The sequence below is a fragment of the Butyrivibrio sp. LB2008 genome, assembly GCF_000621565.1.
Taxonomy (GTDB): Bacteria; Bacillota; Clostridia; order Lachnospirales; family Lachnospiraceae; genus Butyrivibrio.
This window is the reverse complement of record NZ_KK211306.1, coordinates 87886-143619: the sequence shown is the minus strand read 5'-3', so window position 1 is coordinate 143619 and position 55734 is coordinate 87886. Positions and strand designations below refer to the sequence as shown.

Here is a 55734-nt window from a genome sequence, read left to right as displayed (position 1 = left end):
TGTTGATGAGGATGGTAATGTTCAGGTAGAAACAGGCTTTGAGGTGGGCCCTGAAATAGGTGAAAGACCACTGACGGGAGAAGAAATTGCTGAGGAAAAGGTTAATGAGGTATATGTGGATAAGACAGATGATGGTAAGGTGATTATGTATTTTCACGATAAGCAATTTGATGTTACGGATAATATTGCGAATAAAGAGTATACCTTCCATGTTGTGACAGATGGTAGCGAAGTGTATGTTAAGCTCGATTTCGATGAAAATGGTGATTTTTCAATTACAACATCCCCAAAACCGGATTGGTTTACTGATTATATTGAATTGAAGTGATGTTGTATTCGTAGATATGAACGCATGAATATTATGACTGATTAAAATAAACAGCGCAATAAGAGAAACTGATACCAACCGATAAATTATAGTGATTATACGGTTGAAGAGCTTTGTGATAGTATTCTTTTTGAACATAGTTTTTTATTTAGCGCGACCGGAAGACCGGAGGTTATTTGTATATAATGACCTTCGGTCTTTTTGCGCAGAGCACTTAGCGAGGTATTATCGAGCTTAGTGCGAGCCATGGGGATATACTTAACGAGGTCATATCGAGTTTAGTATATAACCCAAGCGCAGAGCACTTAACGAGGTATTACAGTATGTACATACGAACAGCAACAATAGAAGATCTTGATGCGATTGCGCAGGTGGAAGCGGAGTGTTTTCCGTCGGCGGAAGCAGCAACTGCAGCGGAGTTCAAAGGAAGACTTGAACACTATGCTGATCATTTCTGGCTTATGTTTGACGGAGATTTACTTATAGCATTTGTGGACGGTTTTGTTACAGATCAAAGAGACCTTACGGATGATATGTATGAAAAAGCTGAGATGCACGATGAGAACGGCGATTGGCAGATGATTTTCGGTGTAAATACAATTCCCGAATACAGACGAAGCGGATATGCCGGAGAACTGATAAAAAGAGCTATCGAGGATGCCAAAAATCAGGGGAGAAAAGGCGTTGTTCTTACTTGCAAAGACAGGCTTGTGCATTATTATGCAAAGTTTGGCTTCGAAAACGAAGGTGTAAGTGATAAATCCACTCATGGTGGCGTGACTTGGAATCAAATGAGATTGACATTTTAGGTGCAAAATTATGATACAATATATGCTGTAAAGAGAAGAATAAATATTTCTTTTCGGAAAGTTGGTAATGAAATTGTATTGTAAAGTTTGCGGTCAGGAATTGGAAGAAAATCAGATGTTTTGTGCGAATTGCGGAACACCTCGGGAAGACGGGGATTCTTTTTCCGGACAAAACAAAATGGTCCCTCCGGGACAGATTCCGGCGGGAGATGGATATTATCAGAACAATATCCCTACGCAGAATGGATTTCCTCAGCAGGGGAATGTTCCGCCACAGGATAGCTTTTATCAGCAGGGGAATGTTCCGCCACAGGATAGCTTTTATCAGCAGGGAAATGTTCCTCAACAGAATAGTTATTATCAGCAGGATAATATTCCTTCACAGAATAATATTCCGCCTCAGTATAATGCTCCGCAGCAGGGGGCATATTATGCTCAGGGAAATGCATCAATTCCACAAAATTCTTATATGCCGCAAAATATGATGGCTCCCAAAAAGAAAAACAAGTATGCCTTACCTATAGGTATAGCGATTGGAGCAGTAGTATTTATCGGGGCTGTTGTAGTTTTGATTTCCCAAGTTTATAAGGCACTTGTTCCGGAGCAGAGTAATCTGGCAAGTTCAGAAGTGGCGGAAGTGACGGAAGAGAGCTCAGAAGAAAGTTCTGTTTTGGATCAGATTGAAACAGTTGAGAATGAGGAAGCTGTTAATCCCAAATATGTTCCTGAAGATTATACAGGACCGTATGACTATTTTAACGGTGATTCATGGGTTGTTCCGGTTGAAGGAATGTTTATAAGTTCCAGTGGCTATGTGAATTCCAAGTATCTTGGGGAATCCATGGCGATAGCACAATCAATTGACCTTAGCAGTGCATTGGTGCTTACGAAAGATGGATTCAGATATATAAATAAAGATGCGGCTGATGTGGATTTTGCTCCCGATGCGCAGTGCGCGGATATTGCGGTCAGAGGTAATAACATGTTTTATGTGATCCCAACGGAAACAGTGGATGACTATGAGCTTGGCGATCTTTTTATTATGAACATGGATACCGGAAACAGCAGTATTATTGCAAAGAGTATTGTCAGAAGCACTCCGGTTATTTCTCCGAACGGTAAATATGTTGCATATACCAGATACTACAGCAAAGACAAAGTAATTGAATTATATATTGGAGGCGACAATGTAACCGAGGAAAAAGTAGAAACGGGTATGTGCCATCCTATCTGTATTTCGGATGAAAAAAAGATGTTTTTTGTGAAAAGTCCTGAGACAGTAATCTGTGCATATGATTCATATGACAGTTATCCGCTTATTAGAGGCACGGACGTAAAACAGTGTTTTGTAAATTCAACTTGCGATGAAATTGTACTGAGTGTAAAGAATGCAACATTTTTTTATAACTTTGATCGTGGGTTCGATGGCCCGCAGTTACTTTGCGAGTCGGAAATATCAGGAGCTTTTACGGATTGTCTCAATCAGGTTTATGGACAATATGGAAATACCACGTTTTGTGATATTGCGACACTAAGGAGTATGATATTTGCTACGGAAGATAATAGCGTATTTGTAGTAAATACAAGCGGAACAGGAATCACGAAGATTGATCATTCCATCTCGGATTTTTCTAATATGATCATGTACAATGAGGATGGAAAAAGAACTATGCTTTATTCGTGCGATGGTAAAATGTACAGCATAGAGCTTGATGGTGATGATAAGACCGAGAAGGTTTTCTTTGATGAGATAACAGTAGACAATTTTGTTTGCAGTTATGATCTTAAGAAAGTATGGGTCGTATCATCCGGCGATGTGTATTACCTTGATAACGGCAAAGCTACGCTTGTTGCATCAGGTATCGAAAAGAGCAGCAATCCGCTTGAAACAGGCATAGTGTGGAATATAGAAGATAACTGGCTGTATTATCTTAAGGGCGGAGCTTTATACAGAGTAAATCAAACTCAGGATAGCGAGCATATGGTTGCAGAGGATGCATCGATTCTTACAAATATATACGGAAAGGTTTATTACCTTCCTGCGTCCAGAAAAAACGTTTACTTATTTATGAATGGCAAATTTGAAAAGGTAATATGATCGTAAAAGTTGTGCGTTCCGAATTGATTTTGACAGGTTGTTTGTTTTTCTTTTGAAAGAAGAGGTATCTGTATGGCAAATATCAAATGGGGTGTGATTGGAACTGCAAATATAGCAAGAGGATGTACCATTCCGGGAATGCAACTTACTAACAACTGTGAACTTTACGCCATAGCGGGAAGGGATAAGGAGAAAGCCGAGGCTTTCATGGCAAAATTTGGCTTTCAGAAGGCTTACGGAAGCTATGAGGAGCTACTTGCCGATCCTGAAGTGCAGGCGGTCTACATTCCTTTGCCGAACCATCTTCACCGTGAATGGGTTATCAAGTCTCTTAAGGCCGGTAAACATGTTCTTTGTGAGAAGCCGCTTGCTTTAAATGAAGAGCAGGAAAAAGAGATGTTTAATACTGCCGCTGAGAATGGCGTATATCTGATGGAGGCTTTTGCGTACCTGCACAGCCCATATGTTGAGAGCCTTAAAAAAGACGTTTTCAGCGGAATTATAGGCGATGTTGATTATATTGAGACAGCTTTTTTGACGCAAGGGTATGAAGATGATATAAGAATCTACAAGGAAATGGGCGGCGGTGCTATGTACGATCTCGGATGCTATTGTACGTCCATGATTCTTTCGCTTATTGATTCTCAGCCTGAAAGTGTCAAAGCAGTTGCGGAATACAATGAGCACGGAGCTGATGTGGCCACATCGGCTATCATCAGATTTGCAAACGGAGCAAGAGCTTCTTTTAATGTGGGAATGATCCTTGGAAAAGAGAAGCCTGCGAGAATAGACAGACTTTATATTCACGGAACCAACGGCCATATAATCTCTGATGTTGAATACAATCAGCAGGGAGATGTCAGTTACAAGATCTTTACACAGGGCAAGATCGTAGAGCGCAAAGTGGCCATTCCACAGAACTACTATCTGGAAATCCGGCAGATGTGTAACTGCGTTGCAGGCGAAGATGTTCCTCTTATTTCACCTGATTTTTCGATAGCCAATTCTAATTTAATGGACATGGTGCTCAAAGAGATTGGATATTGAGCTTGCAAAGATATTGCCTTTTTGATAAACTTCTTACAGTAATAAAATCTTAAAGAAAGCGAGGTACATTTGATGCGTGTTATGAAAACAGAGATTGTAATTAAATACAGTATGATGACCTCGGTATGTGCTTTTTGATTTTTATTGATTCTTTTTATATTAGAGTTTACGACCGTGGCTTGTTTGAGTCGCGGTCTTTTTTTATATCATAGGAAATTGCTTTCCTATGATATAAAAACGCTCCGCTATGGATGCGACCGATGCGCAGAAGTATTATGCAAGCTAAAGCTTGCGCGCATCGGCGCGCAAAGAGTCGCGAGCGACTCTTTGTTTTCATAGCTTTCCATGATGTTCGATGTTATATTTTCGCGAACTATCTATTTGCCTGATTCAAGGCGCATATTCAATTTGCACAAGGTCTTCATATCTGTAATGAACGCAATCTCTGGGAACGGAGGTGCATAAGTTAAGAGCGTGTTGCTCAATATAATAAGGACTAAGGAGACTGAAAAATTGAATAATATAATTATCAGAAAAGAAACTAAAGAAGATTACTACAATACAGAGCAGATCGGAAGAATTTCGGAAGTGGAAAGAAATACTTATACGATACGTTTCTTTGAAAAAGATATTCCGGGAAAGATTAAAGGAAGCTTTTACGAGGAAGACTCTGAGAAGCTTCCTGTAGTAGGTGACTATGTCACGTTTAAGTATAATCCGATCGGCGATTCCGTTATCACATCTGTTTGTGAGAGAACGAGTTTTTTGCAAAGGCCTGACCAGTCAAAGACTGGAGTGATGCAGTATATGGTTGCAAATGTAGACTACTCTTTTATTGTGACATCGCTAAATGACGACTATAGCTATAACAGGATTGCAAGATATGTGAGCGTAGTGCTTCAGGGCGGCTCGGTTCCTGTTGTCATTCTTACTAAATCGGACCTTTGCAATAATGTGGGAAGGTATGTGAGGGAGGTTGAATCGATATCCGATAAAGTCAGAGTACATGCGATTTCTGCGCTGTATGATATAGGCCTTGATGAGCTTAATGAGTATCTTGTGCCGGGGAAAACGATATGTCTTTTGGGTTCATCCGGAGCCGGAAAGTCGACGCTTTTGAATGCTTTGGTGGGCAATGAAGTTATGAAGACCGGAGAGATAAGAGAGTCCGATTCAAAGGGAAGACATACAACGACGCACAGACAGCTTATTCAGCTTGCAAGTGGTGTTTCGATAATTGACACTCCCGGCATGCGCGAGATAGGAATGGCAAGAGTTGAAGAGGGCATAGACAATACGTTTTCAGATATTCTTGAACTTGCGGCTATGTGCAGATTCAGCGATTGTAAACATGATTCAGAGCCCGGATGTGCGGTTAAGGCTGCTATCAAAAGAGGAGAGTTGTCGGAGGAAAGATTGGAGCTATATAAGAATCTCGGGCAGGAGAATGTACGAAATTACGCTAAGAAAAAAGAAATCTCCAAGTGGGCAAAGAAGATGAAGAACTTTAAAGATAAGAACCGCTGGGGGTGATGAAAATCTGTGGATCGGTCGCATCCATAGCGGAGCGTTTTTTATTTGATAGGAATTTCCTATCAAATAAAAAAGGTCTGCACTATCGCATAGTATAGTGTAGACCTTTTGATACAAATTAAATAAAAGTACTCCGCTAAGGATAAACCTTGCGGATATAAATATAATTACTTTGTAATATCGCTTACGAATTCATAAGCTCTTTTTATTTATCAGTCTTCATAACGGAATTCCTGAACTCCACCGCCGTCGTATCCGCCGTAAGTAAGGATGTTACGATTGCAATCAAGCTTAAGGAAATATCCACCGCTCAGACTTGAATATTTGTCATCAGATGCTTCAAAATCGATAAACTGTCTGCAATCAGCTCTTCCACAAAGAGCATATTCAGAAGAGGGAAAACCGTCTCTTTCCGCACGTGTATTATCTGTCATTAAGAAGTAGTCCAAAGGTGTATTATCATCGAACAAATCCGGACTACTAAGGCCGGAAGTAGGATCTACATGATAATCCTTGCCACCGATAGAAATATAACTCCACTGATGATCACCATTAATATTAAAACCGCTGATAACATCGGCATCAACACCGCACTGGAGAAGCAGATAGGAGTATAGGTTACTTAATTCCTGGCTTATTCCCTTGTTCTCCATCAAGGCTCTGTATGTAGTCACGTTGTTGCTGTTGCCGTTACCGACCAAATAGTCTTCATACATCTCGTAGTCATAAACAAAATTCTGTGAGATATAAACATATAAACTCAAAGCTTTCTCAAACTCAGAGTAGCTCGGTTCGATGTTTTCATTTAATGTTTTAATAACTTTGTCTTCAAATGCCTTCTCTTTGGCGAGAAATTCGTTCTTGTCTTCAAGGTATTTGATCTTTCCGACTCCGTTTTCATATCCGGATGATAGTTCAATCGCAACACTTGATGCAGCGGCAGGGAAATAGTAATTTAAAAGCTCCCCATCGATACATGCTCTGTATGTCTCTTCATCGGGACATTCGAATGTATCTTCACCATTTTTTAATGCATCACATAATTTAAAGAAAGAATCTCTGGTTTTTTCACCAAAAATAGTAGTAGCTCGCTTTGAGAAAACATGAGGGTTAAATGCGTTTACAGCTTGAATTGAGTTATTTTGTGTAGTTGTAGCATCTGCTGGTTCAGCACTAAGCGGCATATCTTCGACTGATATGGAAGTAACATTGGTAGCGTTACTTGCATTAGTCCCGCAGGCAGTAAGTGCAAGTGTAACAATCAGCACAATAGATAAATAGCTTTTTCTCATTTTCATATTCCTCATACAAATTGATATAAAGATACCATGTTTTTGGCAAATAGTATAGGTGGAAATTGCTGATTTTATCGTTAATTATGGAGCGATTTATGAAAAAATGTTACAGCAATTTTTGCAATGCAGGCAATGTGATGTGACGAAATGCACAAAAAAATGAGTAAAAATATATGGAAAATAGTAAGGAGGTTTAAAGAGAATAAAAAAAGTTTGTGAAATGTATACAATTTTAACAAAAGTATTTTGGGAAATAGTTCCGAGAAATTTTATAAATATGTATAAAAAAGTTTTTGGGTGAAATTTTATTTTGATTTTAACGTGAATTTTGTATTGTGATTTTTACCGACTCTACTTTGCGTAGGTGGAATAAATTGCTGTGCGGTTTTACAATCGGCACATGGAGGTGAGAGAGAATGAATCAATACGTTACCGGAGCAGTTATAAAGGAACTGCGCGAAAAAAATAATATGACACAGCTACAGCTTTCTGATAAGCTTGGAGTTAGCGACAAGACTATCTCAAAGTGGGAAACAGGTAAGGGGTATCCCGATATTACGCTTTTGGAGCCCATTGCAAAAGCGTTCGGTATATCGATAACAGAACTCATTTCAGGCAATGCCATTCATAATGAAAATGTTTCGGCAAATATGATGAAATCAAAGTTCTACGTTTGTCCTGTTTGCGGAAACGTGATCCACAGTATGGGAGAATCGGTAATACATTGCCACGGGATCGGGCTTACTCCACTTGATGCTGAGCTTACGGATGAGAAGCATATGGTCTTTATCGAACGCGTCGAGGATGAGTACTATGTGCGTTTTGACCATGAAATGACCAAAGAGCATTATATTTCTTTTGCGGCAGCGATGTCGTCGGATGACATGCAGCTGTTGAAACTCTATCCGGAAGGCAGGGCTGAAGCGAGATTCAAGATACGCGGCGTGAAGAAGCTCTTTTTCTACTGCAATCGCGACGGACTGTATTTTATTGATATCGTTAAAGGCATAGATGACAAGGAAAGCGGCTATGACAATGTTGACGAGCGAAGAGCGCTAGAGAAGGCCGCGGATATGCTATTCGGAAAATGAGCCTAGGGGACCAAAAAGGAGAGACAAGATGATTGAAACTGACAGACTACGACTTAGAAACTACACCATGGAGGATTTCGACGCTCTTTATGAGATTTTGTCTGATCCTGAGACTATGCAGCATTATCCCATGCCGTATAATGAAGAGTGGACAAAGAAGTGGATAACATGGAATCTGGACAACTATGAAAAGTACGGCTTTGGCCTTTGGGCTATTGAGCTGAAAGAAACCGGAGAATTTATCGGCGACTGCGGGATAACCATTCAGAATATAGATGGAGAGCAGCTCCCCGAAATCGGTTATCATATAAATAAGAAGCACTGGCGCAAAGGCTATGCCAAAGAGGCAGCCAGAGCCTGCAGAGACTGGGCATTTAATAATACTGACTATGATACCTTATATTCTTATATGAAGTATACTAACGTCGGTTCGTATTCTACAGCGCTTGCGAACGGTATGAAGAAGATAAAAGAATACCCCGATCCGCACAATGAAATCTCATATGCATATGCGATAACACGTGATGAATGGAAAAAGGTGGTAGGATGAAAATATGTAAAGCTTTTAAAGAAGACTTGGATGAGATATTAAAACTTCAGTATTTGGCGTATCAGAGTGAGGCAAAACTTTTTAAAACACAGGATATTCCTCCTCTTAAGCAGACGCTTGAGGAGGTTGAGCATGAATACAACACGGGGGAAATTTTGAAGATGGTGGCGGAAGATGGTACCATCTTCGGTTCAGTCCGTGCCTATGTAGAAAATGGCACAGTATATATTGGCAAGCTCATGGTTCATCCTAAGTACAGATGCCTTGGGAATGGAACAGCTCTTTTGAAGGCAATTGAAGAATTACATCCGAATAAAAGATTTGAGCTTTTTACATCTACCAGAAGTGTCGATAATATCAGGTTATACGAGAAATGCGGTTATAAGATATTCGGGCAAAAAGAAGTAACGGATGAGCTGACTTTTGTATATATGGAAAAGTGCTGATTTAAGGCAAGCGGAAGCTGACATTTTAAGATGAATGTTTACAACTGAAAAAGGAACAAGTTTTATGAGCAAGATTAACACAGTAATTTTTGATATGGACGGAACAGTGCTGAATACACTTGATGATCTGACGACGTCCGTGAATTATACAATGGAGAAATTCGGATTTCCACAGAGGACGCTCGATGAGTACAGAAGAGCATTCGGAAGCGGCATTAGGCGGGCAATCGAGCTTACGGTGCCGGAAGGAACTTCTCAGGAAGTGATAGATGAGATGGTGCCGGTATTCAAAGAGCATTATGATGTGCACTGCCTGGACAAGACAGGGCCTTACGTCGGAATTATCGAGCTTATGAGAGAGCTTAAGAAGCGCGGCTACAAGATGGCCATAGTTTCCAACAAGATAGATTCCGCGGTAAAAGAGCTGAATCAGAAGTTCTTTTCCGAAGTAATAGAAGTTGCGATTGGAGAGCAGGATGGGATAAAGAGAAAACCTGCGCCGGATATGGTCGTAAAAGCAATGGATGAACTTGGAAGCTCCGCTGAAGAAGCGGTATACATCGGTGATTCTGAGGTTGATTTTGCTACGGCAAAAAATTCGAGTCTTCCGTGCATTTCGGTGCTGTGGGGCTTTAGAGACAAGGCATATCTGGAAGAGATTGGAGCAAATATTTTTGCAAAAGAGCCAAGTGATGTGTTGGAGATTCTGTCGAATTGGAATTAAAAAATTAGGGAAGAAGAGTATGAGCGCAGCTTCAGAGAATGGGGCTGTGCTTTTCAATTTGGAAAAAACATGTATATCCGGTGAAGGCTGTTGATCTACGCTTAAAAATAAGAAAAAATATAAAAAAATGATTTGCAACTGTCAGTTTTTTCCTTTACGAATCGTTTTATAAGTAGAAGGACAAAATACTGCGAAAAGGAGCATTTTACATGGATGAAAAAGAAGTAAGGCGTGTGGTGAAGACGTATTCCGATATGATTCTCCGAATCAGCTACAATTACTTGCAACATACGTTTGATGCGGAAGATATCTGCCAGACGGTGCTACTTAAGTTTATTTCTTGTGATTTATCTTTTGACACAAATGAACATGAAAAAGCATGGCTGATACGCACTACGATAAATGCCTGCCACGACCTTAGGAAGAACGCTTATTCAAGGAAAACGGTGGGACTTGATGCAGTCACGGGAAAAGAATCTCCGAAGGCGCCTGACTCAGATCTTTTGGAGGAGATAAAGAAGTTGCCCGTTAATTATCGAATGAGCATCTATCTTTATTACTATGAAGGATACTCGGTAAAAGAAATCGCGAAAATCATGGGCAAATCGAAGTTTGCTGTTTCGCAATATTTATCAAGAGGACGACGGGAGCTTAGAAAAAAGCTTGATACAGAAGGTGCTTATGGTGCAAAGGCAGGTGAAATTTATGAATGAATATATAATTGATTCCTATAAAAAATCAATGAACGAACTTCGTTTTTCGGAAATTCAAAAAGAAGATCTGGTTCGTAAACTTAACGAGGCGGGGAATGTGAAGAACGTTGTCCGAATGAAGAAAAAACTGAGTGTAAAGAAGATTGCTTTTTTAACAGCGGCGTGCCTGGCTGTTCTTGCTGGTTGTGGAGTAGCTGTGGGTAAGGCTACAGGAGTTGTCACTTCTTTTAGTCCGGACACTTTTTTGTCCAAAACTTCTGATTTCAGTAGGTTGGAAAAACTTGAAAGTAGAGTCGGAATAGACGTGGTCGCTGTGGAAACATTCAGTAACGGATATAAGTTTGATTCGATGGATATTCAGGATTGGAACTTAGTGGATGATGGCGACAAAACAGTCGGACGATTTAAAGAGTTAAGGATTGAGTATGCATGCGATAATAAGCCAAATATTATTGTAAATATGGAATCTGCTTTGATAAACGGTCATATTGATGATGATCCGAGCTTTGCTTTAAGGGCTAATGAGATGCGGACAGTTGAAGGCGTGAATGTCTATTACAATTGTGATGAGTATTTGGGACTTCCCGTGTCAAAAGATATTTTTCCGACCGAAGAAGAACTTACGCGCGAAGAAACAGACGATCACTTTTTTATAAGTTATGGCAGCGATGAACGCGAGACTACTTATGTATCAAGTGCAGTTTTTGAAGTGGCTGATGTACATTATTGCATCATGACATTTGATGAGAATATCACATCCGATGAGCTTTTTGGTATGGCGGAGGAGATAATAAAAGCACGGTGAGCGTTTCACATCAAAAAATAACAGCTAACATCGCAGAATATGATAAGTGGTGATATCACAGAGATGGTACAATATTAAAAGTTTTTATCATTACACATAGGAGGGCGAGATAGGATGAATCAAAATGATGTTTACAAGCTTTCGAACGGAGTCGGAATTCCTTGCTTGGGATTCGGTACATGGCAGACACCTGAGGGTGATGTTGCGGTTGAAAGCGTAAAGTGTGCTATAGATGCGGGGTATCGTCATATTGATACAGCGCAGGTTTATGGAAATGAAGAAGGCGTCGGCAAGGGCATCAGGAGGGGAATTATAGACAATGGCCTTGTAAGAGAAGATATCTTTGTTACGACGAAGATCTGGAACGATAAGCATAGCTATGAGCTTACTATCAGCTCTTTTGACGAATCATTAAAAAAGCTTGGGCTTGATTATGTAGATATGCTTCTTATTCACTGGCCAAATCCGGCTATGTTCAGAGACCGCTGGGAGGAGGCAAATGCCGAGACCTGGAGAGCTATGGAGAAGTTTTACGAGACGGGAAAAGTTCGTGCGATCGGTATCAGTAATTTCAGGCAACACCACATTGACGCGCTTTTGAAGACTGCAAAAATTAAGCCTATGGTTAATCAGATCAGGCTTTGTCCTGGCGCTACGCAGGATGAGCTTGTTGCATATTGCAGAGAAAAAGGTATGCTTCTTGAAGCATACAGTCCGCTTGGAACAGGTAAGATTTTCGATGTTCCCGAGATGAAAGAGCTTGCGGAAAAATACGGGAAGAGCATCGCTCAGATCTGCATTCGCTTTGGACTTCAGATGGGATATCTCCCTCTTCCAAAGTCTGTTACTCCTTCGAGGATCGAGGAGAACTTCAAGGTATTTGATTTTGAGCTTGAAGAAGCTGACGTTAAGCGCATCGCCGATCTTAAAGGCTGCGTAGGATACGAGACAGACCCTGACACAGCGCCATTCTAATATAGCGACAGAAAGGAACACAGATGAAATATATTGACATAATGAACGGACCGCAGAACGCATCTGCTATTATACAGGGCTGCATGAGAATGCCGTCTCTTTCTGCAGAAGAAGCTGCTGAGGTCATAAGAACAGCCTACGAGTGCGGAATCAATTTTTTTGACCATGCAACATGCTATGGGATGGGCGAAGCAGAGGAACGGTTTGCACAGGCTTTCCCGCTTACGGGGATTAAGAGGGAAAAAATCTTTCTCCAGAGTAAGTGCGGTATATGCCCGGAGAGATCTGAGTTTGACTGGACAAAAGAGAATATTATAGCGAGTGTTGACGGCATTCTTGGGAGACTAAAATGTGAGTATCTTGATACACTTCTTTTGCACAGACCGGATCTGTTGTTCGATCCCGAGGAAGTTGCGGAGGCTTTTGACAAGCTTGAAGAGGCTGGGAAAGCGTGCCGCTTCGGTGTGAGTAATCTGATGCCGATGCAGATTGATCTTTTGAAAAAATATGTAAAGCAGCCTCTTGTCATCAATCAGGTGCAGCTTTCACTTGAGCAGTCACAGCTTATCGATCAGCCGCTTTACATGAATAACAAGACAACGGATATGTCTGTAAACAGGGATGGAAGTGCGCTTGATTACTGCCGTTTGAATGATATTACGATTCAGGCATGGTCACCGCTTCAGGTTGGAATGTTTGGCGGAACATTCATTGATAATCCTGATTATCCCGAGCTTAACAAGGTTCTTGCGCAGCTTGCGGACAGAGAGCATGTTTCTAAGACAGCAATTGCGCTTGCTTGGATTCTGCGCCATCCTGCCAAGATGCAGGCGATAATCGGTACTATGAATACCGCGCACATCAAGGATGCATGCGATGCCACGAATGTAGAGCTTTCACATCACGACTGGTATGCACTGTACCTTGCGTCAGGGAAGTTTTTGCCGTAATTTGACAGTGGGCAGGAGAAAAAATATAAAGAAATATTGTAAGATGATTTTCTAAAACAAATGATTATTTGGCTTCCGAAAAAAGAGATAATTTTTCGGAAGTCTTTTTTATTTGAAATTTCTCAAATAAAAAACGCTCCGCTATGGATCCGACCGATGCGCAGATGAATTATACAAGCTAAAGCTTGCGCGCATCGGCGCGCAAAGTAACTCTTTGTTATTTCATAAAAATAAAAGTAGGCAGATAGTGGTTGTTTTTTAGCGGTTATGCACCGTATAGGAAGGTCGCGGATGAGGCGTACGGTGCGAAAAAGAAGAAGAGCACCGCACAGAATGGATGCGGATGAGGCGTACGGTGCGAAAAAGAAGAAGAGCACCGCACAGAATGGATGCGGATGAGGCGTACGGTGCGAAAAAGAAGAAGAGCACCGCACAGAATGGATGCGGATGAGGCGTACGGTGCGAAAAAGAAGAAGAGCACCGTACAGAAGAGATGCGGATGAGGTGTACGGTGCGAAAGAGAAGAAGAGCACCGCACAGAATGGTTGCGGATGAGGCGTACGGTGCGAAAAAGAAAAGAGCACCGCACAGAAAGGGTACGAATAAAGTGTATGGTGCTATTTATATTTCAAGTGAGTAATAAAATAAAAAAGCCACTATTTAGCGCATTGCTGTTATAATGGTGAGTATGTACTACCGCGGTGGATTACGCCGCATCAGATTTCAACAATAATTACTGCAAGATTGTAGATTATGAAATTACAGATTCACCTCATTATTACAGAAAGCGAGATTCCCCCAACATATGAAGAATACATCGCAAATTGACAGACTTAAACAAATTGTAGAGACGCTCAGAAGCGAGAATGGCTGTCCGTGGGATAAGGCTCAGACTCATGCAAGTCTTAAGCCGGGATGCATAGAAGAGGCAGCAGAGGTTATTGGCGGGATAAATATACTTGAAGAGACGGGCGATGCGGAGAATCTCAAGGAGGAGCTTGGAGATCTTTTGCTTCAGGTGATGTTTCATTCGGTGATTGCTGAGGAAGAGGGACTCTTTACATTCGAAGATGTGGCAAAGACTGTTGCAGACAAGATGAAGCGCAGGCATCCGCATGTTTTTACCGATGTGAAATTTGAGACTGAGGAAGAACTCCACGCCGCATGGGCAGAGATAAAAAGAAAGGAAAAAGAAGGCAAAGAGTGGCATGCGGATTATCTTCCGGGGGCCTTTAAGGAAGCGCATGAGCTTATAGATAGAGCGCAGGAGAGAAAAGGCCATAAGTGATATGTATAAGAGAAAAGGCGATAAGCAATATACTCAGTAGAAAAGGTTCTGTGTAATATACACAAGAAAAAGACTTTATGAAATTTTAGTGTGATATAAGCAGGCATAAAACGGGAGGAACTATGAAGAAAGAACTTCTTAAAGAAGCTATTACTAAAATTGTCGTAGGAATCATTCTTATAGGACTTCTTTTATTTATCCCCGCAGGGACGCTTAGCTGGCTTTACGGCTGGATTTTTATGGGAATGCTTTTTGTTCCGATGCTTATTGCCGGTATTGTTATGTATTTCAAAGCGCCGGATCTTCTGGAGAGCAGGCTCAGGGCAAAAGAGACACAAAGCGAGCAAAAGCAGGTGATAGGTTTTAGCGGTATCATGTTTTTGCTTGTATTTATTCTCGCGGGCCTGAATTATCGCTTCAAATGGATAATCCTACCGGAAATAGTAGTGTACATCGGCATAGCGATTTTTCTTTTGTCCTATGCATTATTCGGCGAAGTCCTCAGAGAAAACAGATATTTATCAAGAGTGATCGAAGTTCAGAAAGATCAAAAAGTAGTGGACAGCGGATTGTACGGAATCGTGCGACATCCAATGTATTTTGCGACGCTTTTTCTTTTCCTAAGCATGCCGCTGGTACTGAATTCACTGCCGTCATTTTTAGTAATGCTTAGTTATATTCCAATAATTGTAAAAAGAATCAGGAACGAAGAAGAGGTTCTGGAAAAAGAGCTTTCGGGTTATAAAGAGTACAAGCGGAAAGTCAGGTACAGACTTATTCCGTTTATGTACTAGTGCTAATGTCACATTTTTTCTATCGAAGTATTTTGATGTAATAAAGTAATGGATTGCAGATCGGAATCGGAAACAGTAGGAAGGAGCGGGGCATGGATTACAGAATAGTTGAAGACATAAATAAGATAAAACTTGATGATATCGTGAGACTCCTTCGAACGACGTATTGGGCAGAGAAGCGTCCTGTAGAAAATATTGAAAAGTCGGTAAAGAATTCCAAGTGCTATGGCCTGTACATTGAAGAAAATGCGAATCTTGTCGGATTTGCAAGGATTATTACCGATTATGCAACGAACTATTATCTGAGTGATGTAATAATTGATGAGGAGTATCGCAGCAGAGGGCTTGGTAAAGCGCTTGTATCGCATATTGTTTCATCACCTGAGCTTCAGGGGCTTCGCGGCATATTGGTCACAAGAGATGCGCAGAAGCTTTATTCGCAGTATGGTTTTGAAGTTGTCAATGACAGAGCAATGTTGAGACAGCCGTGAACGCAGCGGATTGGATGCGTTTGGGATAATTAAAGTTGGTGCGCATATGTATCAGAGTGCAGTGGCAGCAGGAGAAAAAATGAGTTCATTTATAAGGCTTACTGATTATAAAAAAGAAGAATTGCAGGAAATATTCGACATAGCTGATAATATCGATAGGTACGAGGGTTTCTTAACAGGAAAGACGGTTGTCTTGTTTTTTCCTGCGAGCAGCATCAGAACGCGAGTGTCTTTTGAAAAGGGAATCCATCTTCTTGGCGGGCAAACGATTCTTTTTGACCCGAGTACCCTGGATAAAAAAGAAGATATAAGAGATGTCTGCGGATACCTTGAGAACTGGGCGGACGCGGTTATCGTGCGGCATAAAGATATCGAAAAGCTTGCGCAGATGTCAGCAAATTTGGACGTTCCGGTTATCAATGCAATGACGGATGACAATCACCCGTGCGAGATGATGTCGGATTTGTATTCGCTTTCGCAGATAAGAAAAGATTATCTTGGCGACAAGTATCTGTTCGTAGGAGCTGACGGTAATATCGGACGTGCGTGGAAAGAGGCATCGGAAGCTTTGGGATTTTCTTTGGTGCAGTGTTGTCCGGATGAGTTTCAGAAATTGCGGATTTTTAACACCGACTGCATCGATGATCTGAGAATTGCAATCGTGGGAAAAGATATTGTGTGCACGGATTCTTTTCCGCCGGAAATGATTAGCAGCGCTAAATCTTATCAGGTCACAAAAGAAATCATGAACCTCGCAAACGCCGGAGCAGTGCTGAATCCCTGCCCGCCGTTTTACAGAGGCGAAGAGGTCTCGGAGGATGTGATTGACTCGGAGTACTTTGTGGGGTACGAGTTCAAAAAGAATTTGCTCAGAGTGCAGCAGGCTATTATTGTTTTTTGCATGAAAAAATAAAATATGTGCGGAGGGAGAAAAAGATGAAGAAAGTTTTATTTATCGGCAACAGCCACACATATATGAATGACATGCCGGAGCTTACAAGGCGTATGATAGAGGATACGACGGGAGAATCGTGTGAAGTGTTTATGCTTGCTTATTCTGCGAGGCCTCTAAAGTGGCACTTGGAAGAGGAATATTTTGCGGCGCGATTTAATATACTGCATGGAGGGTATGACTACTGCGTGATTCAAGAACAGGCGCATCCAATGCCGCCTGAGAAGGATACGATTAGGTGCATGGACAGGATAATCAAGCTGTGTAAAGAAGCCGGTACAACGCCGATTGTATTTGAGACTTGGGCGGAGAAGGCGAAGCTGGAAAATCAGGCTGAGATGAACCGCAGATATAGAGCGATTGCTGAGCAGCAGGGAGTCTTGCTTGCACCAATCGGTGAAGTGTGGGAGTGTGCTTTGCAGGAACTTTCTGAGTCGCCGTATGCTGACCGTTATGAACTTTATTATCGCGACGGAGCTCATGCGTCAGCTGTCGGAGACTATCTTGTCGCAACAGTTCTTACCAAAGTGTTCACAGGTAAACTTCCGAAAGAAGATTTTTTGACCGCGTTCGACTTTAGTCTTCCCGATGATGAATGGCTAAATGTAAAAGAAAACGTGGAAGAAGAGATTCTGAGCTTGCCGAAAGAGGTGGTGCAGGTGATCAGGGAATGTGTGAATGCAGAGTAAGACTTAAGAACAAAGAGTTGCAAAGCAACTCTATATAGAATTTGACCGGAGGAAGCATGATGTTAGACAACAAGGGATTTAATTTATGGGCTGATGGCTATGACAAGACGGTGGGGATTTCGGAAGAGGCAAATACCTATCCGTTTGCGGGATATAAGAGCGTTCTTGGCGGGATTTTTGATGAGATCATGCACAAAGAAAATGCGGCTGTTCTGGACATTGGATTTGGAACGGGAACGCTTACAACCAAGCTTTATGAAAATGGGTGTGACGTGTACGGACAAGATTTTTCACAGAGGATGATCGAGCTTGCAAAAGAAAAGATGCCCGATGCGAACTTGTATCAAGGCGATTTTTCAAAGGGGCTTGTTTCGGAGCTTTACGAGCGTAAGTATGATTTTATTTTGGGAACGTATTCGTTGCATCATTTGACGGATGAGAAGAAGGTCCTTTTCTTCATGGAGTTACTGAAACTTCTTGATGAAGGTGGAAAGCTCCTTGTCGGAGATGTGGTGTTTGAGACGAGAAGCGAACTTGAGAAGTGCAAAGAAGAGGCCGGCAGTGCCTGGGATGAGGACGAAATCTATTTTGTGATAGATGAACTTCGCGAAGCTTTCCCTGAGCTAGTATTCGAGCAAAAGTCGTATTGTTCGGGGATTATTACTATCGGGAAGAATTGAAGCCTGAAGATGTCGTGGGCTGTAAGGAATGATTTTTGTCGTTCGGAGGGAGAGATGGTATGGTCACAACAGAGTGGTTTCATATATTTTGGCAAATATTTAATCTGATACTTACGATACTTCTGATAGCAGCGATTATTATGGGTGTAATCAAAGGGATACGTTATATCAAGAGAGTTATCAAATTTATTGATAAAGCTGAGAGATACATCGATGAAAAAGATGCGGCCAATGTCATGAACTGCACGATAGCTTCATTATATGTCTGCGTAAAAGATATGGAGCGTGCCGTTAAGTTCTACGAAGAATTTTTTGCCTGCCCTGTCACTGAGCGTGATGATATTTACAGCGTTTTCGATATTGGCGGAATCAGGTACGGTCTGTTCGCTTATCAGAAGATGAATGAGGAGCATGTATTTGGCAGTAATTGCCTTCCCAGTATATGCTTTGGAAACGTGGATGTGCTTAAGGATAAGATCAGCGGAAAAGAGATATGTTTTCCGTTGACCAGAATAAAGAACAATTGGGTTGCGGAGTTTGTTGACAGTGAAGGAAATCACATTGAAGTTACCGCGCCGGTGAAAGAATGAGGTTTGCAAAATGAAGATTTATATAGATTTTGATGACTGCCTTTGCGAGACGGCAAGGGCGTTTACGGAGATTGCAAAGAGACTTTTCGGAAAAGATGTTCCTTATGAGAAGGTGCGCTTTTTCAATTTGCAACAGTCTTTTGAACTTACAGATGATGAGTATGAGCAGCTTATGCTGGAAGGGCATCGCCCGGAGGAGCTGCTTTCATATGATGAGACGCCCGGGGCTTCTAAGGTGATAAATGAATGGATTGACCGTGGGCATGAGGTTTATATCATAACGGGGCGTCCGTCGAGTTCTTATGATGCTTCGCGCAGGTGGCTTGATGAGCACGGGCTTGAGCGTGTCACACTTTTTTGCCTTAATAAATACGGCAGGGACTCTTTTATCAAGAACAGCGAATTTACGCTGGAGCTCGAAGACTATTATAAGATGAACTTTGACTACGCCGTTGAGGATTCGCCTATGGCGTTTAAATTCTTCGAACATTTGCCAAATCTCAAGGTTATGGTCTATGACAGACCGTGGAACAGAGAGTGCGAACTACCCGGTGAGAATTATACAAGGTGCTTTGACTGGGAAATGATACGGGGAAAGGTAATGAACCATGGGGACGGGGATAGTGGTTCATTAATTAAGAGTGAGGAGCGGAGTTGAGTACTACAATAATTGAAAATGCAAAAAGATATATAGAAGAAATTTTCAGGAATAACGCGGATGGACACGATGCAGAGCATTCGATGCGAGTTTATGCAAATGCTATGAAATTGGCGGAGCGTTATCATGAGTGTGACAACGAGGTTGTGGCGCTTGCAGCACTACTTCATGACGTTGATGATCACAAGTTATTTGATACAAAGGATAATGCTAATGCGAGAGCTTTTTTGACAAGTAATGATCTTGGAGAAAAAGAGATTGAGCAGATCTGTGTGATCATAAACGGAGTTTCTTTTAGCAAGAACAGGGGCATGAAGCCGGAGAGCATCGAAGGACAGATTGTTCAGGATGCGGACAGACTTGATGCGATTGGAGCAGTGGGGATTGCAAGAACGTTTGCGTACGGCGGAAAAGTCGGAAGATCTTTAGATGATTCATTGCAGCATTTTTATGACAAACTTCTGCTTCTAAAAGATGAGATGAATACCGAAGAAGCTAAAAAGATGGCACTTCAGCGGCATGAATATATCGAAGGGTTTATTGAGGAATATAGGACAGAAATTAGATAAGGACATAATGGTGAAATAAGAAATGAATGAGATAAAAATAGATTGGAACAGCATGGCAAAGGCTTATGAGGAGTTTAGCAATGCGGAGAATTCATATAGCTACTGCATTGAATGGCCGTGCATTAAGGAACTGCTTCCTGATCTAAAGGGAAAGGTAGTAGTAGATTTAGGCTGTGGTACGGGGATATTTACTTTTCTTTTAGAAAAGAGTGAGCCGGCGAAGATTGTAGGAATTGACCTTTCGGAAGAGATGCTTAAGATTGCCGAAGAAAAAGCTGATGCAGATGGCTCAAAGGCTGAATTTGTGCAACATGATGCGGCAACATGTAAAGAGGTAATAGAGGAGCCTGTCGACTTTATTTTTTCATCGACAACGAGTCATTACATTGAGAATTTGAAGCAGCTGTTTGAGAATGTGGCAAAAAGCCTTAAAGAGGGCGGGGAGTGTATCTTTTCCGTGATAAATCCTGTGTATTCAGCGATGTATCCTGTTGAGCATGAAGACAGTTCTTTTCCGGAGGATGACGAGTGGAACGTCAGATACATGGACAAAGCGATGAGGGCGTACATCCAGCCGTGGCTTGAGTACAACGATGACTACGAGAATCATCTCAGCAAAAGTTATCATCATACTTTTTCTGACTATGTAAATGCCATAGTTGGAGCGGGACTTACGATTGAGAAGGTATGTGAGCCAATGGCGCCGGAAGAGTGGAAGGAAACGCAGATTTACAGGTACGAGAGCTTTGTTGAGAATCCGGTGTATATGATCATCAAGATGAAGAAGGCGTAAAAAGAGTGCTAGTACATCGTTCGCAAAATAACTGGTCTAATTCGCAGAATGCTTGCCCGAGAGTGCATTTCCAAAAACGCAGTCGTAGCGGGCTACGGCGAGGCTTTTGGAGATGTACTCTCGAGTAAGCAGGCAAGAATTTGGTCCAGTTATTTAAGTAACGATGTACAAGCTGACATAGAGGCAGTTTGCAGGCGAGTAGGTACTCTGAAGTGATGACGGAATGGGTAATTATATCTAAGGAGGAATCAGATGAAAATAGAACATGTTGCGATGTATGTAAATGACTTGGAAGCAGCAAGAGATTTCTTTGTGAAATATCTTGGCGGAACATCTAATGACGGTTATCAAAATGAGAAAACTGACTTTAGATCATACTTTATTTCTTTTGAGGATGGGGCAAGACTTGAGTTGATGAATAAGCCTGATATGTACGATATGGAAAAGCCGCTTAATCGCACGGGATTCATTCACATTGCTTTTTCTGTGGGGAGTAAAGAGAAGGTTGATGAGCTGACGGAGAATCTCAGAGCTGCCGGCTACGATGTTGTCAGCGGCCCGCGTACGACGGGAGATGGCTACTACGAGAGTTGCATCGTGGGAATTGAAGGAAATCAGATTGAAATAACGGTCTGACAGGAGATATGCAAAGATATTGCAGAAGATGATTGAAAGATATATTTAAGAATTACATATAAAAGCATGATAGACGTTGTAATTATGACAGTTTTAATTTTGAAAAAAATAATCAAATAGCGAGGTTAATGCGAAAGTGAAAAACAACATTTTTTCAGTCAGAATTATTATCGGTGTGTGGATTCTTTTATACATAATAGGAAGGTTTACGGATATTGATAAGTACTTGTGGGGAAAGGGTACTAACAAGATAAACGGTGAGTACTATCGCTATTTTACAGCTTCTTTTCTGCATGCAAGCTTGTTCCATGTGGTGGCAAACAGCGCGGTTTTGTATTTTATTACTATTTATCTTGATGGGAAGGTGAATGGAGTTGCCATAGCTTTACTGGGCATAATTGCAGGAACTGCCACAAATGTGATTTATTCTTTTTTTTCAAAAAATGCTGAAGGTTTTCTTGGCGGCTCGGTTATTATCTTTGCAATCATAGGATTGATATTGATGATGCAGATTATCTGCAAGAGCTATGAACCGTTTAAGTTTGGCACGATTTATGCAGACTGGATGATTGGCGCTATTGTCATAGGTAATATCATCAATGGTCAGATGAGGTTTTTTTGATTTTTCAAATATCAAGATACACAGTATTTCTTTTGCAATGGGAATTGTTATGAGTTTGATATATTATGCACTGCATGTGATTGCATAAAAAGAGGAGGAACACGTATGTTTAGAAAGATGAGAAGATTTAATCAGCAGATAACTGATGAAGAGTGTATAGAGGTTCTTAAGAATACCAAGAGAGGTGTGCTTTCGCTTATGGGCGATGGTGGATATCCGTACGGAGTGCCGCTTGTGCACTGGTACTGCGAAGAGGACGGGAAGATTTATTTTCACGGAGCAAAAGATGGACACAAGAATGACGCGATCAAGTCTTGTGACAAGGCTTGCTATACCGTTCACGATGACGGCTACCGCGAAGAGGGTGAGTGGGCGCTGAATTTTAAGAGCGTGATCACATTCGGAAGAATATCTTTTGTGGAAGATGAAGAGAAGGCGAAGAAGATTTGCATTGCCATGGTAAAAAAATTCACGGATGATGAGGAGTTTCTTGCAAAAGAGCTCAAGTTCTTTTTCCCACGAGTGCAGTGCTTTGAATTTACACCTGAGCACATGACAGGAAAGAAGGTCAAAGAAGAGTGACGATGAAGAATCCATGGGAAGAGATTGGGCTGGAGGATTACGAGAATCATATGAAGCTTGATTCCGTAAAGCAGCTTCAGACGCTTAATTCGATGATGAAAGCGCAGTTTGACGAGTATCCCGTGACTACAGCGATGGTTCTTGGTATTGCGGGCGGAAACGGTCTGGAGCATGTTGATTGCGGCAAGTACAGCATTGTTTACGGCGTTGATATAAATGAGAAATATCTTGATGCTGTGGCGGCAAGATTTGCAGGAATGACGGATTTGGGAGTGCTTAAGCTTCTTAAGATGGATCTTGTCTCTGAACCGGATAAGTTGCCGCAGGCAGAGCTCTTGATAGCAAATCTGCTGATTGAGTACATCGGCTATGATGCTTTTGTGAAGGCGGTTTCCACGGTGAATCCGCGCTTTGTATCTTGCGTTATCCAGATCAATGATGATGTCTGCAACTGGGTTTCCGATTCGCCCTATGTGCATTCTTTTGACAAGCTCGAAGAGGTCCATCATCAGATGGATGAGATAGAGCTGGCGGAAGTGATGGAGCGCGTGGGCTATTCTTTGAGATTTAGGTTGAAAGAGTGTTTGCCGAACGGGAAGGCGCTTGTTCGGATGGATTTTGAGGATGGTAGTGAAGTCGTTAAGTGACTAAGAGCAAGAAAAAGTGCCGAATTAGTCAAAAAGTAGAGGAAATTAAAGGCAGTAGAGAAGGACATGAGTGACTAAGAGCGAGAAAAAGTGCTGAATTAGTCAAAAAGTAGAGGAAATTAAAGATGGTAGAGAAGGCCTTGAGTGACTAAGAGCAAGAAAAAGTGCCGAATTAGTCAAAAAGTAGAGGAAATTAAAGGCAGTAGATAAGGACTTGAGTGACTAAGAGCAAGAAAAAACATCAAATTAGTCAATGTACGCAAAAAAGCCGGTTATTTAAACGACGATGCACTACAGCCGACGAATCCATGCAAAGGACGTAGCAGCACGCGGGAGGTGAACATGAATAGTGTTATCTATAGAAGATTAACAGACGAGGATCTCGCAATTTTCATTGAAATGCGAATCACGCAGCTTCGCGAAGAAGGGGCGAAGGATGACATCGATCTGCGCCCTGCGCTGAATGACTATTACAGAAGACATCTCCATGACGGGACGTTTGTATCATGGCTTGCACTTGATGACGAAAAGATTGTGGGAACAAGCGGAATGTCTTTTGTCGAGAAGCCGCCGTATTTCGGATGTCCGAGTGGCAAGATAGGACTTCTTTCCAGCATGTACACAGATCCGGGCTACAGGCGAAGAGGGATTGCAAAAAATCTTTTGACCAAAGTTATAGATGAAGCAAGGCAGTACGGCTGCGGTGCAATTCAGATCACTGCGTCCGACATGGGCGTCAAACTCTATACAGCGTGCGGCTTTGTGCACAACGGAAATTTCATGCAGTACAATTTGTGAGAAAAAACATATTTCATATAAACAAAAGAAATTGTATGATTGTAAATATTATGATGATAGGGGCAAAAGGTCATAATGCGATTATGCTTGCATAAATCGCATCATGACTTCTTGATACGTAAAACATTTTTTGAAACATGGAGGAATATCTTATGCACTATACTTATAATCCTAAGGGAGTATGTTCTACAGAAATTAATTTTGACCTTGATGAGAGTGGCAAGATCTCAGGTCTTCGTTTTACAGGCGGATGTAACGGAAATCTCAAAGCTATCGGCAGACTTCTTGAGGGACAGGATGCGAAGCATGCGGCAGAGATTCTTAAGGGAAATGACTGTGGCGGAAGAGGTACATCGTGCGCAGATCAGCTTTCAAAGGCGCTTGAGCAGGCGCTTTCTTCTTAAAATATGAAAATACATGAGCTGAAGTATTCAAATACAAATACATTTTTGATAGAGGGTGACAGCGGGAAAATTTTGTTCGATACCGGCTGGGCAGGGACATTTTCTGCGTTTTGCAAAGCAATTGGTGAGCTGCATGTGTCGGCACAGGAGATTGATTATATCCTGATTTCTCATTTTCACCCCGACCATATGGGGATTGCGCAGGAGATAGCTGATCTCGGGCCGGTTGTGGTGGTCATGGATTTGCAGCGTGATCATGTGCATGATTCGGATGTTATTTTTGCAAAAGAAAAAGATACAGCTTTTGTACCAATAGCAGATGAGCGTGTTCGGATTCTGCAGATTTCGGAAAGCCGCGAGTTTCTTAAGGCGGTCGGAATCGACGGGGAAATCCTGAGTACGCCGGGGCACAGCGACGACAGCATTTCTTTGTGCCTGGATAGCGGAGAAGTGTTTGTGGGAGATCTGAATCCTTTGTATGAGCTCGAACTTCACAGGGAAACTCAGATTGAAGACAGCTGGAACAAGATTCTTAAAGCTAATCCCAAGGTTGTATATTACGGACATGCCAAGGCAACAGAGATAGCCGCAGCAGGCGCCGCCGTTTCCGGGCATGATGATGTTTACAAGCAGGTATCAAAGATCATGAAGCTCATAGACAAGGGCGTAAGCCTTGACAGGATACAAAAGAAAACCGGCGTAGATACCTCTTTTGTCGAAGATGTGGCGAGAATGTATCTTACGCATCAAAATGTTGGAGTTCAGGGAATTCTTGACAGGATAGAGATAAAAGGGAAATAAAAAGATGTAGTATTCGGCAAAATGGCAGAGATGTAGATTTTGCCGAATATTACTATAGTTGGGATTAAGTTGGGCGATTAATATTTACATTTATGATTGCCCGACTAAGAGAGAGCTAATTTGATAGACAACAGGAGAATGCTTGAATGAAGACATTATATGTATCAGACCTGGACGGTACGTTGCTTCGAAGTGACGAGCAGATGTCGGAGTACACGAACAATACGATAAATAGACTTGTGAGCGAAGGAATGCTCTTTTCCTATGCAACGGCACGTTCGCTGATCACTGCAAAAAAGGTAACGAAGGGGCTTAACGCCAAGATACCGCTGATTGTTTATAACGGCGCATTTATCATCGATAATGTCACAGAGGAAGTGCTTCGTGCAAATTACTTTGATGAGAGTGTGAATGATGTTTTGGATAATCTTTTTTCGCATGATATATATCCGATCGTGTATGGGATTGTTGCCGGAAAAGAGAAATTTTCTTTTGTCCCTGAGCTTTGCACAAAGGGCATGAATACATTTATCAATTCCCGCAAAGGCGATATCAGGACCAATGCAATTGACGATTATAACGATCTGAAAAAAGGAAATATCTTTTACATTTCCTGTATCGACGAGACTGAGAAGCTTGCACCGATGTATGAGGCGTACAAGCATGATTATCACTGCGTTTTTCAAAAAGATATTTATACCGGCGATCAGTGGCTTGAGATCTTGCCCAAGACCGCATCAAAGGCAAATGCCGTTAAGCAGCTGCGCGAGATGATTGGCTGCGATAGAGTCGTGGCTTTTGGCGACGGCAAAAATGACATAAGCCTTTTTCAAGCCGCCGACGAAGGCTATGCGGTTAGCAACGCACATGAGGACCTTAAGAAAGTTGCCACCGGAGTAATTCTTTCCAACAATGAGGACGGAGTTGCGAAGTGGCTTGAGAAGGAAATGGACTCCGAGGGACGGGGTTAGTGGATCATTTTTTGCAAGCGATAATTACAATATCTATATTTCAGGAGAGACTATGAGACAGCTGGTAAAGCCGCATCGACTAAAGCCTGGGGATACGATAGCAACAATCAGCCCTTGTAACGGTTGGGCCGGAGATGAAGGCATAAAGTGGAAATATGAGTTAGGCGCTTCAAGACTTAGAGATTTGGGGCTTAATGTTATCGCCGCTCCGAATTCTATGAGAGGTTCCGAGTATTTGGCGAAAAATCCGCAGGCACGAGCAGAAGATATCATGTGGGCTTTCGAGAATAAGGATGTACATGCGATCATCGCCAATGTTGGAGGGTGTGATAGCATAAAACTTATTCCTTATATTGATCCAAAATCTATTTCTGACAATCCTAAAATTTTTATTGGTTACTCTGACGTTATGAACATTCACCTTCTGTGCTATAAGTGTGGCCTTTCAACTTTCTATGGGGATAATCTTTTGACACAGATTGCAGATCAGGCAGGGTGGCATGAGTATAGTAAGAAGTGGTTTATAAAAGCATTTTTTGACAGTTCAATTCTTGGAAATATAGAACCTGCGGACGAGTGGACATTTGAGCCGTCTGATAATTTTTATCCCGAAAAGATCAGAAATTATTACCCGAGTATCGGATACGAAATTATACAAGGCCAGGGGCGGATAGCGGGACGATTGATTGGCGGACACACGGGTATCATGGAACTTGAGGATACAGCGATAGAGCCGATGCTTGAAGACTATGAAGATGCAATTCTTTTTGTTGAGGACATTCCGGAATTTTTTGACGAAGAATTTATAGAGACTTTTTTTGAAAAATTGGGAAAAAAGGGAATTCTGAATAGATTAAACGGCATTATCATCGGAAAGGCTAATGAGAAAAGATCTTTTACCGGACAGGCACAGATCATAAGGCAGATCGTTTCCGAAAAGTATTCTTGCAAGATCCCTATCATGTATGGACTTAATTTTGGCCATTCATCACCAATGTTTATTTTACCCTATGGGGCACAGGCGGAAATAGATTGCGATAAAAATACGTTTTCCATTTTGGAAAGTGGAGTTGTGGAGTAAGGGAAACTGATGGAACATAAGACAATACACGGAGTTGGCGGAGAAGTTCATTACTGGATTTCGCGGCCAAAAGAAACATCTAAGGGAGCTATAGTTTTTACTCACGGAGTTACTGCGGATCATACAATGTTTGAGAAGCAGGTCGTTTTCTTTGAAAAAGAATATACTGTGATCACATGGGATGTGCCGCTTCATGGGCTTTCTATGAATTACAGGGATTTCTCTTTTGAAAATACTGCAAAGGATCTTAATAGCATATTGGAGCAGGAGGTCGTGGAATCTGCGGCATTGGTAGGCATGTCGCTAGGCGGATATCCGTCGCAGATGTTTGCTCATATGTATCCCCAAAAAGCGCAATGTTTCATAGCGCTTGATACAACACCTTTTGGAAAAAAATATTATTCTAAGTTTGATCTGTGGTGCCTTTCGAAGGTCAAGCCGATGGCTCAAATGTTCACTGATAAAGCGCTTCGAAAGAGCATGGCGAGATCTATATCGCTGACAGATTATTCATATAATAAAATGCTGGAAATTCTGGCGCCTATGTCTAAAGTGCAGATCATAGAGCAGATGGACGTTGCGTACGGAAAGTTTGCGCAGGAAAACAGAGATGTTGACCTAATTTGTCCTGTACTTATTTTGCTTGGCGATAAGGACAGAACAGGGAAAGTCCCACAGTATTGCAAGGCTTGGGCAAAGAATACCGGCTACCCGTTTCACATCATTGAGAATGCATCGCATTTTTCAAACGGCGACAACGCGGAGCAGGTAAACAGAGAAATTGCGGAGTTTTTGGACTCTTTGTTCCGGAGGATAGAATGAAACTGATTTTTCCACGAATTGATTATAAAGAAAAGGCAATTGATTACATAAATGAATTCTATGAGTACGGCTCTGAGATAAACGGAGCCGGCGGTCTGGATTATTTTTTAAAAGAATCAACATATGAAGATTGGCTTGAAAATGTGATCGGATATATGGATGTTGCCAATGTTGCCGAATTTGATGTGCCGAGGATTACGTATTTCTGCGTGAGAGAAGAAGATGAAAGGATAGTAGGGATGATTAATCTGCGTCTTTCTTTGATTAATTTCAGTAAAAAAGATGCAGGCCATATCGGCTATTCGGTCAGACCGACCGAGCGTCGCAAGCATTATGCTACGGAGATTCTTTTTAAGGCACTGAAGATCTACGACAGGATGGGCGTCGACGAAGTCCTGATTTCTTGCGAAAAAGAGAATGTCGCATCCGCCGGTGTGATCATGAAATGCGGAGGGATGCTGAAAGATGAGTTTTTTAGCGAGACGTATAAGAAAGAATTGAAGATGTTTGTAATCAAGCAGGGTAAGGATAAGAGATAATCTGTTGTGAAGATATTTAAAATCTCAAGGTTGCAGAGTGGCATCAATGATTTAAGAATAGATATAAGATATCAATATTTCAGGAGAGGCTATGGACTACAAGATTAGGAAAGTCACAATTCAAGATTATGATGCGATTTTTGAATTATGGAATAGTACGGAGCAGAGCAGAAGAGCGCTGAATCCGATCGATGATTCACGAGAGGGAATTGACAGATATTTAAAGCGAAATCCCAATACATGTTTTGCTGCTGAGAAAGATGAAAAGATAGTCGGTGTAATATTGACCGGACATGATGGCAGGCGTGCGATTGTGCATCATATGTGTGTTCATCCTGACTTTAGGCGTAAAGGAATTGCCGGACGACTGGTTTCAACAGCTGAAGACGCTCTACAAAAAGAAGGGATTCAGAAGATATTCGGACTTGTTTTTAAGGATAATGATACTGCAAATGAATTTTGGGAACGGCAAGGATATTCGCTAAGGACAAATCTCAATTACCGCAATAAAAGTTTGAATACTGAGATACCTGTAGGTGATTGATGTAGATTGCTACGTTAATATACGTTGGAATTGTAATCTAGGAAAAAATATTTCGGAGTATGACAAACAGAGGGAGGAGAGATAATCTATGTTAAATGACTTTTATGATATTGATACGGAACCTGTTGTGCAATTGGCTGCGTTTTATGGAAGTCCAAAAGAAATAGTAGAAAAGTGCATCATTGTTTTTTCAAAGGAAATACATGAGTATCTTTTGAACAATTATGAGTGCAGAGAAATCGGACTGATCACCGCATGCAATGGGAACACGCCAATCTACGCCATGAACATTGGCGATGAGGAAGTGGCTTTTTATTTGACGGGCATAGGATCTGCGGTTGCATCCGGGACTTGCTATGAAGTTCATTGGCAGACAGGTGCAAAGAAGTTCGTGATGTTTGGTTCTTGCGGAAGTCTGGACAATGAGAAGACGGATGGAAAGTTTATCATTCCCACACAATCGTACAGAGGTGAAGGATGCTCTTTTTATTATGCACCCGCTTCGGATTACATTGATATAACAAATAGTGATAAACTGGCTGAGATATTCAGTGAACTGAATGTACCACATGTACAAGGTCGCATTTGGACGACTGACTCTATGATCAGAGAAACAAAAGGACTTGTGGCAAAAAGGCGTGAAGAAGGTTGCATCGCTGTAGAAATGGAAATAGCCGGAGTTCAGGCTCTTTGCTCTTTTTATGGGCTGGAGTTGTATTGTTTTCTTGAGGCCGGGGATGTCCTTTCAGACAGTGGATATGTGATAGAAGGTCTTAATGAAGCCAATCATAGTATCGGCAAGCTGTTTGTTGCGATGGAAGTGTTAAAGAGGTTATAGGTTCGATTTTATAAGGACGGAGAAGAAATGGCAGAAGAATTATTTGATATAGTTGACGAAAACGGCAATCCTACAGGCGAGACAGTTTCCCGCTCCGAAGCCCATGCAAAGGGAATCAGGCACAGGACTGCGCATATTTGGGTTATTCGTGACAATGAAGGGAAGAAAGAAGTTTTATTGCAAAAGAGGGCGCTGAATAAGGATTCTTTTCCTGGAAAATACGACACTTCTTCTGCAGGACATATCCAGGCGGGAGATGAGCCACTTGAATCCGCATTAAGAGAATTGTCGGAAGAACTTGGAATTGAGGCTTTGGCAGAACAGCTGCATTTTGTGGGAACTTTTTTTATCGGATTTGAAAAAGAATTCCATGGCAAGATGTTCAAAGACAGTGAGATTGCCTTTGTTTATGTCTATGAAGAGAAGGTTGATATAAGCAAGCTTGTGGTTCAAAAAGAGGAGCTTGAAAGCGTCGAGTGGTTTGATTTGGAAGAAGTTTATAAGGCATGTTTGCCGCCGCGTGATGATAGATTCTGCGTTCCAATGGGAGGACTGGAGATGATTCGGAAATATGCTGCTGGGAGTAATCGGATATGAAAGTATATCTCATCAACGGCCCCATGGGCGTTGGAAAAACGGATACGGGGAAGTGCATTGCTGAAAAGAGTCCCGGAATGGTCACTTATCAAAATCAAATTTCTATGCATTCTTGAACATGAAGTTCAAGAATGCATCAACCAAGCCAATTAAAATCGACTTCGTCGATGGGGCTTGGTTGACTCTTGAATCACTTTCTCACGAAATCCGCAGCTAGTGCGGATTTCTGTAATTTCATTTAAGATGTCATTATTTTAAAAATGGATTGGAGCCTTATCAAAATGATTATATTGATAACAGGTGCATCTCATACCGGTAAAACAGTTCTTGCGCAGAAGCTGCTTGAAAAATACAAATATCCTTATTTGTCTATAGATCATTTGAAAATGGGTTTAATAAGAAGTGGCAACACGGAACTTACACCATGTGATGATAAAGAGCTTACGGGTTATCTTTGGCCGATAGTCAGTGAAATGATAAAAACTGCCATAGAAAACAAGCAGAATCTCATTGTTGAAGGATGCTATGTCCCAGAAGACTGGAGAACATGGTTTGGTGAAGAGTATTTATCAGAGATAAAGTTTATATGTCTTGTCATGACTGATGAGTATATCGAGAAACATTTTGCGGATATTGTAAAACATGGATCTGACATAGAAGCAAGATTCGATGATTCGGATTGTACCGTTAGATGGATAAAAGAAGCAAACAGTGAGTATCTCGGTAGATTTCAGCAGGATCAGATTGTTATAGACAAAGATTATGAAAGTGCGATAAATTCAATCCTTAACAATGATTAGTCACCAGTTGAGATTTTGGGAAGATTTGTTAAACAAGGAATGGAGGACTGTAAAACCCTCAAAGAGTATTCCATTTTTGTATCGAAAGTGCGAAAATGTATTAAAGAAGCTAAAGAAAGAAACAAAGAAATGAACGATATTATCGACATGAATGACATTACTCAGAAAGAGGTCATTAGCTCAGCGATATCAAGAGCAATAGATGAGTGTATTTCTGAGGACATTCTTAAAGATTTCTTGCTTGAGAATAAAGAGGAGGTCGTTGAGATGGGTGTTTTAGGATATAGTGCTGAGAGACATCTTCAGGTTATACAGGAAGAGAGTTATGAGGATGGTGTTAAAGCCGGCTATGATAAGGGCTATGATAAGTGTGAGAAAGACATTACAGAACTTTATGATTGGCTGTTTGAAAACAATAGAGCTTCAGATGTTCAAAAGGCAAATAAAGATTCAAAGTATAGAAAAGATTTGTTTGATGAATATGTAGCATCAAAAAAGAAAAACTAAAGCGAAAAGAGACTTTTTGAAGTGGATTCTTTGAAAAGCCTCTTTTTCTGTGCTTGTATGAGGAGGATGCATAAAGGAGCTAAGAGTGCACTATCCTTCAGAAAGGGATTAGAAAATGCAGAATGAAGAACTTATGCCAAAGCGACTAGGTCGAACAACTATATATGAAAGCGAACATGTATGTTTATATTCTGACAGAGTGGCCCAACCAAGCGGGCAAATAACAGAAAATTATTATCAGATTCATTATCCGAAGAAGGCTGTTGCAATTGTTATTTTTGATGAGGAAGATAACATTCTTCTTATTCAGAACAGAAGATACACTGTAGGCCGCCTTGAATGGGAAGTGCCCGCAGGAAGGATTGAGTATGGTGAATCAAATGAAGATGCGGCTAAAAGAGAGGCTATAGAAGAAACAGGGTGCAAATCTGAATTAGAGGAGAAAATGATATGGCAATAGACAATCCAAACATAATTGACGGAATAGCAATAGATAAGGAGAGAAACGCGATAGTTCTTTTGCTGACAGATCATTTGTTATGGGAGGGGGAGGATGCATTAAGTGAGTTTGAGCATCTTAATCTTCTGCAAGATAAGATTAATGCTTACATTTCTTATCTTGAGTCAAGGCAATATGAGGCGACCTATCCAAATGAACAATTCTCTTTTGCAGTAATAGAGATTTACTTCAAGTACTCTGTAACTGAGAATTGTGAGAAGTTTCTGAATGAAGTCCAAAATCAGATTGGACAATTGGGGATTAAGATAGAGGCGATGTAAGAATGATTCGGGAAAGTACTGAGACATGAGCGGCGATAAGTTATTTTACAATGAATATGAGCATTTTTATGAAATGGCGGAACACTCCGATGCATTCAGATATTTCTGTAAGGATGCATTCGGAGATGATTTTTCGCAGGATGGGTTCAGCGATATTAAGCAGATAGACAGAATTGTCGAGCATATTCCGACAGGCCGGGAGAGTCATATGCTTGATGTGGGATGCGGAAACGGAAAGATGTTGGGGTATCTGCAAAAAAGAACAAATGCGTACATACACGGATTTGATTATTCTGCGAATGCTATAAATACCGCAAGAAAACTATTTAGAACAAATGCGGAGTTTCGCATTGGAAGTATAGGGGAGATTGATTATCCGCCGGAGCAGTTTGATGTAATAACTTCCATGGACACAATGTATTTTGCACCAGATATGGAAAAGTTCTTATTACAGGCAATCGGGTGGCTGAAGAAAAGCGGCGTATTTTTTATATGCTATCAGGAAGGTGATGTAATGCCTAAGACAGATAATAAGGATACGACTATCCTTGCAAGAGCATTACAAAAGAACGGAATCCCATATGAAGTGGAAGACATTACAAAAGAGACTTATGATCTTCTGAGAAAGAAGAGAGAAACGGCATTATTGTACCAAAAGGCCTTCAGGGAAGAAGGCAGCACCGAGTGGTTTGATATGCTGATGGCGCAGACAGACTGTGCGACGGAATCTTTTGATCTGTTTGCAAAGAAGATGGCAAGATACATTTATACTGTCAGAAAAAGATAATGCAACTAAGCTTATACCGTGAAGTTGATGTGTGATTACAAATGCGGAAGATAGATGGAAAAGGACACTATATGAGTGCTATTTAATTAATTCTTTAAATGAAGAAATAGAGAAATATACTGAACTTAGGTACAATGTTGACCGTGAAACAGGCCTGATAGCGAATCCTTTTTCCGAAGTCGGTATATTCCTTGATTGTTAATGAGAAACTACTATAATTCCGCCGGAAATAGCGGCAGCAGGTGACAATGGATAAAGCAGAAATAATAAAAGAATTAGAAGCATTTCCGTATAGCAGAGAAGATTATTGGGTGCTTGCCGGTAGTGCAATGGCATTATATGGAATTAAGGAACAGACATCAGATATCGATCTTGGATGTAATCGAAAGATGGCAGACAGATTAGAAAATGATGGTTTTTCTTTCAGGCTTACTGAAAGTGGTAACAGACATTTCGAATATAGTGATCATATCGAGATTTTTGAAAACTGGATAAATGATACGGTTACACAGGTTGAAGGTATTCCGGTTATCACGATTGCGGGACTACTTGAGATGAAGAAGGAACTGGGACGAGAAAAAGACCATAAAGATATAGAGCTGATTAGGGGATATTTACGACATAATAAATCTAATATAAAAGCATAACATTGGTTTGACGATACTGTGCGGTGATGGTGAGCATAAGCAAGTTCCTCCAACAAAGATTTCTCATGAGAGATTTCTATGATTAACGGAGGTCACAGTCCTCCGATTGAAGGACTAACCGCCTACCGTAATTACTGGTGGCACCAAGTAATAATTATAATAAGCAAATGTTCTGGAGGCGATATAACTGTTTTGTTCTGGAAGAGAACATGAGCCACTAAAAATAATAGATAAAGAATAAGACCTTTATAGAATATGAAAGAGGACAACCATGTTGAAATTCATACACTTGTTTAAAAATTACTATCTGGGAATATCGCTTATAGGCGTTGCGGCGTTTTGTATACAGGAGATTCCGTATATGATAATGCCGTTGATAAAACCTGCATCCAATCCGATAATGAACATGCAAAATGAGATTAAATGTATTGAAACGGTTCAGGGTATATTTGGATTTCTGTGCATGATTTTGCTGATGCTGATCGTGAGGGATGATGTGAAAATTTTTTCGATAGCATCTGCAAGAGAAAAAATCTTTTTCTGCTTAACCATTCTAATGATACTGATGAACTTTGTGGGATGGGCATTTTATTACAGCGGATATCAACGTGGATGGTTGATAGTATTAAGCCAATTCGCGGCGGTTCCTTTGTACTATCTTTTCTTTGGATTGTGGAAGAGCAATTATCTATTGGTTGGAGCAACAGGCCCGTTCTTTTTAATTCACACAATAAATGGAATATTGAATTTTGGGGTGAGAAAGTAAATTTAGTTTGATTATAGGCAATATTAAAGTAAGATTGCCGGGTGCATGATTAAAAAGGAAATCGGCGAATAAACGGTGGAAATAAGTAAATATATGATTCCTGCTGTCGAGAAGAGTACTTGCGCCTTGATCGTGACAGCGGGAAATATAGTTTTACAAAAATCCGTTGTCGAAAAGTAGGCATGTGTCTTGATCGTGACAGCGGGAAATATAGTTTTACAAAAATCCGCTGTCGAAAAGTAGGCTTGTGCCTTGATTGTGACAGCGGGAAATATAGTTTTACAAAAATCCGCTGTCGAAAAGCAAGCTTGTGTCTTGATTGTGACAGCGGGAAATATAGTTTTACAAAAATCCGCTGTCGAAAAGTAGGCTTGTGCCTTGATTGTGACAGCGGGAAATATAGTTTTACAAAAATCCGCTGTCGAAAAGCAAGCTTGTGTCTTGATTATGGCAGCGGGAAAAAACAGTTTTATAATAATCGCTGTTGAAAAGCAAGTATTGGCTTTAATTATGGCAGCGAAAAATGCAAATTTATAAATTCCGCCGAAAACTCGCTGCAATATATAGGGACATTGAAGAATCGGCGCTAAAACCGGTACAGATGAGGCGCCATAAATTTTTTTACGAAGGTGATGACTATGGATATGACTATAAACAGAGAGCAGAAAATAGTGGAGTACCTTAGAAATACATATAATCCTACTGCAATTATCAAGTACGGATCGTATGCAGATGGCAGTGCCAATGAGAACAGTGATTTTGATGCGCTTGTGATTGCCGGTGATTGTGAAAAGCATGATTCGTCCGCAGTTGTGGATACTGTTTTGGATGTCTGGATTTATCCGGAGAAAAAGTTTTTTTCCGAGTATGATCCGGGGAAGTTCCTGCAGGTGTTTGATGGCATTGTAATTCAGGATCAGAACGGAGTGGCAGAAAATTTAATAAGAAAAGTAAATGAGCATATAGACCAGACTTCGGCGAAATCTGATGATGAGATAGAGCAAGAAATTAAGTGGTGCGAAAAGATGCTTGCAAGAACTGTCAGAGAGGATGCGGAAGGCTATTACAGGTGGCACTGGCTTCTTATGGATAGTCTGGAAATCTATTTTGATATAAAGCATCTATACTATCACGGCCCGAAGAAGGCATTGCGATTTATGAAGGACAATGATCCGATGGCATTTGACGTATACTTACGTGCATTAAAAGAAATGAAGAGAGATAATCTGGCTCAGTGGATTGAGGTGCTGAAGGATATGAGATAAGTAGAAGCAGGACAGCCACCTGACAAATCTTCGCAAACGAGGAAATGTACCTATTACGGATCTCGTCCATAATGGATTGTGTAAGAGGGAGGACGAAAGCATGGAATGGATCGAAGCATTACAAAAAGCCATCACGTATATTGAGGAGCATCTTCTCGAGGAGATCAACTATGAAGATGTAGCAAGGCAGGTGCACACGTCGAGCTATGAGTTTCACAGGGCTTTCAGTTTCGTGACGGGCTTGACGGCCAACGCGTATATAAGAAACCGCCGCTTGTCTTTGGCGGGAAAAGAGCTCGTGGAGACCGATGCGAAGATCACCGATCTGGCGATGAAGTATGGCTATGAGACACCGGAAAGTTTTACCAAAGCTTTTACAAGATTTCATGGTGTTGCGCCCAAAACTGCCAGAGAAGAAGCCGGCAAACTTGTGCTTTTTAATCCGCTTACGATTACTATATCTGTGAAAGGTGGTAAGAGTATGGATTATCGTATTGTTCAGACAAAGGAAAAGAAGTTTATCGCATTGGTAAGGGAGTTCAGCAACGCTATTATCAACGACGAAGCCAACCACGATGTGGCTGACTTCTGGGGAGAGTGCAACAGTAAGCAGATGCTTTCTCCGATACATATGCTGAGAGAGGACGGGAAGCGCGACCTATACGGCCTTTGCAGCCCGACGAAGGAAGGAAAAGATACTTTTGAATACGGTATCGGCATCATTATTGATGAGGATACCAAAGAGTTTGATCAGGCAGATCTGGAGAAAAAAGGTTTCCGCATCTGGGACGTCAATCCCGGTACGTATGTGGTATTTGATTGTGTAGGCGAAGACGGCGACTGCATCGCAAAGACCTGGGTAAAGTTCTATAAGGAGTTTTTGCCGCAGATGGGCTATGAAGCTTCTGAAGAGACTGACTATGAACTTTACTATGACGGAACCAGGCCGGATATATTCTGCGAGCTGTGGATTCCGATCAAGAAGAAGTAAAAACAGCAATTTTTAAGTTTATGATTTTAAGTTTATGGAGGAAACGATTACATATGGAATTGAAAAGAATTGAGCATAAACTTACTGTTTGCAAAGTGGCAGAGTCATCCAATATTAACATTGATGCCCCTTTCTACTTTATCGGTAAGACTGATGAAGAGTTGTCATTGGTGTGCAGAACGGAGGATGCGCCACAAAACACGCTCGAGCGTGATGATGGCTGGAGAGGCTTTCGTATTCAGGGGGTTCTTGATTTTTCATTGATTGGCATTATGTCAAAGCTGTCCGGCATACTCGCAGAGCATAAAATCGGAATCTTCGCTGTGTCGACATATAACACGGATTATATTCTTGTGAAAGAAGAAAACTTTGAGCGAGCGTTGGACGTTTTGGCGTCTGAAGGGTATATAATAGTATGATATCTTAACTGAAATTACAGAAATCCGCACTTGCTGCGGATTTCGTGAGAAAGTGATTCAAGAGTCAACCAAGCCTCATCGACAAAGTCGATTCAAATTGGCTTGGTTGATGCATTCTTGAACTTTATGTTCAAGAATGTATGATATCTTAACTGAAATTACAGAAATCCGCACTTGCTGCGGATTTCGTGAGAACGTGATTCAGGAGTCAACCAAGCCTTATCGACGAAGTCGATTCAAATTGGCTTGGTTGATGCATTCTTGAACTTTATGTTCAAGAATGCATGATATCTTAACTGAAATCTATCGCAACTATTATTTTAGCAAATACTATTTGTAAGAAGTGAGTAAAATAAGTTGTCGGATTCAAGAGGTCATGATTAAAAAAGAAATGCGAATTTAAAGTTTTACGTTTAAAGTTTTGCTTTACGGAAAATAGAAGTGGAGATAAAGCGGCGGAAACCAGTGAATGTATGATTTTCGCCGCCAAAAAAGAAGCATTTTTTTAATTATGACAGCGAAATAAACGGTTTTATAAAATCCGCTGTTGAAAAGCAAGCTTTTGTCTTGATTATGGCAGCGGGAAATGCAACTTTATAAATTCCCGCTGTATTTAAGTTGAGTCCGGAAAGGGTACTATGAACATACAAGTTATCAGGGCGACGGAAACATGACAGCAGGCCGGTGCTTATTACGTCCGAATACATGGAATGGCAAAACAACACAATATTACGCTAAGGCGTGAGTTTGATGAACATGATAAGCCGGATACAAAATATATATGACAAAATACATTATAAAAGGAGAGGCAATTAAATGTTTGAAATAAAGGATTGTGAGGACTACGAAGTAGCAAAAAAGCTGATCAGGGAATATTCTGAGATAAAAGGCGCTGAGAGCTGCTTTGTATCATTGGATAAAGAGCTTGCTGATCTTGATACGTATTATAAAGGTGGAGCTCTTTTGATTGGATTTGAAAATGAAAATCCAATAGCGACTATCGCAATCAAGCATGTTGATAATGATACCTGTGAGGCGAAAAGGCTTTATATCAAGCCTGATTATCGAGGAAAAGGCTATGCAAGAATTCTTATGAATGAGATGCTGGACAGGAGCAGAAAACTTGGTTTTAAAGAAGTGAAGTTCACTACCAAGCCGGAAGTGATGAGTATTGGATACGGGCTTTATAAGCGCATGGGGTTTGAAGAAGTAGATTGTGCTGATGGCGTAGCTTCGATGAGAATGACTTTGTGATAACTTGGGGGCGTTAAAGTGTCTGTATTATTAGAATTATTTTTTACCTTTGCCAAAATAGGAATGTTTACCTTTGGTGGAGGCTATGCGATGATCTCACTCATAGAGAATATTTGCGTGGAGAATAAAAAGTGGATAACACATGATGAGATGATGACGATTGCAGTGATCGCGGAGTCTACACCGGGGCCCATAGCAATCAACTGTGCAACTTTTGTCGGATACAAGAAAGGTAAATTATCGGGAGCAATTGCGGCAACGCTTGGGATGGTGCTCCCTTCATTTATAATTATCTATCTGATCTCAAGATTCCTGAATCATTTTCTTGAGATAACCCAGGTTGCAAATGCATTTAAGGGAATCAAGATAGCTGTTGGAATTCTTATTATAGATGCTGCTATAAAGATGCTCAAAAAGATGAAAAGAGCTCCGATGCAGATTTCAATGGTCTGCTTTGCGGTGATCTCAATGATAGTGATCAATATTTTTTCACTTAATATTTCTTCGATGGTATTGATGCTCGCGGCTGCAGTTATTGGACTGATGGTATTTATGATAAAAAATACAGAAAAGGAGCAGGTGGAGAAATGATATATCTTGATTTGCTCATAGGCTTTTTGGAAGTTGGATTCTTTTCTTTTGGTGGAGCGTACGCTGCGATTCCGCTTATCAGGGATGTGGTTACGGCACATGGCTGGATGGATGAAGAAATGCTGACATACATGATTGCTATAAGCGAAAGCACTCCGGGGCCGATTATGGTTAATATGGCAACATATGTGGGAAGTGAAAAAGGAGGACTTATAGGCGCGGCTATTGCTACCACAGCGGTTGTGTTACCGGCTTTTTTTATCATTCTGCTGATCATGGTGGTTATGGATAAGTTCCTTCGGAACAGATATGTAAAAGCGGTTCTTAGTGGGGTAAAGCCATGCATTATCGGGATTATCTTAGTGACGGGTGCACTTATGCTCGTAAAAAACTGCGGACTATTATTAGGGGCTAAGGCAGATTTTCTCACAATAGTATTAACCTGTGTTATCGCGCTTATATATTTTGGCTCAAGGAAGGTTTTGAAAAAAGGCCTGAATCCTATCATGCTTATCTGTTTGTCGGCAGTGGTGGGGATTGTGGCATATTCATTATAGTAATTGTGATAATGATATACGGATTAAAAAAGTACCAAGCGGAGTATAAACGTGAGCTGATGTTTCGGGAGGAGCTTTGTATGGAAAAAGAATTGTTTATCAAACAGTTAAAGCCTTTTCTATATCTTTTGGATGAGGCGCACGAAGCGACGGGGTACATAGTTGTAGGCGATGAAAGAGTCTGCGTGATAGATACGATGAATGGTTATAATGACCTGCACAAGGTTGTCAGGGAAATTACAGACAAGCCGATCGTTGTTGTAAATACGCATGGCCATCCGGATCATATCTTTGGAAATGTGTACTTTGATGAGGTATACATGAATCCCAAGGATTTTGAAATGGCATCGTCTTTTTTTTATGAGCCTGAATTTGTGAAAATATGCAATGAGAAAGGCTTTTCTGTTCCGCCTCTTAAGCCGATCAAGGGCGGCGATGTGATAGATCTTGGCGGGAAAACACTTGAAGTATATGATCTTCCGGGGCATACTCCCGGCGGAATTCTGCTGCTTCTAAAGGAGGACAGGATTCTTTTCACAGGTGATTCCGTTAACCATCATTTATGGATGCAACTGGACGGGTGCCCTGAGATGAATGAATACGTAAAGGCCATTGATAAGATCATGTTCCTTGAAAAAGAGGCGGATGTGATACTCCACGGGCACGCGACAGGTTTTGACGACATATCGCTATTAAGGTGCATGAGGCGAGGCGCAGTTGAGATATGTAACGGCAAAACAGAAAATGACCAGCCATACAACTGGTTTGGCGGCGTGGCAAAACAACATCCGTTTAAGCTTGAAGACGGTAAGGAGTATGACCAGACTGTGAGCGTTATATGCTACCGGTAAGCGAGGATGGGGTTATAAGCATGATGTCATATATAGAAGGAAGGTAAAAAATGGATAACTTTATAGATGCACTATTGTCTCCCAAAACTGATAAAATCCCTGATGAATACGATTGGTTTGCACCGCTTATTGGAGATTGGGACTGCGATTATTATGATGAATTTAATGGTCAAAAAAGATATGTAAAGGGCGAGTGGCTCTTTAGAAGAGTGCTTGAAGGTGCGGGAATACAGGATGTTTTTATATTTCCGTCGCGTGATACCAAAGAAAAAGCGCCTCAGCCGGACGGTGAATACGGCTCTTCTTTGCGCATGTTTAATCATTTTGAGAATTGCTATGATGTTGTATATACATGCGATCACTGTATGAAGAGACTGCGTTTTGATAAGAAAGGCAATGAACTTGTTGGAAAGGTTCTGGATGAAGAGAATACCTATTGGATTTTTTCTGATATTACTGACAACAGTTTTACTTGGAAAAACGTAATGGTTTCTGATGACGGCTCTTACACTCTTGATTGTGAAATACACGGAAAGCGTGTGAAATGATCACGTTTTAGGGAGACATTTATTTGAAAAAGAACTATAGACACTACTGTCTAATGCAGTAAATACGGCAATTCCCGCTTTGTGTCGTGTTAATGCTGCTTTGGATTAAATTATCATGCAAGGGAAGGAGGTATCCCATGGATCAGAAGAAGATAGGCTTATTTTTAAAAGACTTGAGAAAAGAAAAAGGGATTACCCAGGAAGAACTTGCGCAGCTCCTTGGTGTGTCTTCTAGGAGCGTTTCACGTTGGGAGACAGGATCTAATATGCCGGATATTTCTCTTTTGTCCGCTATTGCTGATTATTACGATGTGGATGTGCGAGAAATAATTGATGGCGAAAGGAAAAGCGGGATGAATGAAGAAATAAAAGAAGTTGCCGACAAAATGGCGGACTACGCCGGAACGGAGAAAGGCAGTCTTTTCAAATGGGTAAGGATAATCAGCCTGATAGGAACAATGTTTCTGACTCTGGCAGTTGTGTTTCAGTGCATTGAATATGAGCCTAATATATTCAGGTTTGGGGCGGTTGTATTATCTTTTTTGGGATTGGTGGCATTTGCCATAACAACGCTTTATGCCAATGGAATATTGGAAAAACTTGCCGAGAAAAAACATTTTGCAACGGTTGTGCGAGTAATAGTTATTATGCTGATTGCGATAAGCGTAAAGTTTATTGTGATAAATGCGCTTGTTATCGGACTTGCTTTTTTTGAGGCTAGCCAGCCCTATGATAAGAAGTCGGGAATCGATAACTATGATAAAGAGTATTTGCTTGAAGAATACGGATCTGATCTTGATACAGGATTATTTATTTTTCCAAATGATGGCCAAAATGCTGTTTCTGTAGAATATGAATCGGCTCTTAAAACAGGAATGTTTGATACGGATGGATATATATTTCTTTCAGCCACATATGAAGATGATGAGTTCAAAAAAGAAGTCGAACGTTTGTCAGAAATATCTTGCACGGTGTTCGAATCAAAGCATGAGGATAGTGATTATCATATAGGAATTATCATATATGATACTGAAAGCTATAAGTTTCCTGCATATGTTGCATCGGACGGGTATAGTAGTGTTTATGAATATGCACTTATCGACAATGATAATAAGCGGATTATTTATGTATTATTATCATATCCTAATATAGCGAATGATGAAGCGGAGACGGTTCAAAAGGATTATTTGAAAAAAGATTTAAATGCATATGATCTGAAGAATGGATCTACACTTGAAAGATTTTCAATTTACAGTTTTGGGTTTTCAAAGGGAATTTGGAGTGAATATTCTCCCGAAGACGAGGGAAGAGAAACATCAGGAAATCCCAGGTAATCCAAAGTGAAAAAAGTGATCGGAGGAGCTTAGATATGCTAAATACAAGGGTAAAAGAATTTCTTGAAGAAAAAGGTTTTGGAGACAGGCTTACAGAGCATGCGGAGTCTATAGATACTGTTGAACATGCGGCACAGCAGATTGGCTGCACAGAGTCTGAGATTGCAAAGACGCTGTCTTTTATTGTGCAAGGCTGACTTCTTGCATCGAATAGAGAATGGTATTACGGGTATAGAATCCTAGAAAAAGATTTATGCACGCAGAAATGAGTGAATGTGGTAATGGCTTTACGGGCATAGAATCTGAGAAATGGATCTGTACACGTAGAAATGAGCTAATGTAGAAGTGACTTTACGGACATTAAAACCTTAGAATTGATCTGTACACGTAGAGGTAAGTGGATTTAGGAGTGATAATACGGACATAGAATCCATAAATAGATTTTGTACACGTAGAAATAAGAGAATGCGAAATGGCTTTTACGGATAAAAAGTTTGTAATTGATATACAAGGATGGGGATGGTTAGATGAAAGTAATTGTTTATAACAATGCATTAAAATCTCAACACAAGAATTTGATTAAAGAAACGGCAGAGCAAGTAGGTGCTGATGTATGTTTTATAGAATCTGAAGACAGCATTCCGGAGGAATTCGAGGATGCAGAAATCTTTTATGGGCCCGGATTAAAAACAATCGGAAAGAGCAAGCATATTAAGTGGTTTTGCGCGCCCTCTGCGGGGGTTGATTTTCTTTTAAAACCGGGTGTATTTGCAAATGAGGAATGCATCATTACTAATTCTGCAGGGGCATATGGAGTCAGTATTGCAGAACATATAGTCATGTTGAGTCTTATGTTGATGAGACAGATGCATGTCTTTTTCAGAAAGTCTATTTCGTGTGAATGGGGGAAACCTCTGCCTCAGAAATCGCTTAAAGACTGTAGGATTACAGTGCTTGGTACCGGTGATATAGGTAGTTCTTTTGCAAGAAGAGCGAAAGCGTTTGAGCCTAAGAGCACTGTGGGCGTGTGCAGGAGCGGAAAATGCAGCGAAAGTTCTTTTGACAAGATTTACAGAATTGATGAGTTTAATGAAGTGCTCCGTGAGACCGAATTGTTGGTTATGTGTCTTCCGGGGACTACGGAGACAGAAGGCGTGCTATCCAAAGAAAGAATGGATATTCTGCCTCAAGGCGCATATATTGTGAATGTCGGACGCGGATCGGCAATTGATGAAAGTGCACTTATAGAGAATCTTGAGAACGAAAAGCTTGCGGGGGCGGCGCTGGATGTGTTTGTAAACGAGCCGCTTCCGGAGGAGAGTCCTCTTTGGACTACTAAGAACCTTATCATAACTCCGCATGTGGCGGGCAATTTGACACTGGACTATACGCTGGATAAAAATGTTGAAATGTTCTGTGAAAATCTGGTCAATTACGCTGAAGGCAGGCCGCTTAAGCATGTGGTTGATAAGGTGCGCGGGTATTGAGGTAGTGTGCTGACTTTTGATCAACTATTTCACAAGTAATTTATTAAGTTGTCAACGTATCAGCACACTGTCTAGGTGTTTTTTATATCATAGGGAATTGCTTTCCTATGATATAAAAACGCTCCGCTATGGATGCGAACGATGCGCAGATGAATTATGCAAGCTAAAGCTTGCGCATCGGCGCGCAAAGAGTCGCGAGCGACTCTTTGTTATTGGCTATAATTGGAAAAACTCGTATTGGTAAATATGACATGATTTCTTTTAAAAGATTGAAAGCAGATGCGGCGGATATTGAGGTCGTAGCTAACATATATAATTCAAACAAGGAATTTTTGATTCATCATCTTGGAAAGGAACAAGTTTCGGAGAAATTTATTGTCCATGAGATACAAGATATGGAAGAACATGGATTTTGCTCGAATCTTATAATTGAGAATGGGAGCGGGATTGGCGTTATCGATTACATGCTTCAAGATGATGGATATGTCTATCTGTCTATGCTGATGCTTGATGTAGCGGCGCAGAGTTGTGGGAAAGGGAAAGCAATATACAGGCTTTTTGAGGAAAATATGCTCTCAGCCGGAGCTGTGAAAATCCGTATAGATGTTGTTGATGACTATGAGCCAAATGTGATTCCGTTCTGGGAAAAGCAGGGATTTGAAGCTAAACGAAGCGATGTACTTACGTGGGGCGACAAGAATTCGAGTGTTGTGGTGATGGAGAAGAAATTGACTCAGGGAGTGGGGTGATTGTTGCCACAAGAACTGACGTATCCGCTTATTCAGCCAAAGCTGATCGAGGAAGCGAAAAGACGCGGATTTTGTTGAAAAAGGACTGTGCGTGGTAAAATATAGAGAGAAGCGCAGATCAAAAAAGCTTTTTTAGCTCTTTTTGTGCGGTAGTTTTATAGAAAAAAGAGGAAAGAGTATGGGGATATTTGATAAGTTTAAGAAGAAAAGCGGCGGAGAAGATCCTTATCCGCTTTATTTGTATAAAGAAAAAGAAATTGAAGAATTAGAGGCGCATATTGAAAAAACGCTCGGATCTTTTGATAAGGTTTTTCATGAAATTATTTCGCCGGATATTCATCTTGATATTGCGATGTTACCGGCAACAGAAGAAGATCCGTATTTAAAACTTGTTACTATGGGAGCAGGGGCATATAAGATGAACGTTCCTTCGGAGCTTAAGGATTATAAGCTTGAATATGCGGAATATGTCATTCTTTTACCAAAAGATTGGAACATTGATTCGGGCGATGAAAAAGATTATTGGCCAACTCGTGCACTTAAGGATATCGCCAGATTACCCATCAATTCAAATACATGGCTCGGATACGGACATACTGTACAAGCTGATATAGAAGGAAAACCATACGCGGAGAATACAGGGCTTAACAACATTATGCTTGTAAATGCTGTTTCGACAAAGGGCGATCCGATGAGACTTACAATGTCAACGGGAAAGGTGGTTAATTTTTACCTATTGCTCCCGATTTATCAGGAAGAGTTGGAGTACAAGATGGAAAACGGAGCGGATGCGCTAGTGGATTTATTGCTTGAAAATGAAGCCGATCCTGATTTTCCTGTATTAAATCCTAATAGAGTAAGTGCAGTAAAGAGATAACTTAGTGTTGCTGTCATAAAATGGATCGACGATAGCAATAGGAGGCTTATCGGATGAAGCGTTATGAATACGGGAATCCCGATTCTGCAAATGTACTTGTTCAGCTGATCGGGGATCATGAAGTTTCGGGTATGGAAAAAGAAATTGCGCATATAAGAGATAGTGTCGGAGATGATTTCTTTTTGCTTGCCTATAAGGTTGATGATTGGAATCTGGAACTGTCGCCCTGGCAGGCATCTGCGGTGTTTGGAAAAGAGGATTTTGGAGGCGGCGCGGGTGAGACGCTAAAGGAATTGTTGGAGGAGCTTAGAAGTGACAATGTGCTGTCTGAGGGTGCGGATGATGAAGTACTGTCAGAGAAGGATAAAGAGTTTTTACTGCTGACAGGTGGAAAAGATGTTGCAGGACCCGCTTGTGAGAAAAAGAAATACTACATCGGCGGATACTCACTTGCAGGCTTATTTGCACTGTGGGCGGCTTATCAGACAGATCTTTTTACCGGAGTGGCAGCAGCTTCGCCGTCGATATGGTTTCCGGGATTTATCGAGCATATGAGAGCTGGCAAGATCAATGCGGACAGAGTGTATCTGAGTCTTGGAAATCGTGAGGCAAAGACCAGAAATCCCGTAATGGCGACTGTTGCGGATTGTATTGAAATTTCTTTTGACCTGTTGCGGAAGCAGGGCGTAGAGAGCGTGCTTGAATGGAATGAAGGAAACCACTTCAAGGATGCGGACATAAGGACTGCGAAGGCGTTCTCGTGGGTGCTGAATGGACCATTAATCTATGAGAAGGAGGTAGATTATGCATCTAATCGGAGTTAAGGATGGAAGCGGATGGACACTTTCCAGATGGGAGCTTACTTATAAGGTTGGCTGGGAACACATTAAAAAAGGTGTTTATGCTGGGTACGATTGTTATAAACATGTGGAAATTCTTGTGGCGGATTCGCCCGTGGGAATTGACAGCAAAGAAGATATTTTGAATATTCCCGAAAATATGAATATGGTTATTCGTGGACATTCGGAGATTATTGGGGTTCCGATAATGATCACGTTCTATAACCAGCTGAAGGCTGTTGATGTGAGCGTTGCGCAGTTTACGGATGAATTTATGGATGTCGACTACGAGAAGTTCAATCATTCGCTTTGCCAGTATATGGACAGTATTGAGCTTGCGATGTACAGGAAGTGAGCTGCGTGGCGAAGATATTTATATAAGGTAAGTGCGATGGGATTGATAAGTACTGAAAAGGGGATTATGAATTGTAGAGGGATTACAGCGCAGAGCAGGTAGTGGATTGCGTTTATAGAAAGAGTTATATGCATAGAGTATTAAAAGAAATAGAAAGTATCATTCATAAAAATATTGCAGAGGTCTTACCGAATCTGTCTTTTGACGAGCTGGAAGATGACGGCACTGTATTTTTGATGAATGGAAAAAACGGAACTGAATTTGAATGGTACGTCAACGAGAAACTGCCTGTATTTATGGCTTTTTACAACGATGAGGCCAATATGGGAGCGGCGAAGGCTACTATTTATGACGATGGCGGTGTTCTGCTTTATATCTATGATGAGCAGGGGAGCCATATAGCAAAAGAAATCAAGACTTACATTGATGTAACGAAAGAAGAACTGCTAAGCCTTGCAGTTGTACTTAGGAAAAATGCCGATGACAAGCTGATATGGGATAAGGCCATCGGAAGCATTGAGACCGATGAGATTCCTACGGAAGCTGAAATTGCGGAATTTAAAAGCAATGAACGTTTTTATGAAGAAATGATAAGGCGCAAGGCTTTGATGGGTAAGCTTGCAGTTGTTTCAAAGAGAATAACAGAGGATGGTTACCGTGTCGGCTATATGAAGCGCGAGGAACCCAGAGACGAAGAGGACAGTGGCTGGAGCTTTTGGGCAGGAAATGAAGACGAAGAATACAGCAATGCTATCGAGAATCTTGGCCTGTATCCGGTGTGGCATATTGCCGATGTGGATCCAACATTGATGAGCTATATAGACAAGCCGGCAGGAACTGCTTTGATCAGAAAATCTGATGATGAGTTTATTGATGATAACGGAGAAGATCCGGTCATTGGGAAGTGGAAAGAATAAGGGTAGAAAGATATGTCCTTTGACGAGAGCAAATTCGAGTTGCAAAAAGAGATTAAAACTTGCGATGAATGCGGAAGCAAATTCTATGCTTCAGCTTCGAAGATGCAGTCTTTGTGCCCTGAATGTGCATCGATTCTATATGGATATGAAAACTGCGATCATGTCTTTGAAAATGGTCGTTGTGTGAAGTGCTTCTGGGACGGAAGCCGGAGTGAATATGTACGTGAAATGGCTCATGAAACGGATAAAAGCGCGGAGCCGATAACGCTCGATGCAAAAGAACAGATTGGTAAAAATATGTCTTGAAAACCGCATGGGACAAAGCGAGAAGGCAAGAGATGAATTTGAAAAAGTTGCTTTTGAGAGTGAAAAACTTAAGGCGGATTACAGAAAAAGAATCGGATTATAGAAAAGAAGTACATCGTGATATGAATGAATATGATGGAAAACAGGTATGGGGCGCAATTCTCGAAGGCGGGAACAGACGCTATGCCTTTTTTAAAGAAATTTTTTCAGCAATGGGAGATTTCCAAAATGGCTACAATCTGTTTATCACTGATATTGAAGCCTGCGCCCAAAATGATGATGTATACGATAGACTCAACAATCCTGATAGAAGCGTGTGGATAAGCGGGCAGGAACTTACACAGATTGTTGATGAAGATGATTTTCAATGGATATGGGCTGTTGTGTCGGGATTTAGACAGGACGTTGAAGAAAAAGATGTGCGTAGCTATCCAAAACCATATGCTGACGGCTATAAGGGCTTTTGGCTCCCGCAGCTGTCAATGCAGCATCCCTTGGCTGAGTTTGAGCTTGTGGCGTGGGATTGTACTTTGATCTTGTTTTTTACAAGAAATTACGCACTATATCTTGAATTTATGAAACAGTTCCCCGATGCAAAAGACCTGCAGAAGTACAATTCAAAAACAGATGATGGCGAAGAGTATGAGAAATGGCTTGAGTCAAATGCTCAAAAATAGGAATAATCATGGCAAGTATAACTAATGTTGACGGAAATGTGAGCTTTTGCATAGCTTTGGGCAATATTTCCGAGAAAGCCAAAAATGAATATGAGTCTTGGCTAAGTGCAGAATTAAGCATTTGTTCTGAGACTATCAATATTACAATCGGGGATGACGCCGGTTTTATGCTCAATTTATTTGAGGCAAAAGAACTTCTGAATTGCTTGCAGGCACTTATTGATACTGATACTACAGGCGAAAAATCTAGAAAGCTCTTTTGTAATATTGAATCTAATTTCGAGATAAGAATAGAAGCGGTGCCGGAAGATAAGGTCGTTGAGATAGAAATATGGATAAACACAGCAAGTAGGACATTAGGAAAAGTTTTTGGTTACGATGAAGGAATTCGATTTGTTTCAACAATGAAGCAATTTGAAGACTTTGTTGAAAGATACAAAGAAGAATTGATGAGGACTATCAGGGAGTAGTGCTATAAGGAAGACATTTTTATATGTTTCTTGTTTTACGGCAAGTAGGAGGAAAATGAACAACACAAAAGGAAATGAAAGATTTGAAGTAATAGGCGGAGCAGATGGCCCTACATCCGTTATAGACCTGATCTGGTTCAAGGATATGATGAGAAATTTGATTTTGATGTAACAGAGAATGTAGAAGAAATCATTGCCAGACTGGATGCGAAGATAAAAAAAGAAAAGGAAATCGCCGATTCGATTTCGCGGGAAGTATTTGATATAGATTTCCATAAGTATGTCAAAAGTGAGAAAAATACCGATGACTCTATGCATATTCTGATTGAGAAGAATTATGGTTATCTTGGAGGCGGAGCGCAGGGAAGCAGAAAGTATATGAAGGAGTTTGGCAGGATTTCTAAAGATATATATAAGTATTATGGCGTGTCAGAAGAAGATATTCGCAATAAAACCGAGCGATATAAAAATCTGGTTACTGAATTGAGTAGGAAATAAGGAAAGGAAAAATCAAGCAAGCTAAATCTTGCGCACACCGGCACGCAAAGAGTTGCAAAGCAACTCCTCATTCCTGTCAGCAGTATTTCACAAACAGCCCGGCCACAAAGGGAGACATTCGGAAATTCGCTGTCTTCGGACGAGCAGGATGATTTTCAAAATTTACAAAAACAGGAAATGCCGACTTCTCTGAACAACGTGAAAAGAGGCATTTCCTGTTTTTGTAAATTTATGAAAATCACCGCGCAGACGTACACAGCTAATTTCCGAATGTCTCCCTTTGCGACCGGGCGTAACGAAATACCGCTGTACAAGTGAGGCGGATTTCATTACAATTTATATGCAGAATAAACGAAAGAAGAAATGTGCATGCGATGCATGTATGGAGAATTATATGGGAAATGAATTATTTGAGAATGAACAGGCCCATCTGACAAAGACCTATAATAAATTGCTGGACATCAAGAAAAATCTTGAGGAGCAGATTGCTGCCCTGAATGATAAAGCAGTTGAAGATAAAAATGATATTCGCGACAACATCCGTTTCGATTACGCAGATATAGAGACTACGATGGAGACCCTCGCTGAGATTGAGGTATGGAACCGTTACATCGATACCTACAATGTTGAGAGCAATTCTTTGGGCAAAAGACTCGAGACAGTCAATAAACTTCTGGAGTCGCCTTATTTTGCAAAGATTGAGCTCGTGTTCGAAGGCGAGAGTGTGCCTGAAAGCTACTACATCGGACGAGCTGCAATTTCAGAAAACGGCTATGACCAGATGGTTGTAGACTGGAGATCTCCGATTGCCGAAGTTTACTACAATCAGGAGAACGGGCACACAAGTTACAAGGTTGAGGACAGGACTATTCCTGTTGACTTAAGGCTTCGTCGTCAGTTTGAAATAAATAAGGACAAGCTTGTTTCATTTTTTGATACACAGATTGCGATTGAGGATCCGATGCTCCTTAAATCTCTTTCGCAGACCAGATCTGACAAGATGCAGGCTATTACGGCAACAATTCAGAAAGAACAAAATACAGTTATCAGATATCCCGATGTGCAGGTTCTTTTGGTGAACGGTATTGCAGGTAGCGGTAAGACTTCGGTTCTTTTGCAAAGGATAGCATATCTTTTTTACCAGAAGAGAAAGACACTTCGCCCCGAGCATGTATGTCTTTTAACCCTTAATCCAGTATTCCGCGATTATATCGACAATGTCCTTCCGGATCTTGGAGAGACCAATCCGCCGACTTTGACTTGGCATGAGTTTCTTAAGAAAGTGGGCGTTCCTTTTGCGGATAACGAATATGACGGCACAGGTGACGGAAGTTTGCAGAAGATCCATGATGCTTTGCTTACGCTGAGTCCCGAAGAGGATGATTTCTACAATATTACCCACAACGGCAAGACTGTGATGTCAAAGAGCGATGTGTTTGATGTGGTAAAAAGATTTTCCAAATTCCCGATGGGGGTTCGTCTAATCCAGACGGTTGCGGATGAACTTGAAGAGCGGGCCAAAAACATTCTAAGGACCAAAGATATTTTTAACGAGGATTCGGAGAGTGCGGCAGGATCTGATTCTGCTGAGGAAAACCGCATTGAAAATGACTTTGGCGGAGCGCTTAGCTTTATCAGGCGTTGTAATTTCGTCAACATCAAGCATGTTGCGCAGCGTATTCTCGGAAGCGAGTATATCACTGCTGCGGAGTGGATCTATACTAAGATGGAGCTTACAGGTAAGTGTGATAGAAATGTGCGTTATGTCATGATCGACGAAGTGCAGGATTACACTGAGGCGCAGCTCATGGTATTTAGTAAATTTTTCCCCAACGCGCGTTTTATGCTGCTTGGAGATGAGTTCCAGGCAATTAGAAAAGGCACGATTTCTTTTGACCGGATAAAAGAGATGTCAGAAGCGGCAGGAAAAGAATTCGTGGAGCTTCCGCTTATGACAAGCTACAGAAGTTCACCGGAGATAACAGAAATGTTCGCTTCGCTCCTTCCGCAGGAAAAGAAAATGATGGTCTCATCGGTAAAGCGCTCGGGAGAAGGGATTGTTGTAAAGAGCTGCGATTCTGACAGAGAGTACTATGAAGAGCTCAAGGCTCTTATAAATGAGTTTGAAAAGAAAGACGGCCTTACTGCGGTTATTTGCAGAAGCGGTTACAGTCTTGAAAAGATTGCCGGTGCGCTTGGCGATAAAGCACCGCAGCTTATTTCCGAAAGCGACAGTTTGCCAAAGAAAGGTGTATTTCTTATAGAGCTTGCACTTGCGAAGGGACTTGAATTTGATAATGTGATTCTGGCTGATGCTGATGCGGAAGCGTATCCTTCGGATGAACTCGGAAAGCACTGCCTGTATACGGCTGTATCCAGAGCAACGCAGCATCTGGCTGTTTTGGCAAAGGGGAAGCTTACGGAAAATATTTAAGGAATCCGATAGTTTGGAAAAAAGCCTTGAGCCTTCGGAAGAATTGTGGCTGAAGACTTAAAAAACCGCTTGCACGGCGGGCTTATCGATGTTAGCATGTAATAGTATAAAAAAAGAAAGAACGCGTAGCGTTTAGGTGAGGATATGTACATAAGATAATTAGTTTAGGTGAACACTATCAGTGATGATGAGGCTGCTTACGGCGGCTGTTTTGTGTACGCTTAATCTGGATTATCATGCATGTTTAGCCTATATGTAATGTGGGTCTATTTGTGTGAGTCTATTTTGCGTATGCAAACTAGGCTCATTTGTTTTGAGTAAAAACTCAAAACAAATGAGCCGTGAGGATGCGACCGATGTGCAGTGGAATATGCAAGCTAAAGCTTGCGCACATCGGCGCGCAAAGAGTCGCAAGCGACTCTTTGAAGATGTTTGTTGTACTCATCATCGTACTTCGGAGGAAAAATATGCTTAACGTAAAAAACTTAACTATAACGCACCGCAAGGATTTACGCGTCATTCTTGATAAATTCAATTTGACTCTAAACGACGGCGATAAGGCTGTGATAATCGGCGAGGAGGGCAACGGGAAGTCAACGCTGATGAGATGGATCTACGATCCGGAGATTGCAGAAGAGTACGCGGAGTGCGAAGGAGAGAGGATTCTCGGAAGCGAAGTTCTTGGCTATCTTCCGCAGGAACTTCCCGAATGTGCAAAAGAAAAAACACTTTATGAATACTTTTCTGAAGCAAGGAGCTTTTTTGACCGGACACCGAAAGAACTCTCGGAGATGGCGAATGAATTCCGGGTTTCTAAGGATTTCTTTTACGCAGATCAAAAGATGGGGAGCCTTTCAGGTGGCGAAAAAGTAAAGGCGCAGCTGATGCGTATCCTGATAGACGAGCCGACGGTGCTGCTTCTTGATGAGCCGTCAAATGATATTGACATAAGTACGCTTGAACTTCTTGAGAGGCTGATAAATGGGTGGAAGCACATAGTTCTTTTCATCTCGCATGACGAGACGCTTATTGAGAATACCGCCAACGTGATAATCCATATTGAGCAGATTATGCGTAAGACCAAGAGCCGCTACGTGGTCGTGAAGGATAACTACAGGCATTACATCGCGCATAGAGCGGAGGCTTTTGAGAGGCAGGAGCAGCTTGCGCTTAACGACCGCAAGGAAAAGAAGCTTCGCGACGAGAGGTACAACAGGATTCATGATAAGGTTGAGCGTGCGCTTTCAAATGTTTCGAGGCAGGAGCCGGGAGTCGGCAAGATGCTCAAGGATAAGATGCGTGCTGTGAAGTCGATGGAAAGGCGCTTTGAGAAGCAGGATGCGAACATGGCAGAGCGGCCTGAGCAGGAGGAAGCAATCTTTTTTAAACTGGGAAAAGAAAATTCGAAGATGCCGGCAGGCAAGACGGTTATTGAGTTTTCACTTGATGAGCTGGTGGCACCTGATGGTTCAAAGGTTTTGGCAAAAGCTATTTTTCTGAGGGTAAGAGGACCTGAGAAGGTATGCATTGTTGGAACGAATGGAGCCGGGAAAACTACGCTTCTTAGGCTAATCGCGGATGAGCTTCTTGCAAGAGGAGACCTACGGGTTCAGTATATGCCGCAGAACTACGAGGAGTTGCTTGATCTTGATATGACGCCTGTGGAGTTTTTGGATGATACGGGAGATAAGGAGGTTCGCACGCGCATAAGGACTTATCTTGGTTCGCTTAAATATACCGCAGATGAGATGGAACATCCGATTCGTGAGCTTTCGGGCGGGCAGAAGGCGAAAGTGTTGCTTCTTAAGATGAGTCTTTCCGATGCGAATGTGCTTGTTTTGGATGAGCCAACGCGTAACTTCTCGCCACTTTCGGGACCTGTTATCAGGAAGATGATAGCTTCTTTTCCCGGTGCGGTGATTAGCATATCGCATGATAGGAAGTATATTGAGGAAGTGTGCACGAAGACGTATTTACTTACAAGAGAGGGACTTGAGGAAACTAAATGAACACGGAATATTTGGATGAAACATATATATAATTCGTGGAAGATATGTACGGTGCGGGGAAGTGAATAAGCACCGTACAGAGGAGCAGCGTATGACGCGTGCGGTGCAGAAAAGTGAAAGAGCACCGCACAGAGGAGCGGCATAAGATATGTACGGTGCAGGGAAGCTAATATGCACCGTATAGGAATGTCGTGGAAGATATGTACGGTGCGGGGAAGTGAATAAGCACCGCACAGAGGAGCGGCGTATGATGCGTGCGGTGCAGAAAAGTGAAAGAGCACCGCACAGAGGAGCGGCATAAGATATGTACGGTGCAGAAAAGCTAATATGCACCGTACAGGAATGTCGTGGAAGATATGTATGGTGCGGGGGAGTAAATAAGCACCGCACAGAATTTTGGAGGACAGAATAGAAATGAAATACAACAAGATTATTAATTTAAAGAACGGAAGAGAGGCACTTCTTAGAAACGGCGAATTTGCAGACGGAGAGGCTGTTTTTGTGAATTTTAATGAGACACACGCGGAGACGGATTATCTTTTGTCCTATCCTGATGAAAATAGTTTTGATGCGCAGCAGGAGGCGGAGTTCCTTAAGGAGAAAACGGAGAGTCCAAATGAGATTGAGATAGTTGCAGTGGTAGACGGCGTGGTTGCAGGAACAGCAGGAATTGAAGCGGTTGGAGCAAAGTACAAGTTAAAGCACCGTGCAGAGCTTGGAATCGCTATCTTGAAGGAGTACTGGGGACTTGGGATTGGCAAGGCACTTATGGAAGCTTGCATAGAATGTGCTAAAGATGCAGGTTACACGCAGCTTGAACTAAATGTAGTTGCGGAGAATGAGAGGGCAGTGTCTCTGTACAAGAAGATGGGCTTTGTGGAATACGGCCGCAATCCCAGAGGTTTTAACTCAAGAGTAAGCGGGTATCAGGAAATTGTATATATGTTGCTGGAGTTGTGATTGCGAGGGCGACGGATTTCTGGGGGCTTTGTGGGAAAAGCCCTGTTGGAATTGCAGGAAATTAGAATACCAACAGGGGAGAAAAGAGCAGAGGACCTGTTGGAAATGAGGGGAGTTGGAATATCAACAGGGGAGAAAAGAGTAGAGGACCTGTTGGGAATGAAAGAAAGCGGAATAACAACAGGTTGAAAAAGTGAAAATTCCCTGTTGGGAATGCGGAAAATCAAGATACCAACAGGGAATCTAGGCGAAAATGCCCTGTTGGAAATGCAGGAAATCAAGATACCAACAGGGAATCTAGGCGAAAAT

The 55734-nt window shown here is 41.4% G+C and carries 70 protein-coding genes (1 of these 70 only partly in view); 69 read left to right on the top strand and 1 reads right to left on the bottom strand.

Annotated elements, in window-relative coordinates:
- The 5 genes from T356_RS19480 to rsgA form a co-directional block, all read left to right on the top strand.
- A protein-coding gene (locus tag T356_RS19480) for a hypothetical protein (protein WP_051563438.1) crosses the window boundary here: on the top strand, window positions 1-328 show its 3' portion. Its footprint begins 263 nt before the window's first position; 328 of the gene's 591 nt are visible here — the last part of the coding sequence; the start codon falls outside the window, past its left edge; its stop codon occupies window positions 326-328.
- Window positions 329-651: 323 nt separating this feature from the next.
- A complete protein-coding gene (locus T356_RS0113250; protein ID WP_026514894.1) occupies window positions 652-1137 on the top strand; it encodes a GNAT family N-acetyltransferase in 486 nt (161 codons plus the stop codon).
- Between the two features lie 67 nt (window positions 1138-1204).
- Complete coding sequence (locus T356_RS0113245; RefSeq protein WP_026514893.1) at window positions 1205-3235, top strand: zinc-ribbon domain-containing protein; 2031 nt, start codon at window positions 1205-1207, stop codon at window positions 3233-3235.
- A gap of 72 nt (window positions 3236-3307) precedes the next feature.
- Window positions 3308-4282, top strand: coding sequence for a Gfo/Idh/MocA family protein (locus T356_RS0113240; RefSeq protein ID WP_026514892.1), 975 nt, complete (start codon window positions 3308-3310; stop codon window positions 4280-4282).
- 513 nt (window positions 4283-4795) lie between these two features.
- Window positions 4796-5815, top strand: a complete 1020-nt coding sequence (gene rsgA, locus T356_RS0113235) for a ribosome small subunit-dependent GTPase A (protein WP_026514891.1) — start codon at window positions 4796-4798, stop codon at window positions 5813-5815.
- 212 nt (window positions 5816-6027) lie between these two features.
- On the opposite strand, the gene T356_RS0113230 is transcribed toward rsgA, so the two are convergent.
- Window positions 6028-7107, bottom strand: a complete 1080-nt coding sequence (locus T356_RS0113230; protein ID WP_026514890.1) for a transglutaminase domain-containing protein — start codon at window positions 7105-7107, stop codon at window positions 6028-6030.
- A 419-nt stretch (window positions 7108-7526) separates the two neighbouring features.
- Here T356_RS0113230 and T356_RS19475 point away from each other — a divergent pair, with 419 nt between their 5' ends.
- From T356_RS19475 to T356_RS0112880, 64 genes are all read left to right on the top strand, one after another.
- Window positions 7527-8201: a helix-turn-helix domain-containing protein gene (locus tag T356_RS19475; RefSeq protein WP_081777856.1), complete on the top strand. Its 675-nt coding sequence runs from the start codon at window positions 7527-7529 to the stop codon at window positions 8199-8201.
- Between the two features lie 28 nt (window positions 8202-8229).
- Window positions 8230-8751, top strand: a complete 522-nt coding sequence (locus tag T356_RS0113220; protein ID WP_026514889.1) for a GNAT family N-acetyltransferase — start codon at window positions 8230-8232, stop codon at window positions 8749-8751.
- Entirely contained in the window at window positions 8748-9197 is a 450-nt protein-coding gene (locus tag T356_RS0113215) for a GNAT family N-acetyltransferase (protein ID WP_026514888.1), read from the top strand. Before T356_RS0113220 ends, T356_RS0113215 begins: the two co-directional genes overlap by 4 nt.
- Window positions 9198-9261: 64 nt before the next feature.
- Window positions 9262-9921: an HAD family hydrolase gene (locus tag T356_RS0113210; RefSeq protein WP_026514887.1), complete on the top strand. Its 660-nt coding sequence runs from the start codon at window positions 9262-9264 to the stop codon at window positions 9919-9921.
- A gap of 209 nt (window positions 9922-10130) precedes the next feature.
- A complete protein-coding gene (locus tag T356_RS0113205; protein WP_026514886.1) occupies window positions 10131-10634 on the top strand; it encodes an RNA polymerase sigma factor in 504 nt (167 codons plus the stop codon).
- A complete protein-coding gene (locus T356_RS0113200; RefSeq protein ID WP_026514885.1) occupies window positions 10627-11439 on the top strand; it encodes a hypothetical protein in 813 nt (270 codons plus the stop codon). The genes T356_RS0113205 and T356_RS0113200 overlap by 8 nt, the downstream gene beginning before the upstream one ends.
- Window positions 11440-11553: 114 nt before the next feature.
- Window positions 11554-12414, top strand: coding sequence for an aldo/keto reductase (locus T356_RS0113195; RefSeq protein ID WP_026514884.1), 861 nt, complete (start codon window positions 11554-11556; stop codon window positions 12412-12414).
- A 23-nt stretch (window positions 12415-12437) separates the two neighbouring features.
- Complete coding sequence (locus T356_RS0113190; RefSeq protein WP_026514883.1) at window positions 12438-13364, top strand: aldo/keto reductase; 927 nt, start codon at window positions 12438-12440, stop codon at window positions 13362-13364.
- A gap of 511 nt (window positions 13365-13875) precedes the next feature.
- Window positions 13876-14004, top strand: a complete 129-nt coding sequence (locus tag T356_RS21650; RefSeq protein ID WP_255346979.1) for a hypothetical protein — start codon at window positions 13876-13878, stop codon at window positions 14002-14004.
- A 165-nt stretch (window positions 14005-14169) separates the two neighbouring features.
- Window positions 14170-14652 (top strand): MazG nucleotide pyrophosphohydrolase domain-containing protein, encoded by a 483-nt coding sequence (locus T356_RS0113170; RefSeq protein WP_035781149.1) that lies wholly within the window; start codon window positions 14170-14172, stop codon window positions 14650-14652.
- Window positions 14653-14774: 122 nt separating this feature from the next.
- Window positions 14775-15446, top strand: a complete 672-nt coding sequence (locus tag T356_RS0113165) for a methyltransferase family protein (protein WP_026514881.1) — start codon at window positions 14775-14777, stop codon at window positions 15444-15446.
- Between the two features lie 92 nt (window positions 15447-15538).
- Entirely contained in the window at window positions 15539-15937 is a 399-nt protein-coding gene (locus tag T356_RS0113160) for a GNAT family N-acetyltransferase (RefSeq protein ID WP_026514880.1), read from the top strand.
- Window positions 15938-16016: 79 nt separating this feature from the next.
- Entirely contained in the window at window positions 16017-16850 is an 834-nt protein-coding gene (locus tag T356_RS0113155) for an ornithine carbamoyltransferase (RefSeq protein ID WP_026514879.1), read from the top strand.
- Between the two features lie 23 nt (window positions 16851-16873).
- On the top strand, window positions 16874-17578 hold the full coding sequence (locus tag T356_RS0113150; RefSeq protein ID WP_035781147.1) for a hypothetical protein: 705 nt from the start codon (window positions 16874-16876) through the stop codon (window positions 17576-17578).
- 56 nt (window positions 17579-17634) lie between these two features.
- A complete protein-coding gene (locus T356_RS0113145; protein WP_330370943.1) occupies window positions 17635-18258 on the top strand; it encodes a class I SAM-dependent methyltransferase in 624 nt (207 codons plus the stop codon).
- A 59-nt stretch (window positions 18259-18317) separates the two neighbouring features.
- Complete coding sequence (locus T356_RS0113140) at window positions 18318-18848, top strand: VOC family protein (protein ID WP_330370942.1); 531 nt, start codon at window positions 18318-18320, stop codon at window positions 18846-18848.
- Between the two features lie 10 nt (window positions 18849-18858).
- Window positions 18859-19506, top strand: a complete 648-nt coding sequence (locus T356_RS19470) for a 5' nucleotidase, NT5C type (RefSeq protein WP_051563437.1) — start codon at window positions 18859-18861, stop codon at window positions 19504-19506.
- Window positions 19503-20075, top strand: a complete 573-nt coding sequence (locus T356_RS0113130) for an HD domain-containing protein (protein WP_026514875.1) — start codon at window positions 19503-19505, stop codon at window positions 20073-20075. The genes T356_RS19470 and T356_RS0113130 overlap by 4 nt, the downstream gene beginning before the upstream one ends.
- A 22-nt stretch (window positions 20076-20097) precedes the next feature.
- Entirely contained in the window at window positions 20098-20868 is a 771-nt protein-coding gene (locus tag T356_RS20515) for a class I SAM-dependent DNA methyltransferase (protein ID WP_051563436.1), read from the top strand.
- A gap of 252 nt (window positions 20869-21120) precedes the next feature.
- Window positions 21121-21504 (top strand): VOC family protein, encoded by a 384-nt coding sequence (locus T356_RS0113120; protein WP_026514874.1) that lies wholly within the window; start codon window positions 21121-21123, stop codon window positions 21502-21504.
- A gap of 136 nt (window positions 21505-21640) precedes the next feature.
- Window positions 21641-22126 carry a rhomboid family intramembrane serine protease gene (locus T356_RS0113115; protein WP_026514873.1) on the top strand — a complete coding sequence of 162 codons (486 nt, stop codon included), beginning with the start codon at window positions 21641-21643 and terminating at the stop codon, window positions 22124-22126.
- Between the two features lie 105 nt (window positions 22127-22231).
- The gene (locus tag T356_RS0113110; protein ID WP_026514872.1) at window positions 22232-22708 is read left to right on the top strand and encodes a pyridoxamine 5'-phosphate oxidase family protein; all 477 of its coding nucleotides are present in this window, start codon (window positions 22232-22234) and stop codon (window positions 22706-22708) included.
- A gap of 2 nt (window positions 22709-22710) precedes the next feature.
- Complete coding sequence (locus tag T356_RS0113105; RefSeq protein WP_026514871.1) at window positions 22711-23355, top strand: hypothetical protein; 645 nt, start codon at window positions 22711-22713, stop codon at window positions 23353-23355.
- Window positions 23356-23697: 342 nt separating this feature from the next.
- A complete protein-coding gene (locus T356_RS0113100) occupies window positions 23698-24153 on the top strand; it encodes a GNAT family N-acetyltransferase (protein WP_026514870.1) in 456 nt (151 codons plus the stop codon).
- 152 nt (window positions 24154-24305) lie between these two features.
- Window positions 24306-24557: a TIGR03905 family TSCPD domain-containing protein gene (locus T356_RS0113095; RefSeq protein WP_026514869.1), complete on the top strand. Its 252-nt coding sequence runs from the start codon at window positions 24306-24308 to the stop codon at window positions 24555-24557.
- A gap of 3 nt (window positions 24558-24560) precedes the next feature.
- Complete coding sequence (locus tag T356_RS0113090; RefSeq protein WP_026514868.1) at window positions 24561-25358, top strand: MBL fold metallo-hydrolase; 798 nt, start codon at window positions 24561-24563, stop codon at window positions 25356-25358.
- 146 nt (window positions 25359-25504) lie between these two features.
- The gene (locus T356_RS0113085; protein WP_026514867.1) at window positions 25505-26329 is read left to right on the top strand and encodes a Cof-type HAD-IIB family hydrolase; all 825 of its coding nucleotides are present in this window, start codon (window positions 25505-25507) and stop codon (window positions 26327-26329) included.
- Window positions 26330-26381: 52 nt separating this feature from the next.
- Window positions 26382-27410: a S66 family peptidase gene (locus T356_RS0113080; protein WP_035781144.1), complete on the top strand. Its 1029-nt coding sequence runs from the start codon at window positions 26382-26384 to the stop codon at window positions 27408-27410.
- A 9-nt stretch (window positions 27411-27419) separates the two neighbouring features.
- Window positions 27420-28232, top strand: a complete 813-nt coding sequence (locus T356_RS0113075; protein ID WP_026514865.1) for an alpha/beta fold hydrolase — start codon at window positions 27420-27422, stop codon at window positions 28230-28232.
- Entirely contained in the window at window positions 28229-28771 is a 543-nt protein-coding gene (locus T356_RS0113070) for a GNAT family N-acetyltransferase (protein WP_026514864.1), read from the top strand. The genes T356_RS0113075 and T356_RS0113070 overlap by 4 nt, the downstream gene beginning before the upstream one ends.
- A 91-nt stretch (window positions 28772-28862) precedes the next feature.
- Window positions 28863-29315, top strand: a complete 453-nt coding sequence (locus tag T356_RS0113065; RefSeq protein ID WP_026514863.1) for a GNAT family N-acetyltransferase — start codon at window positions 28863-28865, stop codon at window positions 29313-29315.
- 88 nt (window positions 29316-29403) lie between these two features.
- Entirely contained in the window at window positions 29404-30153 is a 750-nt protein-coding gene (locus T356_RS0113060) for a nucleoside phosphorylase (protein WP_026514862.1), read from the top strand.
- 27 nt (window positions 30154-30180) lie between these two features.
- Window positions 30181-30750 (top strand): NUDIX hydrolase, encoded by a 570-nt coding sequence (locus tag T356_RS0113055; protein ID WP_026514861.1) that lies wholly within the window; start codon window positions 30181-30183, stop codon window positions 30748-30750.
- A gap of 281 nt (window positions 30751-31031) precedes the next feature.
- Complete coding sequence (locus T356_RS0113045) at window positions 31032-31550, top strand: AAA family ATPase (RefSeq protein ID WP_026514860.1); 519 nt, start codon at window positions 31032-31034, stop codon at window positions 31548-31550.
- 129 nt (window positions 31551-31679) lie between these two features.
- A complete protein-coding gene (locus tag T356_RS0113040; RefSeq protein ID WP_155839039.1) occupies window positions 31680-32057 on the top strand; it encodes a hypothetical protein in 378 nt (125 codons plus the stop codon).
- 115 nt (window positions 32058-32172) lie between these two features.
- Complete coding sequence (locus tag T356_RS19460) at window positions 32173-32517, top strand: NUDIX hydrolase (protein ID WP_051563435.1); 345 nt, start codon at window positions 32173-32175, stop codon at window positions 32515-32517.
- The gene (locus T356_RS0113030) at window positions 32508-32837 is read left to right on the top strand and encodes a DUF6572 domain-containing protein (protein WP_026514858.1); all 330 of its coding nucleotides are present in this window, start codon (window positions 32508-32510) and stop codon (window positions 32835-32837) included. The genes T356_RS19460 and T356_RS0113030 overlap by 10 nt, the downstream gene beginning before the upstream one ends.
- 25 nt (window positions 32838-32862) lie before the next feature.
- Window positions 32863-33624: a class I SAM-dependent methyltransferase gene (locus T356_RS0113025; RefSeq protein WP_026514857.1), complete on the top strand. Its 762-nt coding sequence runs from the start codon at window positions 32863-32865 to the stop codon at window positions 33622-33624.
- A 248-nt stretch (window positions 33625-33872) separates the two neighbouring features.
- Window positions 33873-34271 (top strand): hypothetical protein, encoded by a 399-nt coding sequence (locus tag T356_RS0113020; RefSeq protein ID WP_026514856.1) that lies wholly within the window; start codon window positions 33873-33875, stop codon window positions 34269-34271.
- 271 nt (window positions 34272-34542) lie between these two features.
- Window positions 34543-35037 carry a hypothetical protein gene (locus T356_RS0113015; RefSeq protein WP_026514855.1) on the top strand — a complete coding sequence of 165 codons (495 nt, stop codon included), beginning with the start codon at window positions 34543-34545 and terminating at the stop codon, window positions 35035-35037.
- Window positions 35038-35675: 638 nt separating this feature from the next.
- Complete coding sequence (locus T356_RS0113005; RefSeq protein WP_051563434.1) at window positions 35676-36302, top strand: nucleotidyltransferase domain-containing protein; 627 nt, start codon at window positions 35676-35678, stop codon at window positions 36300-36302.
- Window positions 36303-36402: 100 nt separating this feature from the next.
- Window positions 36403-37293 (top strand): AraC family transcriptional regulator, encoded by an 891-nt coding sequence (locus T356_RS0113000; RefSeq protein WP_026514853.1) that lies wholly within the window; start codon window positions 36403-36405, stop codon window positions 37291-37293.
- Between the two features lie 53 nt (window positions 37294-37346).
- Window positions 37347-37712 carry an ACT domain-containing protein gene (locus T356_RS0112995; protein ID WP_026514852.1) on the top strand — a complete coding sequence of 122 codons (366 nt, stop codon included), beginning with the start codon at window positions 37347-37349 and terminating at the stop codon, window positions 37710-37712.
- Between the two features lie 816 nt (window positions 37713-38528).
- A complete protein-coding gene (locus T356_RS0112990) occupies window positions 38529-38966 on the top strand; it encodes a GNAT family N-acetyltransferase (RefSeq protein ID WP_026514851.1) in 438 nt (145 codons plus the stop codon).
- 18 nt (window positions 38967-38984) lie between these two features.
- Window positions 38985-39557 (top strand): chromate transporter, encoded by a 573-nt coding sequence (locus T356_RS0112985; RefSeq protein ID WP_026514850.1) that lies wholly within the window; start codon window positions 38985-38987, stop codon window positions 39555-39557.
- On the top strand, window positions 39554-40114 hold the full coding sequence (locus T356_RS0112980; RefSeq protein ID WP_026514849.1) for a chromate transporter: 561 nt from the start codon (window positions 39554-39556) through the stop codon (window positions 40112-40114). The genes T356_RS0112985 and T356_RS0112980 overlap by 4 nt, the downstream gene beginning before the upstream one ends.
- 80 nt (window positions 40115-40194) lie before the next feature.
- A complete protein-coding gene (locus tag T356_RS0112975) occupies window positions 40195-40965 on the top strand; it encodes an MBL fold metallo-hydrolase (protein WP_026514848.1) in 771 nt (256 codons plus the stop codon).
- Window positions 40966-41015: 50 nt separating this feature from the next.
- A complete protein-coding gene (locus T356_RS0112970) occupies window positions 41016-41513 on the top strand; it encodes a hypothetical protein (RefSeq protein ID WP_026514847.1) in 498 nt (165 codons plus the stop codon).
- Between the two features lie 137 nt (window positions 41514-41650).
- Complete coding sequence (locus T356_RS20895; RefSeq protein ID WP_081777853.1) at window positions 41651-42847, top strand: helix-turn-helix domain-containing protein; 1197 nt, start codon at window positions 41651-41653, stop codon at window positions 42845-42847.
- Window positions 42848-42882: 35 nt separating this feature from the next.
- Window positions 42883-43044, top strand: coding sequence for a hypothetical protein (locus T356_RS20890; RefSeq protein WP_242846613.1), 162 nt, complete (start codon window positions 42883-42885; stop codon window positions 43042-43044).
- A gap of 330 nt (window positions 43045-43374) precedes the next feature.
- Window positions 43375-44334, top strand: a complete 960-nt coding sequence (locus T356_RS0112955) for a D-2-hydroxyacid dehydrogenase (protein ID WP_026514846.1) — start codon at window positions 43375-43377, stop codon at window positions 44332-44334.
- A gap of 251 nt (window positions 44335-44585) precedes the next feature.
- The gene (locus tag T356_RS19450; RefSeq protein WP_051563433.1) at window positions 44586-45083 is read left to right on the top strand and encodes a GNAT family N-acetyltransferase; all 498 of its coding nucleotides are present in this window, start codon (window positions 44586-44588) and stop codon (window positions 45081-45083) included.
- Between the two features lie 178 nt (window positions 45084-45261).
- Window positions 45262-45960, top strand: coding sequence for a suppressor of fused domain protein (locus T356_RS0112945; RefSeq protein ID WP_026514845.1), 699 nt, complete (start codon window positions 45262-45264; stop codon window positions 45958-45960).
- A gap of 53 nt (window positions 45961-46013) precedes the next feature.
- On the top strand, window positions 46014-46784 hold the full coding sequence (locus tag T356_RS19445) for a hypothetical protein (RefSeq protein ID WP_051563432.1): 771 nt from the start codon (window positions 46014-46016) through the stop codon (window positions 46782-46784).
- Window positions 46765-47154 (top strand): hypothetical protein, encoded by a 390-nt coding sequence (locus T356_RS0112935; RefSeq protein ID WP_026514844.1) that lies wholly within the window; start codon window positions 46765-46767, stop codon window positions 47152-47154. Before T356_RS19445 ends, T356_RS0112935 begins: the two co-directional genes overlap by 20 nt.
- A gap of 128 nt (window positions 47155-47282) precedes the next feature.
- Window positions 47283-48071: a DUF2185 domain-containing protein gene (locus T356_RS20510; RefSeq protein ID WP_051563431.1), complete on the top strand. Its 789-nt coding sequence runs from the start codon at window positions 47283-47285 to the stop codon at window positions 48069-48071.
- A gap of 12 nt (window positions 48072-48083) precedes the next feature.
- Window positions 48084-48377: a hypothetical protein gene (locus T356_RS19435; RefSeq protein ID WP_197020917.1), complete on the top strand. Its 294-nt coding sequence runs from the start codon at window positions 48084-48086 to the stop codon at window positions 48375-48377.
- 32 nt (window positions 48378-48409) lie between these two features.
- Complete coding sequence (locus T356_RS0112915; protein WP_197020916.1) at window positions 48410-49054, top strand: hypothetical protein; 645 nt, start codon at window positions 48410-48412, stop codon at window positions 49052-49054.
- An 8-nt stretch (window positions 49055-49062) separates the two neighbouring features.
- A complete protein-coding gene (locus T356_RS0112910; protein ID WP_026514842.1) occupies window positions 49063-49524 on the top strand; it encodes a WapI family immunity protein in 462 nt (153 codons plus the stop codon).
- Window positions 49525-49836: 312 nt separating this feature from the next.
- Window positions 49837-50022 carry a hypothetical protein gene (locus T356_RS20505; RefSeq protein WP_026514841.1) on the top strand — a complete coding sequence of 62 codons (186 nt, stop codon included), beginning with the start codon at window positions 49837-49839 and terminating at the stop codon, window positions 50020-50022.
- Window positions 50023-50416: 394 nt separating this feature from the next.
- On the top strand, window positions 50417-52456 hold the full coding sequence (locus tag T356_RS0112895) for a HelD family protein (RefSeq protein WP_197020915.1): 2040 nt from the start codon (window positions 50417-50419) through the stop codon (window positions 52454-52456).
- 467 nt (window positions 52457-52923) lie between these two features.
- A complete protein-coding gene (locus T356_RS0112890) occupies window positions 52924-54465 on the top strand; it encodes an ATP-binding cassette domain-containing protein (protein ID WP_026514839.1) in 1542 nt (513 codons plus the stop codon).
- A 414-nt stretch (window positions 54466-54879) separates the two neighbouring features.
- Window positions 54880-55425, top strand: coding sequence for a GNAT family N-acetyltransferase (locus T356_RS0112885; protein ID WP_026514838.1), 546 nt, complete (start codon window positions 54880-54882; stop codon window positions 55423-55425).
- Between the two features lie 30 nt (window positions 55426-55455).
- Complete coding sequence (locus T356_RS0112880; RefSeq protein WP_155839037.1) at window positions 55456-55614, top strand: hypothetical protein; 159 nt, start codon at window positions 55456-55458, stop codon at window positions 55612-55614.
- The last annotated feature ends 120 nt before the right edge of the window (window positions 55615-55734 follow it).

What these genes read in the sequence shown, in the direction of transcription:
- T356_RS0113250 (WP_026514894.1), top strand. Translation starts at nt 652, where the DNA reads ATGTACATACGAACAGCAACAATAGAAGATCTTGATGCGATTGCGCAG.
- T356_RS0113070 (WP_026514864.1), top strand. Translation starts at nt 28,229, where the DNA reads ATGAAACTGATTTTTCCACGAATTGATTATAAAGAAAAGGCAATTGAT.
- T356_RS19475 (WP_081777856.1), top strand. Translation starts at nt 7,527, where the DNA reads ATGAATCAATACGTTACCGGAGCAGTTATAAAGGAACTGCGCGAAAAA.
- T356_RS0112955 (WP_026514846.1), top strand. Translation starts at nt 43,375, where the DNA reads ATGAAAGTAATTGTTTATAACAATGCATTAAAATCTCAACACAAGAAT.
- T356_RS0112990 (WP_026514851.1), top strand. Translation starts at nt 38,529, where the DNA reads ATGTTTGAAATAAAGGATTGTGAGGACTACGAAGTAGCAAAAAAGCTG.
- T356_RS0113040 (WP_155839039.1), top strand. Translation starts at nt 31,680, where the DNA reads ATGAACGATATTATCGACATGAATGACATTACTCAGAAAGAGGTCATT.
- T356_RS0113240 (WP_026514892.1), top strand. Translation starts at nt 3,308, where the DNA reads ATGGCAAATATCAAATGGGGTGTGATTGGAACTGCAAATATAGCAAGA.
- T356_RS0113200 (WP_026514885.1), top strand. Translation starts at nt 10,627, where the DNA reads ATGAATGAATATATAATTGATTCCTATAAAAAATCAATGAACGAACTT.
- T356_RS0113020 (WP_026514856.1), top strand. Translation starts at nt 33,873, where the DNA reads ATGGATAAAGCAGAAATAATAAAAGAATTAGAAGCATTTCCGTATAGC.
- T356_RS0112975 (WP_026514848.1), top strand. Translation starts at nt 40,195, where the DNA reads ATGGAAAAAGAATTGTTTATCAAACAGTTAAAGCCTTTTCTATATCTT.
- T356_RS20515 (WP_051563436.1), top strand. Translation starts at nt 20,098, where the DNA reads ATGAATGAGATAAAAATAGATTGGAACAGCATGGCAAAGGCTTATGAG.
- T356_RS20890 (WP_242846613.1), top strand. Translation starts at nt 42,883, where the DNA reads ATGCTAAATACAAGGGTAAAAGAATTTCTTGAAGAAAAAGGTTTTGGA.
- T356_RS0113100 (WP_026514870.1), top strand. Translation starts at nt 23,698, where the DNA reads ATGAATAGTGTTATCTATAGAAGATTAACAGACGAGGATCTCGCAATT.
- T356_RS0113055 (WP_026514861.1), top strand. Translation starts at nt 30,181, where the DNA reads ATGGCAGAAGAATTATTTGATATAGTTGACGAAAACGGCAATCCTACA.
- T356_RS0112890 (WP_026514839.1), top strand. Translation starts at nt 52,924, where the DNA reads ATGCTTAACGTAAAAAACTTAACTATAACGCACCGCAAGGATTTACGC.
- T356_RS20505 (WP_026514841.1), top strand. Translation starts at nt 49,837, where the DNA reads ATGCATATTCTGATTGAGAAGAATTATGGTTATCTTGGAGGCGGAGCG.
- T356_RS0113165 (WP_026514881.1), top strand. Translation starts at nt 14,775, where the DNA reads ATGAAGAAAGAACTTCTTAAAGAAGCTATTACTAAAATTGTCGTAGGA.
- T356_RS0113150 (WP_035781147.1), top strand. Translation starts at nt 16,874, where the DNA reads ATGAAGAAAGTTTTATTTATCGGCAACAGCCACACATATATGAATGAC.
- T356_RS0113205 (WP_026514886.1), top strand. Translation starts at nt 10,131, where the DNA reads ATGGATGAAAAAGAAGTAAGGCGTGTGGTGAAGACGTATTCCGATATG.
- T356_RS19470 (WP_051563437.1), top strand. Translation starts at nt 18,859, where the DNA reads ATGAAGATTTATATAGATTTTGATGACTGCCTTTGCGAGACGGCAAGG.
- T356_RS0112915 (WP_197020916.1), top strand. Translation starts at nt 48,410, where the DNA reads ATGAATTTGAAAAAGTTGCTTTTGAGAGTGAAAAACTTAAGGCGGATT.
- T356_RS0113095 (WP_026514869.1), top strand. Translation starts at nt 24,306, where the DNA reads ATGCACTATACTTATAATCCTAAGGGAGTATGTTCTACAGAAATTAAT.
- T356_RS0113215 (WP_026514888.1), top strand. Translation starts at nt 8,748, where the DNA reads ATGAAAATATGTAAAGCTTTTAAAGAAGACTTGGATGAGATATTAAAA.
- T356_RS0113105 (WP_026514871.1), top strand. Translation starts at nt 22,711, where the DNA reads ATGAAGAATCCATGGGAAGAGATTGGGCTGGAGGATTACGAGAATCAT.
- T356_RS0113140 (WP_330370942.1), top strand. Translation starts at nt 18,318, where the DNA reads ATGGTCACAACAGAGTGGTTTCATATATTTTGGCAAATATTTAATCTG.
- T356_RS0113015 (WP_026514855.1), top strand. Translation starts at nt 34,543, where the DNA reads ATGTTGAAATTCATACACTTGTTTAAAAATTACTATCTGGGAATATCG.
- T356_RS0113045 (WP_026514860.1), top strand. Translation starts at nt 31,032, where the DNA reads ATGATTATATTGATAACAGGTGCATCTCATACCGGTAAAACAGTTCTT.
- T356_RS0113160 (WP_026514880.1), top strand. Translation starts at nt 15,539, where the DNA reads ATGGATTACAGAATAGTTGAAGACATAAATAAGATAAAACTTGATGAT.
- T356_RS0113245 (WP_026514893.1), top strand. Translation starts at nt 1,205, where the DNA reads ATGAAATTGTATTGTAAAGTTTGCGGTCAGGAATTGGAAGAAAATCAG.
- T356_RS0113195 (WP_026514884.1), top strand. Translation starts at nt 11,554, where the DNA reads ATGAATCAAAATGATGTTTACAAGCTTTCGAACGGAGTCGGAATTCCT.
- T356_RS19460 (WP_051563435.1), top strand. Translation starts at nt 32,173, where the DNA reads ATGCAGAATGAAGAACTTATGCCAAAGCGACTAGGTCGAACAACTATA.
- T356_RS0112885 (WP_026514838.1), top strand. Translation starts at nt 54,880, where the DNA reads ATGAAATACAACAAGATTATTAATTTAAAGAACGGAAGAGAGGCACTT.
- T356_RS0113005 (WP_051563434.1), top strand. Translation starts at nt 35,676, where the DNA reads ATGGATATGACTATAAACAGAGAGCAGAAAATAGTGGAGTACCTTAGA.
- T356_RS0112910 (WP_026514842.1), top strand. Translation starts at nt 49,063, where the DNA reads ATGGCAAGTATAACTAATGTTGACGGAAATGTGAGCTTTTGCATAGCT.
- T356_RS0113080 (WP_035781144.1), top strand. Translation starts at nt 26,382, where the DNA reads ATGAGACAGCTGGTAAAGCCGCATCGACTAAAGCCTGGGGATACGATA.
- T356_RS0113145 (WP_330370943.1), top strand. Translation starts at nt 17,635, where the DNA reads ATGATGTTAGACAACAAGGGATTTAATTTATGGGCTGATGGCTATGAC.
- T356_RS0112935 (WP_026514844.1), top strand. Translation starts at nt 46,765, where the DNA reads ATGCATCTAATCGGAGTTAAGGATGGAAGCGGATGGACACTTTCCAGA.
- T356_RS0113090 (WP_026514868.1), top strand. Translation starts at nt 24,561, where the DNA reads ATGAAAATACATGAGCTGAAGTATTCAAATACAAATACATTTTTGATA.
- T356_RS0113220 (WP_026514889.1), top strand. Translation starts at nt 8,230, where the DNA reads ATGATTGAAACTGACAGACTACGACTTAGAAACTACACCATGGAGGAT.
- T356_RS0112980 (WP_026514849.1), top strand. Translation starts at nt 39,554, where the DNA reads ATGATATATCTTGATTTGCTCATAGGCTTTTTGGAAGTTGGATTCTTT.
- T356_RS19445 (WP_051563432.1), top strand. Translation starts at nt 46,014, where the DNA reads ATGAAGCGTTATGAATACGGGAATCCCGATTCTGCAAATGTACTTGTT.
- T356_RS19435 (WP_197020917.1), top strand. Translation starts at nt 48,084, where the DNA reads ATGTCCTTTGACGAGAGCAAATTCGAGTTGCAAAAAGAGATTAAAACT.
- T356_RS0113030 (WP_026514858.1), top strand. Translation starts at nt 32,508, where the DNA reads ATGGCAATAGACAATCCAAACATAATTGACGGAATAGCAATAGATAAG.
- T356_RS20510 (WP_051563431.1), top strand. Translation starts at nt 47,283, where the DNA reads ATGCATAGAGTATTAAAAGAAATAGAAAGTATCATTCATAAAAATATT.
- T356_RS0113085 (WP_026514867.1), top strand. Translation starts at nt 25,505, where the DNA reads ATGAAGACATTATATGTATCAGACCTGGACGGTACGTTGCTTCGAAGT.
- T356_RS0113110 (WP_026514872.1), top strand. Translation starts at nt 22,232, where the DNA reads ATGTTTAGAAAGATGAGAAGATTTAATCAGCAGATAACTGATGAAGAG.
- T356_RS0113170 (WP_035781149.1), top strand. Translation starts at nt 14,170, where the DNA reads ATGAAGAATACATCGCAAATTGACAGACTTAAACAAATTGTAGAGACG.
- T356_RS0113120 (WP_026514874.1), top strand. Translation starts at nt 21,121, where the DNA reads ATGAAAATAGAACATGTTGCGATGTATGTAAATGACTTGGAAGCAGCA.
- T356_RS0113155 (WP_026514879.1), top strand. Translation starts at nt 16,017, where the DNA reads ATGAGTTCATTTATAAGGCTTACTGATTATAAAAAAGAAGAATTGCAG.
- T356_RS0113025 (WP_026514857.1), top strand. Translation starts at nt 32,863, where the DNA reads ATGAGCGGCGATAAGTTATTTTACAATGAATATGAGCATTTTTATGAA.
- T356_RS0112995 (WP_026514852.1), top strand. Translation starts at nt 37,347, where the DNA reads ATGGAATTGAAAAGAATTGAGCATAAACTTACTGTTTGCAAAGTGGCA.
- T356_RS0113000 (WP_026514853.1), top strand. Translation starts at nt 36,403, where the DNA reads ATGGAATGGATCGAAGCATTACAAAAAGCCATCACGTATATTGAGGAG.
- T356_RS0113230 (WP_026514890.1), bottom strand. Translation starts at nt 7,107, where the DNA reads ATGAGAAAAAGCTATTTATCTATTGTGCTGATTGTTACACTTGCACTT.
- T356_RS0113190 (WP_026514883.1), top strand. Translation starts at nt 12,438, where the DNA reads ATGAAATATATTGACATAATGAACGGACCGCAGAACGCATCTGCTATT.
- T356_RS0113075 (WP_026514865.1), top strand. Translation starts at nt 27,420, where the DNA reads ATGGAACATAAGACAATACACGGAGTTGGCGGAGAAGTTCATTACTGG.
- T356_RS0113210 (WP_026514887.1), top strand. Translation starts at nt 9,262, where the DNA reads ATGAGCAAGATTAACACAGTAATTTTTGATATGGACGGAACAGTGCTG.
- T356_RS19450 (WP_051563433.1), top strand. Translation starts at nt 44,586, where the DNA reads ATGATTTCTTTTAAAAGATTGAAAGCAGATGCGGCGGATATTGAGGTC.
- T356_RS0113065 (WP_026514863.1), top strand. Translation starts at nt 28,863, where the DNA reads ATGGACTACAAGATTAGGAAAGTCACAATTCAAGATTATGATGCGATT.
- T356_RS0112945 (WP_026514845.1), top strand. Translation starts at nt 45,262, where the DNA reads ATGGGGATATTTGATAAGTTTAAGAAGAAAAGCGGCGGAGAAGATCCT.
- T356_RS0112895 (WP_197020915.1), top strand. Translation starts at nt 50,417, where the DNA reads ATGGGAAATGAATTATTTGAGAATGAACAGGCCCATCTGACAAAGACC.
- T356_RS0112970 (WP_026514847.1), top strand. Translation starts at nt 41,016, where the DNA reads ATGGATAACTTTATAGATGCACTATTGTCTCCCAAAACTGATAAAATC.
- T356_RS0113060 (WP_026514862.1), top strand. Translation starts at nt 29,404, where the DNA reads ATGTTAAATGACTTTTATGATATTGATACGGAACCTGTTGTGCAATTG.
- T356_RS20895 (WP_081777853.1), top strand. Translation starts at nt 41,651, where the DNA reads ATGGATCAGAAGAAGATAGGCTTATTTTTAAAAGACTTGAGAAAAGAA.